Annotated in this window: 54 protein-coding genes, 3 tRNA genes and 1 rRNA gene; 51 read left to right on the top strand and 7 right to left on the bottom strand. The window is 28.7% G+C overall.

Annotated elements, in window-relative coordinates; genetic code table 11:
* The 7 genes from ABUA17_RS10960 to ABUA17_RS10990 form a co-directional block, all read left to right on the top strand.
* A 23S ribosomal RNA gene (locus tag ABUA17_RS10960) occupies window positions 1-77 on the top strand; the annotation flags it as partial.
* A gap of 54 nt (window positions 78-131) precedes the next feature.
* Window positions 132-206: transfer RNA gene (locus tag ABUA17_RS10965), tRNA-Asn, on the top strand.
* Between the two features lie 124 nt (window positions 207-330).
* A complete protein-coding gene (trkA, locus tag ABUA17_RS10970; RefSeq protein WP_042402623.1) occupies window positions 331-1,695 on the top strand; it encodes a Trk system potassium transporter TrkA in 1,365 nt (454 codons plus the stop codon).
* Entirely contained in the window at window positions 1,695-3,143 is a 1,449-nt protein-coding gene (locus tag ABUA17_RS10975; RefSeq protein ID WP_042402626.1) for a TrkH family potassium uptake protein, read from the top strand. Before trkA ends, ABUA17_RS10975 begins: the two co-directional genes overlap by 1 nt.
* A 104-nt stretch (window positions 3,144-3,247) precedes the next feature.
* Window positions 3,248-4,627: a TldD/PmbA family protein gene (locus ABUA17_RS10980; RefSeq protein WP_055291662.1), complete on the top strand. Its 1,380-nt coding sequence runs from the start codon at window positions 3,248-3,250 to the stop codon at window positions 4,625-4,627.
* Window positions 4,628-4,638: 11 nt separating this feature from the next.
* Window positions 4,639-5,997 carry a TldD/PmbA family protein gene (locus ABUA17_RS10985; RefSeq protein WP_055291661.1) on the top strand — a complete coding sequence of 453 codons (1,359 nt, stop codon included), beginning with the start codon at window positions 4,639-4,641 and terminating at the stop codon, window positions 5,995-5,997.
* On the top strand, window positions 5,990-6,940 hold the full coding sequence (locus tag ABUA17_RS10990; protein ID WP_154821125.1) for an NAD(P)/FAD-dependent oxidoreductase: 951 nt from the start codon (window positions 5,990-5,992) through the stop codon (window positions 6,938-6,940). The genes ABUA17_RS10985 and ABUA17_RS10990 overlap by 8 nt, the downstream gene beginning before the upstream one ends.
* Window positions 6,941-7,113: 173 nt before the next feature.
* On the opposite strand, the gene ABUA17_RS10995 is transcribed toward ABUA17_RS10990, so the two are convergent.
* Entirely contained in the window at window positions 7,114-7,680 is a 567-nt protein-coding gene (locus tag ABUA17_RS10995) for a GDSL-type esterase/lipase family protein (RefSeq protein WP_042402640.1), read from the bottom strand.
* Between the two features lie 16 nt (window positions 7,681-7,696).
* Window positions 7,697-8,344 (bottom strand): RusA family crossover junction endodeoxyribonuclease, encoded by a 648-nt coding sequence (locus tag ABUA17_RS11000; RefSeq protein ID WP_042402643.1) that lies wholly within the window; start codon window positions 8,342-8,344, stop codon window positions 7,697-7,699.
* A 315-nt stretch (window positions 8,345-8,659) separates the two neighbouring features.
* Between ABUA17_RS11000 and tsaD the strand changes: the two genes are divergently transcribed.
* The 3 genes from tsaD (at window position 8,660) to ABUA17_RS11015 (ending at window position 12,208) form a co-directional block, all read left to right on the top strand.
* Window positions 8,660-9,670, top strand: a complete 1,011-nt coding sequence (gene tsaD / locus ABUA17_RS11005) for a tRNA (adenosine(37)-N6)-threonylcarbamoyltransferase complex transferase subunit TsaD (RefSeq protein WP_042402646.1) — start codon at window positions 8,660-8,662, stop codon at window positions 9,668-9,670.
* A gap of 105 nt (window positions 9,671-9,775) precedes the next feature.
* Window positions 9,776-10,804 carry an alpha/beta fold hydrolase gene (locus tag ABUA17_RS11010; protein ID WP_055291659.1) on the top strand — a complete coding sequence of 343 codons (1,029 nt, stop codon included), beginning with the start codon at window positions 9,776-9,778 and terminating at the stop codon, window positions 10,802-10,804.
* 174 nt (window positions 10,805-10,978) lie between these two features.
* On the top strand, window positions 10,979-12,208 hold the full coding sequence (locus ABUA17_RS11015; RefSeq protein WP_349818117.1) for a S1C family serine protease: 1,230 nt from the start codon (window positions 10,979-10,981) through the stop codon (window positions 12,206-12,208).
* Between the two features lie 51 nt (window positions 12,209-12,259).
* Here ABUA17_RS11015 and ABUA17_RS11020 read toward each other — a convergent pair whose 3' ends face one another.
* On the bottom strand, window positions 12,260-13,378 hold the full coding sequence (locus ABUA17_RS11020; RefSeq protein ID WP_042399423.1) for a glycosyltransferase family 4 protein: 1,119 nt from the start codon (window positions 13,376-13,378) through the stop codon (window positions 12,260-12,262).
* A gap of 126 nt (window positions 13,379-13,504) precedes the next feature.
* Here ABUA17_RS11020 and ABUA17_RS11025 point away from each other — a divergent pair, with 126 nt between their 5' ends.
* Genes ABUA17_RS11025 through ABUA17_RS11035 form a run of 3 tightly spaced genes read left to right on the top strand, consistent with a single transcriptional unit; the run spans window position 13,505 to window position 16,304 of the window.
* Window positions 13,505-14,500, top strand: a complete 996-nt coding sequence (locus tag ABUA17_RS11025; RefSeq protein WP_042399426.1) for a CotS family spore coat protein — start codon at window positions 13,505-13,507, stop codon at window positions 14,498-14,500.
* Window positions 14,501-14,515: 15 nt separating this feature from the next.
* A complete protein-coding gene (locus ABUA17_RS11030) occupies window positions 14,516-15,256 on the top strand; it encodes a hypothetical protein (RefSeq protein ID WP_052330698.1) in 741 nt (246 codons plus the stop codon).
* A 13-nt stretch (window positions 15,257-15,269) separates the two neighbouring features.
* Window positions 15,270-16,304, top strand: a complete 1,035-nt coding sequence (locus tag ABUA17_RS11035) for a CotS family spore coat protein (RefSeq protein WP_042399429.1) — start codon at window positions 15,270-15,272, stop codon at window positions 16,302-16,304.
* A gap of 61 nt (window positions 16,305-16,365) precedes the next feature.
* On the opposite strand, the gene ABUA17_RS11040 is transcribed toward ABUA17_RS11035, so the two are convergent.
* Window positions 16,366-17,484 (bottom strand): glycosyltransferase family 4 protein, encoded by a 1,119-nt coding sequence (locus ABUA17_RS11040; protein ID WP_042399432.1) that lies wholly within the window; start codon window positions 17,482-17,484, stop codon window positions 16,366-16,368.
* Between the two features lie 104 nt (window positions 17,485-17,588).
* Here ABUA17_RS11040 and ABUA17_RS11045 point away from each other — a divergent pair, with 104 nt between their 5' ends.
* A complete protein-coding gene (locus ABUA17_RS11045) occupies window positions 17,589-18,590 on the top strand; it encodes a CotS family spore coat protein (protein ID WP_042399435.1) in 1,002 nt (333 codons plus the stop codon).
* 139 nt (window positions 18,591-18,729) lie between these two features.
* On the opposite strand, the gene yabG is transcribed toward ABUA17_RS11045, so the two are convergent.
* Window positions 18,730-19,608, bottom strand: a complete 879-nt coding sequence (gene yabG, locus ABUA17_RS11050; RefSeq protein ID WP_042399437.1) for a sporulation peptidase YabG — start codon at window positions 19,606-19,608, stop codon at window positions 18,730-18,732.
* A 259-nt stretch (window positions 19,609-19,867) separates the two neighbouring features.
* Here yabG and ABUA17_RS11055 point away from each other — a divergent pair, with 259 nt between their 5' ends.
* The 11 genes from ABUA17_RS11055 (at window position 19,868) to rho (ending at window position 32,696) form a co-directional block, all read left to right on the top strand.
* Window positions 19,868-20,104, top strand: a complete 237-nt coding sequence (locus ABUA17_RS11055; protein ID WP_042399439.1) for a Veg family protein — start codon at window positions 19,868-19,870, stop codon at window positions 20,102-20,104.
* Window positions 20,105-20,566: 462 nt separating this feature from the next.
* The gene (locus ABUA17_RS11060; protein ID WP_042399441.1) at window positions 20,567-22,135 is read left to right on the top strand and encodes a DUF3794 and LysM peptidoglycan-binding domain-containing protein; all 1,569 of its coding nucleotides are present in this window, start codon (window positions 20,567-20,569) and stop codon (window positions 22,133-22,135) included.
* A gap of 108 nt (window positions 22,136-22,243) precedes the next feature.
* Window positions 22,244-23,077, top strand: coding sequence for a cyanophycinase (locus ABUA17_RS11065; protein ID WP_042399443.1), 834 nt, complete (start codon window positions 22,244-22,246; stop codon window positions 23,075-23,077).
* Entirely contained in the window at window positions 23,061-25,676 is a 2,616-nt protein-coding gene (gene cphA / locus ABUA17_RS11070; RefSeq protein ID WP_042399446.1) for a cyanophycin synthetase, read from the top strand. The genes ABUA17_RS11065 and cphA overlap by 17 nt, the downstream gene beginning before the upstream one ends.
* Window positions 25,677-25,803: 127 nt before the next feature.
* On the top strand, window positions 25,804-26,649 hold the full coding sequence (gene ispE / locus ABUA17_RS11075) for a 4-(cytidine 5'-diphospho)-2-C-methyl-D-erythritol kinase (RefSeq protein WP_055291658.1): 846 nt from the start codon (window positions 25,804-25,806) through the stop codon (window positions 26,647-26,649).
* Window positions 26,650-26,723: 74 nt separating this feature from the next.
* A complete protein-coding gene (gene spoIIR, locus ABUA17_RS11080) occupies window positions 26,724-27,410 on the top strand; it encodes a stage II sporulation protein R (protein WP_042399452.1) in 687 nt (228 codons plus the stop codon).
* 13 nt (window positions 27,411-27,423) lie between these two features.
* Window positions 27,424-28,413 (top strand): DUF814 domain-containing protein, encoded by a 990-nt coding sequence (locus ABUA17_RS11085; protein ID WP_055291657.1) that lies wholly within the window; start codon window positions 27,424-27,426, stop codon window positions 28,411-28,413.
* A 9-nt stretch (window positions 28,414-28,422) separates the two neighbouring features.
* Window positions 28,423-28,839, top strand: a complete 417-nt coding sequence (locus ABUA17_RS11090) for a YwiB family protein (protein ID WP_042399459.1) — start codon at window positions 28,423-28,425, stop codon at window positions 28,837-28,839.
* A 92-nt stretch (window positions 28,840-28,931) separates the two neighbouring features.
* Window positions 28,932-29,252, top strand: coding sequence for a hypothetical protein (locus ABUA17_RS11095; RefSeq protein WP_042399462.1), 321 nt, complete (start codon window positions 28,932-28,934; stop codon window positions 29,250-29,252).
* A gap of 150 nt (window positions 29,253-29,402) precedes the next feature.
* Window positions 29,403-31,007 carry a CTP synthase gene (pyrG, locus tag ABUA17_RS11100; RefSeq protein ID WP_042399464.1) on the top strand — a complete coding sequence of 535 codons (1,605 nt, stop codon included), beginning with the start codon at window positions 29,403-29,405 and terminating at the stop codon, window positions 31,005-31,007.
* 282 nt (window positions 31,008-31,289) lie between these two features.
* Entirely contained in the window at window positions 31,290-32,696 is a 1,407-nt protein-coding gene (rho, locus tag ABUA17_RS11105; protein WP_410250031.1) for a transcription termination factor Rho, read from the top strand.
* Window positions 32,697-32,863: 167 nt separating this feature from the next.
* On the opposite strand, the gene rpmE is transcribed toward rho, so the two are convergent.
* Window positions 32,864-33,070: a 50S ribosomal protein L31 gene (rpmE, locus tag ABUA17_RS11110; RefSeq protein ID WP_005212373.1), complete on the bottom strand. Its 207-nt coding sequence runs from the start codon at window positions 33,068-33,070 to the stop codon at window positions 32,864-32,866.
* A 164-nt stretch (window positions 33,071-33,234) separates the two neighbouring features.
* On the opposite strand from rpmE, the gene ABUA17_RS11115 reads away from it, so the two are divergent.
* The 24 genes from ABUA17_RS11115 to mreB all read left to right on the top strand — a co-directional run bounded on the left by ABUA17_RS11115 (window position 33,235) and on the right by mreB (window position 55,338).
* Window positions 33,235-33,819 carry a thymidine kinase gene (locus ABUA17_RS11115; RefSeq protein WP_042399472.1) on the top strand — a complete coding sequence of 195 codons (585 nt, stop codon included), beginning with the start codon at window positions 33,235-33,237 and terminating at the stop codon, window positions 33,817-33,819.
* 20 nt (window positions 33,820-33,839) lie between these two features.
* Window positions 33,840-35,594: a peptide chain release factor N(5)-glutamine methyltransferase gene (gene prmC, locus ABUA17_RS11120; protein ID WP_042399475.1), complete on the top strand. Its 1,755-nt coding sequence runs from the start codon at window positions 33,840-33,842 to the stop codon at window positions 35,592-35,594.
* Between the two features lie 233 nt (window positions 35,595-35,827).
* On the top strand, window positions 35,828-36,913 hold the full coding sequence (prfA, locus tag ABUA17_RS11125) for a peptide chain release factor 1 (RefSeq protein ID WP_042399477.1): 1,086 nt from the start codon (window positions 35,828-35,830) through the stop codon (window positions 36,911-36,913).
* A gap of 51 nt (window positions 36,914-36,964) precedes the next feature.
* A complete protein-coding gene (locus tag ABUA17_RS11130; protein ID WP_042399479.1) occupies window positions 36,965-37,552 on the top strand; it encodes a hypothetical protein in 588 nt (195 codons plus the stop codon).
* A gap of 20 nt (window positions 37,553-37,572) precedes the next feature.
* Window positions 37,573-38,622, top strand: a complete 1,050-nt coding sequence (locus ABUA17_RS11135; RefSeq protein ID WP_195951386.1) for an L-threonylcarbamoyladenylate synthase — start codon at window positions 37,573-37,575, stop codon at window positions 38,620-38,622.
* Window positions 38,623-38,717: 95 nt separating this feature from the next.
* Window positions 38,718-39,167, top strand: coding sequence for a ribose 5-phosphate isomerase B (gene rpiB / locus ABUA17_RS11140; protein ID WP_042399483.1), 450 nt, complete (start codon window positions 38,718-38,720; stop codon window positions 39,165-39,167).
* Between the two features lie 51 nt (window positions 39,168-39,218).
* Window positions 39,219-39,848: a uracil phosphoribosyltransferase gene (upp, locus tag ABUA17_RS11145; protein ID WP_042399484.1), complete on the top strand. Its 630-nt coding sequence runs from the start codon at window positions 39,219-39,221 to the stop codon at window positions 39,846-39,848.
* Between the two features lie 230 nt (window positions 39,849-40,078).
* A complete protein-coding gene (locus tag ABUA17_RS11150) occupies window positions 40,079-40,576 on the top strand; it encodes a deoxycytidylate deaminase (RefSeq protein ID WP_055277774.1) in 498 nt (165 codons plus the stop codon).
* A gap of 302 nt (window positions 40,577-40,878) precedes the next feature.
* Complete coding sequence (locus tag ABUA17_RS11155; RefSeq protein WP_042399488.1) at window positions 40,879-42,060, top strand: acetyl-CoA C-acetyltransferase; 1,182 nt, start codon at window positions 40,879-40,881, stop codon at window positions 42,058-42,060.
* A 649-nt stretch (window positions 42,061-42,709) separates the two neighbouring features.
* Window positions 42,710-43,081, top strand: a complete 372-nt coding sequence (locus tag ABUA17_RS11160; protein WP_042399491.1) for an ATP synthase subunit I — start codon at window positions 42,710-42,712, stop codon at window positions 43,079-43,081.
* Window positions 43,082-43,765 carry a F0F1 ATP synthase subunit A gene (locus tag ABUA17_RS11165; protein ID WP_042399493.1) on the top strand — a complete coding sequence of 228 codons (684 nt, stop codon included), beginning with the start codon at window positions 43,082-43,084 and terminating at the stop codon, window positions 43,763-43,765.
* A 16-nt stretch (window positions 43,766-43,781) separates the two neighbouring features.
* The gene (atpE, locus tag ABUA17_RS11170) at window positions 43,782-44,015 is read left to right on the top strand and encodes an ATP synthase F0 subunit C (RefSeq protein WP_042399498.1); all 234 of its coding nucleotides are present in this window, start codon (window positions 43,782-43,784) and stop codon (window positions 44,013-44,015) included.
* A 33-nt stretch (window positions 44,016-44,048) separates the two neighbouring features.
* The gene (locus ABUA17_RS11175; RefSeq protein WP_055277772.1) at window positions 44,049-44,528 is read left to right on the top strand and encodes a F0F1 ATP synthase subunit B; all 480 of its coding nucleotides are present in this window, start codon (window positions 44,049-44,051) and stop codon (window positions 44,526-44,528) included.
* Window positions 44,529-44,530: 2 nt separating this feature from the next.
* Complete coding sequence (locus tag ABUA17_RS11180; RefSeq protein WP_042399503.1) at window positions 44,531-45,070, top strand: F0F1 ATP synthase subunit delta; 540 nt, start codon at window positions 44,531-44,533, stop codon at window positions 45,068-45,070.
* Window positions 45,071-45,080: 10 nt separating this feature from the next.
* Complete coding sequence (gene atpA, locus ABUA17_RS11185) at window positions 45,081-46,595, top strand: F0F1 ATP synthase subunit alpha (RefSeq protein WP_042399505.1); 1,515 nt, start codon at window positions 45,081-45,083, stop codon at window positions 46,593-46,595.
* A 37-nt stretch (window positions 46,596-46,632) separates the two neighbouring features.
* Complete coding sequence (gene atpG, locus ABUA17_RS11190) at window positions 46,633-47,478, top strand: ATP synthase F1 subunit gamma (RefSeq protein ID WP_042399508.1); 846 nt, start codon at window positions 46,633-46,635, stop codon at window positions 47,476-47,478.
* A 15-nt stretch (window positions 47,479-47,493) separates the two neighbouring features.
* Window positions 47,494-48,888 carry a F0F1 ATP synthase subunit beta gene (atpD, locus tag ABUA17_RS11195; protein WP_042399511.1) on the top strand — a complete coding sequence of 465 codons (1,395 nt, stop codon included), beginning with the start codon at window positions 47,494-47,496 and terminating at the stop codon, window positions 48,886-48,888.
* A 12-nt stretch (window positions 48,889-48,900) separates the two neighbouring features.
* A complete protein-coding gene (gene atpC, locus ABUA17_RS11200; RefSeq protein WP_042399514.1) occupies window positions 48,901-49,299 on the top strand; it encodes an ATP synthase F1 subunit epsilon in 399 nt (132 codons plus the stop codon).
* Between the two features lie 328 nt (window positions 49,300-49,627).
* The gene (locus tag ABUA17_RS11205; RefSeq protein ID WP_042399517.1) at window positions 49,628-50,269 is read left to right on the top strand and encodes a hypothetical protein; all 642 of its coding nucleotides are present in this window, start codon (window positions 49,628-49,630) and stop codon (window positions 50,267-50,269) included.
* A gap of 20 nt (window positions 50,270-50,289) precedes the next feature.
* Window positions 50,290-51,552 (top strand): UDP-N-acetylglucosamine 1-carboxyvinyltransferase, encoded by a 1,263-nt coding sequence (gene murA / locus ABUA17_RS11210; protein ID WP_042399520.1) that lies wholly within the window; start codon window positions 50,290-50,292, stop codon window positions 51,550-51,552.
* A 130-nt stretch (window positions 51,553-51,682) separates the two neighbouring features.
* Window positions 51,683-52,843 (top strand): stage II sporulation protein D, encoded by a 1,161-nt coding sequence (gene spoIID, locus ABUA17_RS11215; protein WP_349818197.1) that lies wholly within the window; start codon window positions 51,683-51,685, stop codon window positions 52,841-52,843.
* A gap of 147 nt (window positions 52,844-52,990) precedes the next feature.
* Window positions 52,991-53,824, top strand: a complete 834-nt coding sequence (locus ABUA17_RS11220; RefSeq protein WP_195951385.1) for a M23 family metallopeptidase — start codon at window positions 52,991-52,993, stop codon at window positions 53,822-53,824.
* Window positions 53,825-53,949: 125 nt separating this feature from the next.
* On the top strand, window positions 53,950-54,204 hold the full coding sequence (gene spoIIID, locus ABUA17_RS11225) for a sporulation transcriptional regulator SpoIIID (RefSeq protein ID WP_042399526.1): 255 nt from the start codon (window positions 53,950-53,952) through the stop codon (window positions 54,202-54,204).
* A 99-nt stretch (window positions 54,205-54,303) separates the two neighbouring features.
* Complete coding sequence (gene mreB / locus ABUA17_RS11230; RefSeq protein ID WP_042399528.1) at window positions 54,304-55,338, top strand: rod shape-determining protein MreB; 1,035 nt, start codon at window positions 54,304-54,306, stop codon at window positions 55,336-55,338.
* A 46-nt stretch (window positions 55,339-55,384) separates the two neighbouring features.
* On the opposite strand, the gene yyaC is transcribed toward mreB, so the two are convergent.
* Window positions 55,385-55,918: a spore protease YyaC gene (gene yyaC, locus ABUA17_RS11235; RefSeq protein WP_042399531.1), complete on the bottom strand. Its 534-nt coding sequence runs from the start codon at window positions 55,916-55,918 to the stop codon at window positions 55,385-55,387.
* 586 nt (window positions 55,919-56,504) lie between these two features.
* On the opposite strand from yyaC, the gene ABUA17_RS11240 reads away from it, so the two are divergent.
* A tRNA-Tyr gene (locus ABUA17_RS11240) sits at window positions 56,505-56,589 on the top strand.
* 39 nt (window positions 56,590-56,628) lie between these two features.
* Window positions 56,629-56,703, top strand: a tRNA-Thr gene (locus tag ABUA17_RS11245).
* The last annotated feature ends 2 nt before the right edge of the window (window positions 56,704-56,705 follow it).

The raw sequence follows: 56,705 nt of genomic DNA on the forward strand, positions 1-56,705 counted from the left end.
CAAGGTTGATAGGTCAGAGGTGTAAGTGCGGTAACGTATTTAGCTGACTGATACTAATAGGTCGAGGGCTTGACCAAAATATAAAAAATAATTCATATGCAATTTTCAGAGAATAAATTCTCTTAGAATAATCCGCGATAGCTCAATGGTGGAGCATTCGGCTGTTAACCGACAGGTTGGAGGTTCGAGTCCTCTTCGCGGAGCCAGATAAAGCTAGAAGCAATTCTAGCTTTATTTTTTTATACAAGCAGATGAAAGATATCTAAATTTATCATATAATTGAGTAAAATAAAGAAGAATTAATTTAATATTAATAAGGGGTAAAAAAACATGGATGTTATAATTATTGGAGCAGGTAAGGTTGGATACACCTTAGCTAAATTTCTTTCTAAAGAGGAGGATAATATAACTGTAATTGATAATAATATTGATGCACTAAATTCTATAATTGAAAAATTAGATATAATGGGTATAAAGGGAAATGGAACAAGTTTAAAAATACTTCATGAAGCTGGTATAAGTAAAGCAGATTTAGTTATATCAGTTACTGGTAGTGATGAAGTAAATATGCTTTGTTCGTTAGCTGCTAAAAAATTAGGTGCTAAATATACTATAGCAAGAGTAAGAGCACCACAGTATTCTGAAGAGATATTAATGCTTAAAGACGAACTAGGAATTGATTTAGTAATAAATCCAGAAAAAGAGGCTGCTTTAGAAATAGCAAAATTAATAAAATTCCCATCTGTTAGAAGTGTAGATACATTTGCAAAAGGGAAAGTTGATTTAGTAGGATTTACAATACTTGAAGGCGATGGATTAGATGGTGAGGCCATACAAGATATAAAATATTTAAAGGATTCTATATTAATTTCTGGTATAGAAAGAGATGGAGAAATACATATACCAAGTGGTGATTTTGTTTTACATAAGAATGATAAGTTATATGTAATAGGTGAACATAAAAAAATTGAAGTCTTTTTCAAAAGATTAGGTAAATTCCAAGATAGAATAAAAAATCCACTAATAATAGGTGGAGGAAGAATTACACATTATCTAGTAAATATAATAGATAGTTTACGAGTAACTTCTAAAATAATTGAATTAGATTTAGATAAATGTATTGAATTAAATGAAACTTTACCAGAAGCAATTGTTATAAATGGAGATGGTACTGATCATGAATTATTATTATCAGAAAATCTACAAGAAGCAGATGCTTTTATTGCTTTAACAGGTAGAGATGAAGAAAATGTATTAACATCTTTATTTGCAATTAATAATAATGTGAAAAATGTCATAACTAAAGTTACTAGATTTAATTACAATGTAATAGCTAAAAATGTAGGAATAGATACTATAATAAGTCCTAAAGCTATAACTGCAAATAAAATATTAAAATATATACGTTTCTTAAAGAATAAAAAGAAATGCTGCATAGAAAATATTTATAAGATATTTGATGAGCAAGCTGAGGCCATTGAGTTTTTAGTTAGAGAAGATGTAAAATTCTTAAATAGAAAATTAAAAGATATAAATATAATTAATGATATAATTATTGCTACTATAGTTAGAAATGATAAGATAATCATTCCATCTGGTGATGATAAAATTGAACTTGGAGATAGAGTAATAATAATAACTAAAAGAGATAAACTTGTTGATATTAATGATATAGTAGTGAGGGGGAATAAATAATGAATTTTCCTGCTATATTAAATATATTAGGACATGTAATAAAATATGAACTGTTATTATTATTAATACCGTTTGCTGTAGCACTTTTTTATGGGCAAGGGGATGCTAGTGCTTTTTTGTATACAATATTAATAATGCTTCCTATATCAATAATTCTTACAAGAGTAAAAGGGAAGAAAAAAGAGATATATGCTAAAGAAGGATTTTTAACAGTTGGATTAGCATGGATAGTAATTTCATTCTTTGGAGCATTACCTTTTGTATTTAATGGTGCTATTCCATCATTTATAGATGCATTTTTTGAAACATCATCTGGATTCACAACAACAGGAGCATCTATATTAACAGAGATTCAATCTTTACCAAAAGGAATATTGTTTTGGAGAAGTTTTACTCACTGGGTTGGAGGAATGGGATTCCTTATATTTATATTAGCTTTAATGCCATCTTTTGGTGGAAATACGATACATTTATTAAAGGCAGAGAGTCCAGGACCTACTCCAGGTAAAATAGTACCTAAAATTAAGCAAACTGCAAAAATATTATATGCTATTTACTTTGTATTAACAGTTATAGAAACTATATTTTTAAAATTTGCAGGTATGTCATGGTATGATGCAATTATACATGCTTTAGGTACAGCTGGAACAGGTGGTTTTTCTAATATGAATGCAAGCGTTGCTGCATTTAATAATCCAACAGTAGATTGGATTATAACAATATTTATGCTTTTATTTGGTGTGAATTTTGTTTTATATTTCCAATTAATCAGAGGGAATTTTAAAGCATTCTTCAAGAGTGAAGAATTAAAGTGGTATTTAATTGCTGTTTTTGGAGCAATTGCTATTATAGCAGTTAACATAATACCTTTTAATAATGGGGATGTAACTAGATCAATAAGAGATTCAGCATTCCAAGTAGCATCTGTAGTAACAACAACAGGGTATGCAACAGCAGACTTTAATTTATGGCCAACTCTTAGTAAAATGATTTTGGTAATGCTAATGTTTATGGGAGCAATGGCTGGGTCTACAGGTGGAGGAATTAAAACTGTAAGAATAGTAATAATTATTAAAGCTATAAGAAGAGAAATTGATAAGATATTACATCCAAGAAGAGTTAAAAGTGTAAAGATAGACGGAAATGTAGTTGAAGAAGAAACTATATCAGGGGTATTTATATTTATATTCGCGTATATAGTTATTGCACTTATAGCTATATTTATAATTTCTTTTGATAACTTTGATGTTACTACTACAGTGACATCTGTAATAGCGACTTTAAGTAATATAGGGCCAGGACTTGAAATGGTAGGTCCTACAGGAAACTATGCAGCTTTTTCAGATTTAAGTAAGATAGTATTATCATTTTGTATGCTTGCTGGAAGGCTTGAGATATATCCTATGCTTATATTATTTAGCCCTTCACTTTGGAAAAAAAGATACTAATATTTGCCTCTGGGGTCAATCCAAAAAATGGATTGACCCCAGAGGCATTTTAATAATAATATATAAAGTATATAATTAATAATATCGAAAGGGAGGAATGTTTTATGTTATCTCGCGAAGTTGCACAAAAGGTGCTTGGAAGATGTTTAATAACTGGTGGGGATTTTGCTGAAATATTTGAAGAAGATAGTTTAGATAATTCAATTAGTATATTAAATGGAAAGGTTGAAAATTCTATAGGAGGAAGAGCTTATGGAATTGGAATTAGAATATTTAAGGGCTTAAAAAGTGTATATGCATATACAAATAACAATAGTTTAACTTCACTTTTAAATGTTGCTCAAAAGGCTGCAATGGCATTAGGTGAATTAAAAGAAGAAAGGATGATAGTTCTTAATGAAAGAGAAAATATAAATTTAAATCCTATAATTATAACTCCATCATCAATAGAACTTAATAAGAAAATTGGCGTAATGAAGATAGCATATGATGCTGCTAAGAATTATCATAGTGAAATAGTTCAAGTTGGAGTAGGTTATGCTGATAAAGAGCAACATATATTAATTGCTAATACAGAAGGATTATATACAGAGGATAAGAGAACAAGAACAAGACTAACTGTAAACGCTATAGCATCTGCTAATGGGGAAAATCAAACTGGTTTTGAAGGGCCGGGAAGACATATGGGATTTGAAATGTTTAATGAAGTAGACCCAGAGTACTATGGAAGAGAAGCAGCTAAGCAAGCATATACTATGTTATATGCTAAAAATTGTCCTGCAGGTAGAATGACAGTTGCAATAGATAATGGATTTGGAGGAGTTATTTTCCATGAGGCTTGTGGACATTCACTAGAAGCTACATCTGTAGCAAAAGGAAATTCTGTATTTACAGGAATGTTAGGAAAGCAAATAGCGTCTACAAAGGTAACTGCAATAGATGATGGAACTATTCCAAATGCATGGGGATCTTTAAATATAGATGATGAAGGTAATAAGACTCAAAAAAATATTCTTATTGAAAATGGAATTTTAAAATCTTATATGATTGATAAATTAAATGGACGTAGAATGGGAATGGCACCGACAGGAAGTGGAAGAAGACAAAGTTATAAATATGCACCTACATCAAGAATGACTAATACTTATATTGCAAATGGAGATGATAATCCAGAAGATATAATTAAGTCTATAAGCGACGGATTATATGCTAAGAAAATGGGTGGAGGTTCAGTTAATCCAGTTACTGGTGAATTTAACTTTGCAGTTTCAGAAGGATATTTGGTTAAAAATGGTGTTATTCAGGAGCCTGTTAGAGGAGCTAGCTTAATTGGTAAGGGTAGTGATATTTTAATGGATATAGATATGGTTGGTAATAATATGGCCAAAGGACAAGGAATGTGTGGATCTTCATCTGGAAGTATAGCAGTTAATGTTGGTCAGCCAATGATTAGAGTAAAAGAAATAACAGTAGGTGGAAGATAGGAGGGGAGATTATGGAATTAGAATTATTTGTTGATAGTTTATTTAAGAAAGCTAGTGAAGCTGGATTTTCTGAATATGAAGTATATTACGTGGATAGAGAAAGTTTAGGAATCAGTGTTTATAAAGAGGAAGTAGAAAAGTATAATTTAAACAATTCAGCAGGATTATCATTTAGAGGTAAATTAGGTGATAGAATTGGGTATTCATATACTGAGATATTAGATGAAGATGCTATAGATATGCTTGTAAAAAAAGCAAAGGAAAATGTTTCAGCAATTGAAAATAATGATATTCAATTTATATATGAAGGTGATAAAGAGTATAAGAAAATTAGTACTTATTATGAAGCTTTAGAAAATTTAGCACCAGATAAATTGATTAATATTGCAATCAATATGGAAAAGGAAGCTAAGAAGTATTGTGATAAAGTTGAAAGCTTTAGTGGATGTGCAATATCATATAGTTCAGGAAAGTATGGAATAATTAATTCTAAAGGATTAAATCTAAAAAATAAATCAAATTTATTAACAGCTTATGTTGTTCCAATAGTAAAAGATGGAGAAAATATGTATGATGGCTGTGGATATGTTGTTGCTAAATCATTAGATGAAATTGATCCTGCCAAAATAGCAAAAATGGGGGTTGATGAAGCATTAAGTAAGATTGGTGCAACTTCAATTCCAGCAGGCAATTACAAAGTTATTATAAATAATGAAGCAATGGTATCACTTTTATCAACATTTGCAGGAATATTTAGTGGGGATGCAGTTCAAAAAGGGTTAAGTCTTTTAAAAGGAAAAGAAGGAGAAATAATAGCTTCTGATATAGTCAATTTAGTTGATGATCCACATTTAAAAGATGGTTTAGCATCAGTTGCATTTGATGATGAAGGTGTAGCTACAGTAAAAACTTACTTAATACAAGATGGAAAGTTAAACACTTTACTTCATAACTTAAAGACTGCTAATAAAGCTGGGGTAAAATCAACTGGTAATGGATTTAAAGCATCATATGCTTCACCTATATCAGTATCTCCAACAAATTTCTATATTGAACCAGGAGTTAATTCTTTAGAGGAAATGACTAAGAAAATTGATAAAGGATTAATAATTACAGATCTTGCAGGGTTACATTCAGGTGCAAATTCTATAACTGGAGATTTTTCTTTAGCTGCAAAAGGTTTTTATATAGAAAACGGAGTTAAAACTCATCCAGTAGAACAAATAACAGTGGCAGGAAATTTCTTTACTTTATTAACTGATATAGAAGAAGTAGGCAATGATTTAAAGTTCCCTATGAGTAGTGTAGGTAGTCCAAGTATTATGATAAAGGAGCTTTCCATTGCAGGAGAGGGGTCAAAGAATGAATAAATATGACTTGGTTATAATTGGAGCAGGTGCATCAGGATTATCTGCTGGAATAAGTGCATTAAAATCTGGCATTAAGGATGTTTTAATTTTAGAAAAGGAAGATGTATTAGGTGGTAATTTAAATTTATTTATTGATAATGGATTTGGTGAATATTATTTAAATAAAACTGTTACTGGTCCAGAACTTGGAAGTATTTTAATAAGGGATTATAAAGCTTTAGAAGGAAAATATAAACTAAATACAAGGGTTTTAGAAATTAATAGAGATAAAGTTATTACTTATGTAAATCCAGAAGAAGGAATTCAAGAAATAGAAGCAAAAGCAATAATATTAGCAGCTGGATGTAGAGAAAAATATACGGGTAATATATTAATTCCTATTCATAAGTTTACTGGAATATTTACTACTGGTTCTGCACATAGATTAGTTAATTATAATGGTTATTTACCAGGAAAAGAAATAATTATTTCAGGAAATGATCTATGGACTCTTATTGTGGCAAGAAGATTAGTAATAGAAGGTGCTAATGTAAAAGGAATAGTTACAGAAAGAAAGTGTTTTAATAGAGATGAACTAGATATAATTAATGGATTTAATATTCCTATAATATATCAAAGTGAAGTTATTGATATTGAAGGAATTGAGAGAATTAATTTAGCAAGGATTAAAAATGTTTATAATGAAGAAATTACTTCTATTGATTGTGATTCATTGATTTTATCAGTAGGATATTTACCAGATAGTGACTTTATAAAGAAAATGAGCATTATGATGGATGGAAGTTATATAAAAAATAAAAACAACCTTACATCGGTTGAAGGCATATTTGTATGTGGAACTATGGAAAAGGGTATAGATGTATTGTTAAATAGTGGTGAAAATGGGTTAAAGGTTGGAAAGCAAGCAGCAGAATACTTAGAAGAGTTGAGATTGAATAGTTAATAGTTAAGAGTTAAGGTAGAAACTCCTTAGGGAGTTTCTATAAGTATTTATCTAAATTCAGCTTAAGCTGAATTTAGTCCTTAACTTGTCACTTAAAATTTGATATCTTATTATAGTTATTTTATTATAGATTGAAGTTGATATTATTGTTACTTTACAAATTATTAATTTAATTAGTTAAGTTTAATTTCAGCTGTTTTTACTAGTAAGTCTTGACCTTTAGGACTAAGGTGAATACCATCAACGTATAGTTCTTCATGTTCACTAGCATTTATTGTAGCAGAATAAAAATCAACATAGTTTAGTGAGTATTTATTACATAAATTAAGTAAAGCTTCTTTTAAAAGTGGTAAACTATCTTGGCAGTAATCATAAGTATCGCATTTCATAAAAAGTTTATTTGCTAAATTTGGTATTATATTTGGGGGAAATCCTATAATTACATTTATATTTTCTTTTAATGAATCCTTAATCATTAATTCAATATTATTAGCAATAGATTGGACACTTCTGTTAGAAAGTAAATCATTTGTACCGCCCATAATAAATAAATCAGTAGGATTCAAATCAAGCACATCTTTTTGAAATCTAACAAGCATATCGGTAGTGGTACTGCCATTTACACCTTTGTTATATAAAGATAAATTATATTTAGTCTGTAATTTATAAACCCAATTATCTTTAGGCTTCACTCCGTAACCATAAATTAAACTATCTCCTAGAAATACATATTTTTTCATAAGTAAATGACCTCCTTTAAAATAATTTATTAAAGCAATTTTTACAAATAAGAGTTTTGCCTTTATCAGCAGTAACAAAATTATTTTCTTTTAAAATACAATTGCAAATAGAACATTTCTTTGTTGAAGATAACTTCTCTTTTGAAGAAGATGAGTTATTTAATTTGCTTTTATTCTTTGGAATTTCAGTAGATTTTATTGATTTTTTTAATGAAGAATATAATCTTTTTTCATCACATATATCTTTTTCTATAATTGAATATGAGATTGAAAATGTACTTTCACCAAAAAGCTCTAGTTCAAATCTTGGGTTCTCTTTATCATAAAATTCTTCAACTATTATTCTACGAATTTGAGCATCATTGACTATAAGTCCACTTTTCTCGATTCCATCAAATATACTTTTAGTTATATTTGCAGTATCAGGATGACGCTTTTCACTTTTATAATAAACTTTTAATACTGCTATAAGTGATTCTTCTAATATTATTTCTGGATTTTGACTTCTTGCATAATAAGCTATTTCTTCTTCATAAAGAGCATATTTATCGTGAGATTTTCCAGTATTGTAAGGTAAAATAGCTCTACCATCTTTATTATGTAATTTGAAATTTGATTTAGTAATAGGCGACCCTAAAACTATTACTTTTGCATAAGGTTTCATATATAATTCTCCTAAAATTTCTTAGAGTAAAGTGTATATAATATAAAAGATGTTAATAATTATTAATGGATAATTGAAATGAAAAATAATTATTAAAAAATCCTTAAAAATCCATAAAAAGAAATAAAAAATAATGAATATTTTTTTTGAAAAGTATATAATACTCATTAGTATTAAATCTACAAATAAGTATTTATTATATTTCAACTATACATGAGAGAATTTATATTAACAAGTAATAATTTGATTATGTAATACGATTACGATATAATACAGATTGGTATTATTCAGTAAATAAAGAAGAGGTAAAAATAGATGGAAGATAAATATATTTTAGCTATAGAATCAAGTTGTGATGAAACTTCAGCAGCAGTTGTAGTAAACGGAAGGGAAGTACTGTCAAATGTAATTGCTTCACAAATAAGCACACATGAAAAGTATGGGGGAGTAGTTCCTGAAGTTGCTTCAAGAATGCATATAGAAGCTGTTAGTGGAGTTGTTGAAGAAGCTTTACTAGAGGCTAATATTACTTTAGATAAAATTGATGCAATTGGTGTTACATATGGACCAGGATTAGTTGGAGCCTTATTAGTTGGCTTACAATTTGCAAAGGGGTTAGCATTTTCAAGCAAGAAGCCTTTAGTAGGAGTAAATCATATTGAAGGGCATATTTGCGCAAATTACATACAACATAAAGACTTAAAACCACCTTTTGTTTCTTTAGTAGTTTCAGGTGGGCATACTTTTATAGTTCATGTTAAAGATTATGGAAAGTATGAAGTAATAGGTCAAACAAGAGATGATGCAGCAGGTGAAGCATATGATAAGGTTGCAAGAGCTTTAGGACTTGGATATCCAGGTGGGCCTAAAATTGATAAATTAGCAAAGGAAGGAAATCCAAAGGCGATAGTATTCCCTAAGGCTAATTTCCATGAAGAAACATTAGATTTTTCATTTAGTGGTGTAAAATCTGCAGTACTTAATTATTTAAATAAATGTAAAATGCAAAATATTGAAGTTAATAAGGCTGATGTTGCAGCATCATTCCAACAAGCAGTAGTTGATGTATTAAAGGATAATGTTTTATTAACATGTAAAAAGAAAAATGTAAAAACTATTGCAATTGCTGGTGGAGTTGCTTCTAATTCAACATTAAGAGAAACACTAACTAATGCTGCTTCAAAGAGAGGAATAGAGGTTTTATTCCCAGCTCCAATTTTATGTACAGATAATGCAGCCATGATAGGAAGTGCAGCTTATTTTAATTTTATTAATGGTAAAATTAGCGATTTAAATTTAAATGCTAAACCAAATTTAAAATTGTAATTATGTAGATTTAAGTATACGATTTGTAGAGGGATACATATACTTAAAAAACTTAAATATATTTATAAAAAAATATAAGTTAAGGATGTATGGGGAGAGAAAGCAATGAATTTTTTACCGTATTCAAATGGGGTACGTAAAGTAAGTATGAAAAAGCATAGGAGTCCTAAAGAAAAATTTAAAATTGTAGTTATTACAATAGTTGCTATTTTAATTATTGGGATTGTTACTCAAAATATAGTTGACTTTATCGATGGGGAAAGATTAAAGAAAAGAGTAAATTATACTACAGTAGATGAATTAAGAATGGATTATAGAATTGAAGGGGAAGGTAGCTATACTATTATTTTTGATGGTGATATTGGAACTACTTTAGAAGAATGGACATCTATTGTAGAAGAGTTAAAAGAAAATGATAGTATTAGGACTTTTGTTTATAACAGACAGGGATATGGATATAGTGATATATCATCATCAGGAAGAACGCCAGAAGAGCAAGCTAGAGATTTAAAGATATTATTAAGAAAAGCTGGACTTTCTGGACCATATATCATTGTAGGTGAAGGGTATGGCTCTTTGGTATTAACAAGTTTTGCAGAGCAATTTAAAGATTCGGTTGCAGCGGCAATAATGATTGATCCTATTAATGAAGAGGTTATTCAAACGAAAGAGTATAAACAAAGTCAGATATTAACTAAAATACGAAGAAGTATTGAAAAGATAGGTTCAAAATGTGGACTTACAATGTTATTAGATAAATTAAATTTAGATATTAATTTAGAGGATTATGAATCAGGACTTTTAGATAAGAATAAAGATGAATTTTTAACTTTAAGAACTAAATCAAAGTATACCACTGCGGTTTATAATGAGCTTAAAAATATATTAAATGGCACAAGCCATAGTCAAGTTGATGGAATATTTTCTGATATACCATATTATTTATTGACTAGAGATGAAAATGATCCACTAAAGAGCTTAGGAAGTGAAGAATTAACTGATGTACATGTAACTAGCTGTGAAAAAGACTATTTACCATTAAATGATAAAGATAATGTTTTGTTGGCTATAAGACAAACAGTTAAAAAACTACAAGAAATTGAAACAGCAAATAAAGCAAATAATAAAAAATAAAGCTAAAAAATAAAGCCGATTTTTATCGGCTTTATTTTTTTTCTAAAAGTAACTTAATTTATTAAGTAATATAATATTTACTATTTGTCATATATTTGACACATACAGTGGTTATATTATAAGTATCAAATAAATGAAAAATAAATTAAATATAAATTAAAGGAGTTAGTATATATGGATAATGAGAATATTTATGACGCTGCATATAGTGAAGCACATATAGTTGAGGAAGGAGAAGTAAAAAACAACTTTGAAGAACAACATAAAAAAAAGAATAGTAAAAAAAAGAGAGGAAATGGAAACGGATTTGCTAAATATATTGCAATAGCTCTTATTTGTTCTTTATTTGGAGGAGTAGTTGGTTCAGGAATTACTTACGTTATAGCAGATAAAGGCAATAATAGTACTAAATCAAATAATAGTGTGGTGACAGATCCAGTATCATTTGCAACAGATAATACAGCATTATCAGCAGCAGATATATATAAGAAAGTAGCACCTGCAGTTGTTATGGTATCAACAAAATCAATTCAAAGTGTTAATGGTTGGTTTCAACAAGAAACTGAGGGTATGGGATCAGGATTTATAATTAATGAAGATGGGTATATTTTAACAAACTATCATGTAATTGATGGAGCAAAAGAAGTTACAGTAACATTAAGTGATGGTAGGGAAGTTACTGCTTCAGTAGTAAATTATGATGCTGATCAAGACGTAGCTATGATAAAAATTAATGATGATATAGAAGTTCCTGGAGTAGTAGAATTAGGAGATTCAGATGCATTACAACCAGGTGAAGAAGTATTAGCAATTGGTAATCCACTATCAAAAGAATTATCATCAACATTAACAAAAGGAATAATAAGTGCATTAAATAGAAGTGTTGAAACTGAATCAGGTGTTAGCAGTAACTTAATTCAAACAGATACAGCTATTAATTCAGGTAATAGTGGTGGACCATTAATAAACACTAAAGGCGAAGTTATTGGAATTAATACATTAAAAGCTAGTGATGGAGCAGAAGGTATTGGATTTGCAATTCCAATTAATGATGTTAAAGATAAAATAGATTCATTATCTAAACCAATATTAAATTTAGGTGTTTCAATTAGGGTAGTTGATGAACCTTTAGCTAAACAATTAAATTTAGAAGAAGGTTTATATGTTGTAGAAGTTAACGAATATTCACCAGCTGAAAAAGCAGGATTAAAGAGTGGTGATTTAATAGTTAAAGCAGATAGAACTAGAATAAAGACATTCGAAGAGTTACAAGAAATTAAAAACTCTAAAGAAGAAGGAGATACTATTAATATTGAATTTATTAGAGATGGTAAAACTAAAAATACTACTATAACATTAACATCAACATCATCAACATCATCTTCAGAATCAACAACAAATTAATTATGAATAAATAGACCATGTGGCTTAATAAGACTACATGGTCTATTTATTTTACTTTAAAATGCTTTCATAAGCTTTTAATGTAGAAATAGCAGTGTTTTTCCAAGTGAAGTTTAAGCTGTTTTTATAACCTTTTTCACCATATTCAATTAATGAATCATAAGAATTTAATAATTGAAGCATTGAAGAAGCTAGTTCATCTTTATTATTTGGATTAATTAAGATTGCAGCATCAGAAGTAACTTCTGGTATTGATGTTAAATTGGATGTTATAACAGGAGTACCACAGCTCATTGCTTCAAGTGGTGGAAGGCCGAAGCCTTCATAAAGTGAAGGATAAATAAATAACTCGCATGCATTATAAAAGTAAGGTAAGTCATCATCGACTACAAATCCAGTAAATATTACTTTGTCATCAATGTAAAGTTCTTTACATAAATCTTGTAGTTTAGCACCTTCATCACGGACAGACCCACATAATACAAGTTTATAATCTTTATTTAGAGATTTATATATGCTGTTAAATGATAATATAAGTTCTTTGACATTTTTTCTAGTACTAAAACCACCTATATATAATAAAAAAGGTGAAGAAATATGATATTTATTTTTTATATAATCAATACAAACTTGTTTATCTAAAGGTTTATAAGTTGAATTTGCTGCTAAAGGAGTAACAAATATTTTATCCTCATTAACTGAAGGAAAGAATTTTAAGATATCTTTTTTTGAATATTCGGATACAGTTAAGATTGCTTTAGAATTATTAATTATTAGGGGCATATCCCTAAGAAATCTTTCTAAGTATCCTCTACCAACAGTTTCAGGTAATATATAAGGGATTAAATCATGTATTGTAACTATTACAGGTGAAGTATATGATGTATTTAATCCAATTCCGTTTTGGGGTATATGATGTAAATCTATGCTATTTTCTTCAATATAACTTGGATAGTAATAATCTTCATAAAATGTTCCATGCTTTTTTGAAGTAAAAATTATTTTTGAATTATCCCTTTTAAACTCTCCATAATTTTCACCAGCCCAAAAAATAGAATAAGTATTTTTTTGATCTATATTAAGAAGCTCTCTGAGAAGATTTTCTGTGTAAGTACCTATACCAGAACCTTTATATAAATTAATCCCTCTAGCATCTATTGATAATTTCAAAGCATAACGCCTCCTAAAAAAACCTATAATATTATAAATATTAAATTAAAGTAATTTATGTGATAGTAAACACAATGAAATATAAAATTTCATATAATACAAAGAAGAAAGCTTTAGGAGTAAGCGATGAATAAGGAAAATTTAAAAGAATCTATAGAATCTAATTATGATATTAAGGTGCTAGCTATAGAGAAAGTAAAAAATAGTTATAGATTAGAAACTGAAAATACTAATTATGCTATAAAGATAATAAAGTATGATTTTCCACACTTCTATTTTATTTTATCTGCAATAGAACATCTTCAAAAAAGAGAATTTCATAAAATACCCCAAATATTAAACAACAAAGATGGAACAAAGTATATTAAATTGGAAAATAGCTATGCTTATTTAACAGAATGGATACCATCTAGAGTAAGCAATTATGATAACCCTATTGAATTATCAAAAGTTGCTGAAAAGCTAGGAGAGCTTCATACCCGTAGTACAGGTTTTAATATAAATAACAATATGAGACCACGAATAGGATGGTATTCATGGATTAATGTATTTAATACACGATGCAATGAAATATTAGATTTTAAAAATAGAATAAATCAAAAAGCATATAAGTCAAAATTTGATTGTATTTATTTAAATAATATAGAAGCAGAAATAGAGAGAGGAAAAAAAGCAATAGATAATTTAAAGAAGCATAAATATATTGAAATAATGGATAAAGAAGTAATGAAGATGGGATTTTGTCATCACGATTATGCCCACCATAATATATTGGTTGATGATAAAAATGAATTGAATATTATTGATTTTGATTATTGCATTTTAGATTCGCATTTACATGATTTAGCATCATTATTAATTAGAGCTATGAAAGGGGCTAAGTGGAGTAAGGATAAAGCTGATTTAATTATTAAAAATTACTGTAAAAGTAATGGATTATATGAAGATGAATTTAAATTAATAGGTGATTTTATAAAATTTCCACAAACATTTTGGCAAATAGGTATTCAGTATTATTGGGAGCAACAACCTTGGGGAGAAGATTTTTTTGAAGAGAAAATAAACAAATATTTAGAAGATGTTGAATATAGGGAAGAATTCTTAGAGTCATATTTCAAATAAAGAGGTGGATGATATTTGGATATAATAGAATTTTTAAATGGGAATGGTATTATCGTTGGAGAGGAAAACTTTCCTAAGGGTAGTAAGAAAAAATATATGTGGGATATTGACTATCAAATAGCATTAATGGTGGAAATTCAAAAAATAATGATGGGTAAAAAATCATATATAATTCCTAGAATAGAAAGTTCAATTGGACATGAAATAGAAACATTTATTGTACAAGCAAAAAAAACTTCTAAAATGTTAAAGTTGTTTGAGGAAAAAATGTCTAAAAGCGATTTAGATTACTTTATTATTGAGGAAGGAAATAAAATTTTAGATAGAGCTAACAAATCTTTAGATACATTAGATGAGGATGAATACTTAAAAATAATAGTAAGGAGTATGAATAATTATGAGGTTTGCTTAGGAAGAGTAGATGAAGGAAATCTAAAAAAAGAGGGAATGGCAATTTGTATAAGAACAATAAGATATATCTCATATAATATGATTGAACATGATTGCTATAGTTATATAAAAAGGTTAAAAAGAAGGGGGTATAGTGGTGATATTGTTCATATAATAAATAAGTTTGCAGAAGAGTCTAATTTAAAAAGTGAAAGTATAGATTATATGAAAGTACTGGCAAATTATCCTGTAGAGTCAATAAAAGTATTATCAAAACTAAGGTACGATAGAGAACGATTCACTGATGATGAATGGGCAAAGGAGATTAATATGTCTCAAAGTATAGATGGTATTGAGCTTTTATGAATGGAGGAACAAAATGAATAAATTTAGATATATAGATAAAAAGATATTGTGTAGCTATGACCTAAGTGAGGAATTTTTTAAAGAACTAGGTGTAGAAGTATATGATATTATTCCATTAAGAAAAGTATTTGTAATTTTTACCGATAAGGGTAAAAAAATATTAAAAAGAATTAACTCATCGGAAGAAAGAGTTGAATTTATAAATAAAGCTTTAAATATAATCAAAGAAAAAGATAAGTATATACTTCAATATTGCACTAATTCAAAGGGAAAAATAATCACTAAGTGGCATGGAAAATCTTTTGTATTATTAGATATGATAGATGGAAGAGAGGCTACATTTACAAATCCAATTGAAGTTGAATGGTGTACAAAGTCTTTAGCTAATTTCCATAAAGCATCAGAAGGGATAATTAATGATTTAAATGAAAAAGAAGTTAATTTAAATGGAGCAAAAAATTTAATTTATGAATTTTTAAATGATTTATGTATTATAACAGAGATTGAAAGAGTGGTTAGTAAATTTAATTATAAAAATGAATTTGATTTAATGTTTTTAAAGAATGTATCAAAAGCAAAAAATGATTTAAATAAATGTATTAATCTACTGACTGAAGGGCCATATAATGAGTTATATGCTAAAAAAGATAATTATGTATTGTGTCATTTAGATTTGGCTCATCATAATTTTATAATAGAGGATAATGAAATAAATATAATTGATTTTGATTATTGCAAATTAGGCATTAAGGTGTTAGATATATATAATTATATTGTTAAGGTTATAAAAAACTATGCTTACAATAAAGATATACTAGTTAAAATAATAAATGATTATAATGAAATTTTTGAAATATCAGTTAAAGAGAAAAAAGTAGTTTCTGCATTACTAAATTATCCAAGAGATTTTATAAATATTTCAATGGATTATTATTTGAAACAAAAGTCTTGGGATGAAGAGGTATTTATTAGTAGATTTAGAGATAAGATTGAAAATGATATTTTTAGAACTGAATTGTTAAGATGTTTAAATGAAAATTTAGAATAAAATTAAAGGGCTATGCGTTAGCATAGTCCTTACTTTATATATTACTTTATAAAAATAAGCATTAGAAGTTTATTATGCTTTCATAAGCCTTTATAGTGTTTAAGGCTGTATTTTTCCAAGAATAATTATTACTAGTAGACAAACCTCTTTCAATCATAGTCAATTTTAAGAAGCTATCAGTCAATACACGTTCCATTGAATAGCAAAGTTCATCAATATCATTAGGATCTATAAGTATAGCTGAATTCCTGCATACTTCTGGAAGTGAAGTGACATTAGAAGCTATTACTGGTACTCCACAAGCCATTGCTTCAAGTGGTGGTAGACCAAATCCCTCATAAAATGAAGGATATACTAAAAATTCACAGGCATTATAAAAAATAGGTAAATCATTTAATGGAATAAAATCAGTAAATATTACTGAATTAGAGATACCTAATTCTATTGCTTTATTTTTATAGATTTCGTATGATATTCCCTTTTTACCTGTTATTACAATCTTTAAATCTTCTTTTAAATTATCTTTTAAAAGAGAAAATGCCTCCAAAATGCCAATTATATTTTTTCTAGGGCTATATCCGCCAACATACAAAATAAAGTTATCAGCTATTTTGTAATTATCCTTAATAAATTTTTTACAATAAGCTCTATCAATTGGTCTATAAATATCTTCAGCGGCAAGATGAGTTACAAAAATTTTTTCCTTTGGAAAGTTAAATTCTTCAGCTATATCAAGCTTTGAAAACTCTGAAACTGTAATTATGCCATCGCAGTTATCTAATATTTTTGGCATTTCTTCATTGAATATTCTTAAATAACGGTCACTAACAGTTTGGGGCATTCTTAGTGGAATTATATCATGCAAGGTAATGGTCTTAGGACAATTAACATTGCCAGAAAGGCCTACACCATTTTGAGGAACGTGATATAGCTCCATATTAAAATTTTCAAGTAAATTAGGAACTTTTACATCATCCCAAAAATTATTGTTAGAGGAGTCTTTTGTATATTCTATAGAGAAATTATCTTTAAGATTTAAATCAGAATCTTCTGGGATGAAGGTAAGATAATGATTTAAATTGTCATATTTGCTTAAATTGGTAATAAGCTGATAAGTGTAGGTTCCTATACCTGTTCCCCTATACCATTTTGCGGCTCTTCCATCGATACCAATCTTCATGATTTAATCCTTTCAAAATAGTTATAATTTATTATATTATAATAATTTAAAAATGTTAATAAAAGTAGATATATGTACATATAAATATAAAGGGGGTGAGGAATATGATGAGAGAATTTGAAATAGAAAGACAGTTTCAAATAAAAATAGATATAATAAAAGCAAATAAAGGTATCTATTATATTAAAACCAATAAAGGTGAACGATGTCTTAAAAAAATCAATTATGGGCCACAAAAACTTTTGTTTGTTTATGGTGCAAAAGAACATCTAATAAAAAATGGATTTGATAATGTAGATAGGTATTTTTTAAATATAGATGGTGAACCATATGCACTAGTTAATGAAGATTTATATACCTTATCAGAGTGGCTAGAAGGAAGAGAATGTGACTTCCATAACATAGAAGAAGTTAAAATTGCAGCACAGACTTTAGCAAAATTACATGAAGCATCAAAAGGATATGACCCTCCTGAAAACTCAAAATTAAAGAGTGATTTAGGAAGATGGCCAAGCCTTATGGAGAAAAGAATTAAATCATTAGATAAGATGCGTGATATGATAAGGAAAAAAAATAGGAAGAGTGACTTTGATTTATTATACTTAAAGTCAATGGAGTTTTATAAGGAAATTGGAAAGAAGGCACTAAATACTTTAAATTCATCTGAATATATTAAATTATGTGAAATTGCAGAACAGGAAAAGAGTTTCTGCCATCATGATTATACTTATCACAATATTATTTTAGGTAATGATAATTCTGTTAGTGTAATAGATTTTGATTATTGCAAGAGGGAAGTAAGAACATTTGATATTTCAAACTTTATGATAAAAGTTTTAAAGAGAAACAATTGGAACATAGATTTTGCAGATGCAATTATTGATTCCTATAATAGTATTTCGAAGTTAGATGAATGTGAATATAATGTCTTATATGCATACTTACAATTTCCACAAAGGTATTGGAGGTTAGCTAATAGATATTATTATAACGAAGTAAATTGGGGACAAAATACCTTTGATAGTAAATTAGAAAGTATAATTAACGAAAAAGATGAGTATTTAAAATTCTTAGATGAGTTTAAAAAGAAATATAACACAATTTAAAAGCCGGCTTTAAAGCTGGCTTTTAAAATACTGAGAATCAACATTTTGTTTAGTTAATAGTTAATGAATAAATTTAGCTAAGCTGAATTAAAAAAATAAGAAACTCTAATAGAAGTTTCTTATTTAACTATTAACTATATTAAATGTATGGTGATTTAGGATAGCCTTCACGATATTTTCCACGAGTTTGAAGTCCACCGATGCCTTTTATACCTGTGATTGTATTTTCAACTATATTTGTTATTGAAACTACAGAATCAATGTTAGTATAAGCTATTTTTTCGCATACAAAAACAGGATCTAAACAATGAATTAACACTCTACTAGGGGAACTAGCAAAATTAGCACCAGCATCTAATAGGCATTCATAGCAAGATTGACAAGCACCTGCAAAAATAACTAATTCATCATAACTAGAATTATAATTTCTAAGTGCCTTGACAGCATCTATATAATATTTTGAATTTCTATAATTATTTAAATCTAAGTAATCATCACTTGTTTTTAATACACTATCATGTCCAGTTAAAACTACAATATCTGGTTTAACTTCTTTAACTAAATCAACAACTTTCGTAGCTTGATCTTTTTCTGAAATAGCTCTACCAACAGCATCTAAAGAAAGTTGTTTATAAACTTTCAAGCATGTCTCTAAATAGTCTTTATCACCATCGATATGAAGAATTTTTCCAGGGCGCCCGAAAATTAATTCATTATTGGGTGCTTTTTTTTGAGATTTACTGCTACGTGTGAATTGTGATATATCATGCCTATATCCACGGGTATTTACAGCCTTTTTAATTGCGTCATTAACTCTGCTATTTAATATTTTCTCTTTTTCACCAATAAAATTAACATCAACATGTTCTAAATCATCTTCAGGTGAATCAGCAATTATTCTTATGCTTATACCTTTAAGTATATATACTATTTTACCATCTATTTCTTTTATATCGATAATTTTAAAAGTTATATCCTTATCATAGGATTTTCTTACAACAGTATCGCCTATTACCATTTTATTCTCCTAACTAATACATCATTTCAATCTATAATATGATATTTTCATGGCATTTGCCCCTCAAATATTTATTGATAATTTAATAATAATGAATAAAAAACTGTAAAAAAAGCAATAATAATTAATGGATAAAATGATAAATATATAAAGGTAAAAGTTTACATTGACAAAAACACCGTAAGGTGATAAAATAATTGGTTTTATTTGACAAAAGTGCTAAAAAGTTTTATAATATAGTTAGAAAGATGGTGGTCATATGGAAGGAAATAAAACATTAGCCAACATAAGAAGAGACATAGAAAACCACGTAGGTGAAAAAGTAACTTTAAAAGCCAATGGTGGAAGAAAAAAAATACTAGTAAATGATGGAGTAATAGAAAGTGTTCATCCAAGTATTTTTGTTGTAAGGTTAGATAATGACAACCAAAGGACTGTAACTTATAGTTATTCAGATGTTTTAACTAAAACTGTATCTTTATATTATGCGGTATAAGTAAGAGCTTCGAATTTTTTCGAAGCTCTTATTTTTGTTAAATTAAATTTAAACAAAAAAAAATGCATTTTATTTCTAAAAATACAATTATATTAATATACATATATAAGAATAAAAAAAGAAAGATGGCGGGTATCCATCTTTCAACTATGGTATAAAAGGGTATTGAGAATTTATGAGAGGTTATATGGTCAATAACCATCTTTATAATATGACATATTTATAATAAAGTCAACAATTTATTTAAAAAAAAATAAAACTTTTTTATTTTGACACTAAATTTCGACAATTTAAACTAATAAATGGAAAAAAATAATAAGGTTTAGAAAAGTATGATGAATTTATTAATTAAAAAGATAAATTTATTATTTAAAAATTAGTAAACAGTTTGCCTATATTAGAATAAATATATATTTAGAGAATATAAATTATAGTAGGTATATACTATGGAGGAGGGATAGGATGTCTCAGATAGATGTTATTAAAGAAAGTGTTCAAAATGAACAACTAATAAGAGAAAGCTCTACTAATAATGTATTAAAAGGTGAATATTTAATAAAGGACTCACATCCAGATGTTCATCAAATTTTAGGAATAGAAGCAAAGGCAACTATTACTAACAAAGAAATACTAGCAGACAAAATAATGATAGAAGGTCAAATTAATTATTCTGTCATGTACTTATCTGAAGATGAAAGTAAGGTAACTAGTATAAATTCTGTTTGTTTATCAGAAAAATTCGCTGACTATCTTGATATTAATGCTGAAGAACATAAAGTCATTTGTGAAGTAGAGTGCATAATAGAACATATTCAAGCTAGTATAATGAATGAACGTAAGATTGCTATTGACGGAATAAGAACAACAAAATGGCTATTGTATAAAATTTGCGAATTTGAATTTGTAAAGGAAATAGAAGGTAGAGATGATATACAAATTAAGAGAAAAAGTGAAGAAATAAACCAATTGAAATGTGAAAAAGAAATAGAGATAATGGGCAAATCTATGATTAAAGTAACAATGGATAAGCCTGAGATTGAAGAAATATTAGCATCTTCATTGAATTTGCATAAAAAAGAAGTAAAGCTTGGCGAAGGTAAAATTTACTTTGGTTGCTATTGTAAGATAGAGGTTTTATGTAGAGGTAAAGAAGAAAATGATATTTTCTTACTACAAGATGATGTTTATTTATCTAAAGAGGAAGAGGCTATTGGAGTTAATGGCGATATGATTGCGACTAATCAAATGGAAATAGTAAATTCAGATAGTATAATAACAGCAGATGATTTAGGCGAGAATAGAGTTATTAATGTTGAGTTTAATGTAAAAGGAACTGTTAAGGTTATATCTAAAGAAATAATTGATGTTATTAAAGATGCATATTCACCAACACAATCAATTGAATTAACAAAGAAAAAATATGATATTGGAATAGTGCAAGGAGTAGTACCATCAGAATTAATAATAAAAGATAATTTATATCCAAAAAACGAGGATGAAAAAATTTCTTGTGTAGTTTGGACAGGCGGTTGTCCTTTAATTACTGAAACTTCTATTGAAGATGATAAGGTTAAGATTGAAGGTATAGTAAAAGTACAAGTTCTTTATAAGGTGGCAGAAGAGGAATGTAAGTTAGATATGTGTAGTGGAGAGATTCCATTTACATCAGTAATTGATTTAAAGGGTATTAAACCTGATATGAGTGCTATCTGTAAAGTTAAGTTGGAAAATTTAGATGGAACTGTTGAAGCTAATACAATAGGAATAAGAGCAACATTATCACTATTAGCTAAAGCTTACTATAAGATTGAAAAGGAATGGATAGTTGATATTCAAGAAGGAGAAGCAGAGAAAGAATGTAAAAAGGCATCAGTAACAATATACGTTGTTACTAGTGGTGATACATTATGGGAATTAGCTAAGAAATATAATACTACAATGGATTCATTGATTAAAATTAACGAATTAGAAAGTCCAGAGGCATTAGTTGAAGGAAAGAAGATAATAATACCTGGCAAATGTAAATTTTAATATTATTTAAGTTATAGGCCATTACAGCTTGATGTAATGGCCTTTTTCTATATGAATATATTTTGTTGTATTGGATAAAATAAGAAATACATGATATGAGGTGATAATTTGAGTGAAAAAATAAGTGGCAATTTAATTATAATTGGCGGAGCTGAAGATAAGAAGGGAAAGAAAGAGATACTAAAAAGGGTAGCAAAATATATTGATCCCAATAAAGACAAAATGCTAATAGCAACTATAGCAACAGAATACCCTGAAAAAAGCTATGAGAATTATAAAACTATATTTAATAATTTAGGTATAAAAAACATTGAAAAATTAGATATAAGTGTGAGAGAAGAGGCTTTTGAGAAAGAGAATATTGATTTAATTAAGGAAGCAGATTTATTATTTTTTACAGGTGGAGACCAATTAAGGATAACTAGTATGATAGGAGGAAGTCCAGTGTATGATGCTATTAAAGAATTATGTATTAATGGTGGTATTATTGCAGGAACATCAGCAGGGGCTTCTGTTATGAGCGATACAATGATTGTAGAAGGAAATGATGAAGAATCACCACATAAATGCACATTAAAAATGTCACCAGGATTAGGTCTAGTAAAAAATATAATAATAGATCAGCATTTTGCTCAAAGAGGAAGAATAGGAAGATTGCTTACTGCAATTGCTCAGAATCCCGAAGTATTAGGAATAGGTATAGATGAAGATACTGCAATATTAGTAAGTGATAAAGGAACAGCAGAAGTAATTGGCTCGGGAGCGGTATATTTTATTGATGGAAGCTGTATTGATTATAGTAATGTTTCAGAACAATATAGCGAAGAAGTACTCAGCATGTTTAATGTTAAACTGCATGTATTAAAAGAAGGAAATAGATTTAATCTATTAAAAAAGGTACCTTTTGAGGAGGATAAGGATTTTTATGAAAATCATAGATAGTACTGTTTATGATGGTAGAAATATTCATTCACATAAGAAATGTATAGTGTTAGACGTTGATTTGGAGGGATATTCGGAAATACCAAGCAAAGACATTAAAGGATTTAATGAAAAATTAGTGAAGTTACTTCCAATATTATATACACACAGATGTGGTATAGATGAAGAAGGCGGATTTGTTAAGCGATTAAAAGAAGGAACATATCTTGCACATATTTGCGAGCATATGATTATTGCCATGCATAATATTCTCGGAATGGATATAGCTTATGGAAAAGCTAGAGAAATTGAAGGTGATAAATATATTGTTGTATTTCAATATGAGTATCCAAGAGCAGGACTTGAGATAGGGAGGCTTGCTGTAGATATTATTAATTCATTTATAGAAAATAAAAATATATTATTTGATGACAGACTTAACGTAATAAAAAATATATTAAATGAGGAACTAATAGGACCTAGTTCATTTGAAATTTGTAATGCTGCGCAAAAAGTTGGTATGCCTATTTTGAAAATTGGGAATAGTGGATTTTATCAAATTGGATATGGAAAACAAGGTAGAATAATAGAATCAGCTATTAGTAACTCAACTAGTTGTGTTGCAGCTGATATTTCTTGTGATAAATTACTTACTAAAGAAATACTTAGAATACAGAACCTGCCTATTTCTAGGGGGGAGAAGGTAAGTAATATTATAGGGTTATTAAAAGCTGCAGAAAACTTAGAATATCCGGTTGTATTAAAACCTGAGTTTGGAAGTAAGGGTAGAGATGTAATACTAAAGATAAAAACTGATAAAGAATTGGTGGATTCTTATCAGAAGTTAACTAAAAAATATAAGGATATAATAATAGAAAAATATTACGAAGGCGATGACTATAGAGTATGTGTTATAAATAATAAAGTTGTTGCTGTATCAAAGAGAATTCCACCATATATTATAGGTGATGGAATAAAATCAATAAATCAGCTTATAAATGATTTGAACAGTGATGAAAGAAGAGGCGAAGATCATGAAAAGCCACTTACTAAAATTAAAATAGATGATGAAGTTATTAGAAATTTAAATATAAATAATTATGGAATAAATTCAATTTTAGAAAAAGGTAAAAAGCTAATTTTAAGACAAAATTCAAACTTATCAACAGGTGGAATAGCTGTTGATTGTACTGATGATATTTCAGAGGAAAATAAAGAAATATGTATAAGAGCAGCTAAGGCTATTGGATTAGATATTTGTGGTGTAGATATTTGCACAAAGAGTATTAAAAAATCATTACTTGAAGAAGGTGCGATAATAGAAGTTAATGCAGCACCAGGATTAAGAATGCATTCATATCCTGCTATTGGAAAGAAAAGAAATGTTGGAATTGAAATAGTTAATATGATGTATAATAATAATCCTAAGAATATACCTGTTATTTCAATTACAGGCACAAATGGAAAAACTACAACTACAAGGATTATAAATAGTACATTATCAAAAATGGGATATTGTGTTGGAATGACTAGTACAGATGGTATTTATATAAATGGAGCATGTATAGATAATGGTGATGATACTGGATTTGAAAGTGCAAAGTGTGTATTGTTTAATAAAGATGTTGACGTAGCTGTTTTAGAAACGGCAAGAGGTGGTATAATAAGGAAAGGATTAGCTTATGATTTGGCTGATGTTGCAGTAATAACCAATATTACTGAAGATCACTTAGGGTTAAATAGAGTTAATACAATGGAAGATTTATGTATGGTGAAATCTTTAGTAGCAGAAGCTGTTAAAGAAGATGGTTATGTTGTAATAAATGCAGATGATGAATGGAGTAAAAAGATAATAAGTAGAATCAATGCGAATATAATTTATTTTTCAAAGGATTATAATAACGAATTAATAATAAATAATGAATCTAAAAATAGTATAGCAGTATATTTAAAAGATGATTATATATGTGTTAAAAATTTTGGAAAAGAATATAAAATAATTAGTGTAAAAAATATACCTATTACATTAAATGGAACTTTAGAATTTAATGTTGAAAATGCAATGGCTGCTTGTGCTGCGCTAGTAGCATTGAAAGTAGATTATGCAATGATAAAAATAGGACTTAGTAATTTTAATTCAAATGAAAACACAGGAAGATTTAATATTTATAATTGCAATGGGGTTAAAATTATTTTAGATTATGGTCATAATATAGAAGGGTATAAAAAAGTACTACCTACATTGAGATATATTACTAACGGAAAAATAACTGGTATAATAGGTGTACCAGGTGATAGAGGAAATTATGTTGCTAAAGAGATTGGTAAAATAAGTGCTAACTATCTTGATAAAATAATAATTAAAGAAGATAAAGATAGACGTGGAAAAAATATAGGAGAAGTTGCTGAAGTAATTAATCAAGGTGTTTTAGAAAGTAAGAATAATATTAAAGCACGAATTATACTAGATGAAGTGAAAGCTTTAGAAGTTGCATTTAATGAATCGATTCCGGGAGATACTATAATTGTATTTTTTGAAAAATTACAACCATTATTAGATTTTATAAAAACTAATCAATCTGATGATGAAAATCTAGGTAATGTTGCTAATTCAATTTAAAGAATACAACAATGACATATTTACTATAGTAAAAATAATATATATAATATATTTTATGAAGTTCAGGGTTTTTGGCTCTGAACTTCAATTTAAAATAGATACTTTCCGGTTGAAAGGATTTGAATATATGAAGATAAAGGCGTATGCAAAGATAAACATTTCCTTAGATGTAGTAGGAAAAAGAAAAGAGGATGGTTATCACCTATTAAGAATGATAATGCAAAACATTGATTTATATGATGAGATATATGTTGAGAAGCGTAAAGAAGGTATAACTATAGATTGTAACAAAAACTATGTACCTACTGATTCAAGAAATTTGGCATATAAGGCGGCAATGTTATTTAAAGAAAAGTATAATATTAAAGAAGGTGTCTATATAAACATCATAAAAAATATTCCTGTTTCAGCTGGATTAGCTGGGGGTAGTACTGATGGGGCAGCAGTATTAAAGCTTATGAATAAGCTTTTTGAAATTAATGCTTCAGATGAAGAATTAATGGAAATGGGTTTAAGCCTTGGTGCTGATATACCTTATTGCATTAAAGGAGGAACTGCTCTTTGTGAGGGAGTTGGAGAGGAAATAACACCTCTAAAGCCGTTTAAAGATAAAATCTTAGTATTGGTTAAACCAAGTTTTGGAGTGTCAACAAAAGAAGTATATAAATCTTTTGATTTAGAAAAAGCAAGAATACATCCAAGAACTGAAAAATTAATTGAAGCTATAGAAAAAGATGATTTATATTATGTTGCAAATAACATGAAAAATTTACTAGAAAATGTTACTTTAAGAAAACATAATGTATTAATTAGAATAAAAGAAGAAATGAATAGATATGGCGCTGTTGGAAGTATGATGAGCGGTAGTGGGCCAAGTGTTTTTGCATTTTTTGATGATATGCTAAAAGCTCAAAGGTGCTACGAAAAGATGAAAGAAAATCATAGAGAAGTATTTTTAACTAGAACTATCTAAAAAATTAAATATTATAATGAAATGAATAAACCCCTTTAAATTGTCAATAATTATTACTAGAAAGGGGTTATGTTATGAAAAGATATATGTATTTTATAATAGTTTTAATTTTAGTAATATTTACATTGAATGGATGTGCTCAAGTTAATAATATAAATAATAATAGTTTAGAGCTTAATGAACTTAATTATGATGATATAAAGGACAAGCTGATTAGATTTCATGTAATAGCAAATAGCGATACAGAAGAAGATCAAAATCTTAAATTAAAAGTAAGAGATAAGGTTGTTGAAGCATTAAGTGAAAAGCTTAAAGGAGTAGAGTCGTTAGAAGAAGCAGAGGAGATTTTAGAAGATAATATTGAATATGTTAATGAAATAGCGAGACAAGTTATTACTAGCAATAATTATGATTATGAAGTAAATACAATGTTATCATATGAAAATTTTCCTAATAAAGTATATGGTGACTATATATTTCCACAGGGAAATTATGAAGCATATAGAGTTATAATAGGTTCAGGACAAGGACAAAATTGGTGGTGTGTAATGTTTCCATCATTATGTTTTGTTGATGAAAGTAAAAGTGATGTTGATTCAACAAAATTAAAAGAGGAAATTGAGAACATTGAACCAAAAGAAGATAAAGAAGAAAATAAAGTAGAAAAAAATACAAGTGATTTAAATAAAGAAGATAATAGTACAAAGAATATTAAAGTAAAATTTAAAATTGTTGAAGTTATTAATGATTTATTTAAATAATTAGGAGGATAAAATGACAAAAGCATTAGCGATGGTTTCAGGTGGATTAGACAGTATATTAGCAGCTAAGTTAATAAAAGAACAAGGTATAGAAGTAGTAGGAGTATGTTTTAGATCATATTTCTTTAGTGAAGCAAGTGCTATTAAAATGACAAAACAAATAGATATACCTTTAATAGTAGTTGATTTTTCACCAGAACATTTTGAATTAGTAAAGAACCCTAAGCATGGTAGAGGAAAAAATATGAATCCATGTATAGATTGCCATGCTATGATGATGAATTATGCAGGGAAATTATTAGAAGAACATAATGCAGATTTTATAATTACTGGAGAAGTATTAAATCAAAGACCGATGTCGCAAAACAGACAAGCTTTAAATATAGTAAAAAAAGAATCAGGATTTGCAAATAAGATATTAAGACCACTATGTGCTAAAAATATAGAACCAACTGAAATGGAGTTAAATGGTTTAGTTGATAGAGAGAAATTACTAGGTATTTCAGGTAGAAGCAGAAAGCCACAAATGGAATTAGCTGCTAAATGGGGAATAACAGAATACCCATCACCAGCAGGGGGATGTAGACTTACTGAGCCTAATTATGCATTAAGATTAAAGGATCTTTTAACATTTAAAGATGAAGTAGAAGAAGATGAATTAAGCTTATTAAGATATGGAAGACATTTTAGAACATCAGATAATAATAAAATAATAGTTGCTAGAACTAAAGAAGAGTCAGAAGCTATTAAGAAGCTTATAAATAAAGAATACTTATCATTCCATGCAACAGATTTTTCAGGAGCATTAGTTTTATTAGATAAGAACGGAACAGAAGATGATAAGGTATTAGCTGCAAGAATGGCTGCAAGATATAGTAAAGGAAGAGAAGAAGAAAAAGTAAAAATAAAATTTGGTATATATGGAACAAAGCTAGACAATCATATAGAAGTAGAACCAATTAATGATAATGAGTTAGAAAAATATATGATTTCTATAAAATAGGAGGAGAATATGGAGAAGAGAGCAATCATATCAGTAAAGAGTTTTTCAGATATTGATCCAAATGAAGCAATAGAAGTTGTAACACCAGGAACTTTTATTATACATGATGAAGGATTTAAGGCTATATATGAAGAATCAGAAATATCAGGAATGGATGGCACGACAACTACATTAAATATAAAAGATAATAGTATGGTACTAGAGAGAGTTGGATCTATAAATACAAATATGGAGTTTAAGGAAGGGGTAACGGCTGTATCTCTATATAATACTCCTTATGGAATTTTAGATTTAAATGTTGATACTAAGAAATTAAAGATAAATATAGATGAAAATGGTGGAGAAATACATTCAAAGTACGTTTTAGGCCTTGAAGGTCAAGAAGGTATAAGTACAGAATTAAGTATTAAAATCAAGGTAAATTAACTTAAATAGGCTTCTGAAAATAAATATATTTTCGGAGGCTTATTTTTATATGTATAAAAGTTTAGTGTAAGGAGAGAATTAAAGAAAATACAATGTTAAAAATAAAGGGTGTGAACAAAATAAATAAATATGAAAATATAATAATGATATTATGTCAATATTACGAAGTAAATTATGAGGAATTTAATAAACTATTAAAGAAAAGGGAAAAGTCATATTTAACAGTATTATTGATGAAAAAATTTAGGTGTTTAAATAGTGAAGGTTTAAAAGAAAAGTTAGGGATTATAAGTAATAGAAGTTTACACTACAAGATTAAAATTGCAGAAGAAAAGATTCTAATTAATAAGAAATTTAGAGATGAATATTTTGAATTAGAAGAAAAAATAAAAGAAAATTTAAAAAATGCATAAAAAACACTAGCCTAAATTAAACTAATGTGATACTATATTATCTATGATTGTTATTGCGCTAGGCAATAAGAGAGGTAATTTAAATTATATCACTATAAAAAGCAATAGTCAATAATAAAAATGAAAAAAATTAGAGCTGGGGGATTATACATGAATACAAAATATGTTTTTGTTACAGGTGGAGTTGTATCAGGATTAGGAAAGGGAATAACAGCAGCTTCATTAGGAAGATTATTAAAAAATAGAGGATTAAAGGTTTCTATACAAAAGTTTGATCCATATTTAAATGTAGATCCAGGAACAATGAGTCCATATCAACATGGAGAAGTTTTTGTAACTGATGATGGTGCAGAAACAGATTTAGATTTAGGGCATTATGAAAGATTTATAGATGAAAATTTAACTCAAAACAGTAATGTTACATCAGGTAGAATTTACTGGTCAGTTATTTCAAAAGAAAGAAGAGGAGAATATCTTGGAGGAACAGTTCAAGTAATACCTCATATAACAAATGCTATTAAAGAAAGAGTGTATAGGGTTGCTAAAGAAAGAGATGTAGATGTTGTAATAACTGAAATAGGAGGAACTGTTGGAGATATTGAATCACAACCATTCCTTGAAGCGATAAGACAAATAAAATATGATGTAGGCAGAGAAAATGTATGCTTTATACATGTTACATTAGTACCTTTCTTAGGAAAATCAGGAGAGCTTAAAACTAAGCCAACTCAACATTCAGTAAAAGAATTAAGAAGTATTGGTATTCAACCAGATATAATAGTTTGTAGATCTGAGAAGGAAATATCAGAAGATTTAAGAAATAAAATAGGATTATTCTGTAATATTGAAGGAAAGTGTGTAATTCAAAATTTAGATGCTGATCATTTATATGAAGTTCCATTAATGTTACATAAAGAAGGATTAGATAGATTAGTAGTAGAAAAATTAGAATTAGGATGTAGAGACATTGATAACAGTGAATGGATTGATATGGTTTCTAGATTGAAGAACCTAAAAGGTAATACTACTATTGCATTAGTAGGAAAATATGTTGAGTTACATGATGCATATTTATCAGTTGTAGAAGCGTTAAGTCATGGCGGATTAGCAAATGGGACTAACGTTGATATTAAATGGGTAAATGCAGTAGATGTTACAGCTGAAAACGTAGAGGAATTATTAGGTGGAGTAGATGGTATTCTTGTACCGGGTGGCTTCGGTGATAGAGGAGTAGAAGGTAAAATAGAAGCTATAAAATATGCTAGAGAAAAGAAAATACCTTTCTTAGGAATTTGTTTAGGTATGCAAACCGCTGTAATTGAATATGCAAGGAATGTATTAGGATATAGTGATGCAAATAGTTCTGAAATAAATCCAGAAACATCATATCCAGTAATAGATTTAATGCCAGAACAAAAGGATATCGAAGACCTAGGGGGAACAATGAGACTAGGATTATATCCATGTAAGTTAGATGAAAATTCAAAAGCTCATGAAGCTTATGAATCAGCATTAATTTACGAAAGACATAGACATAGATATGAATTTAATAATGAATATAGAAAACAAATAATTGAAGCTGGAATGAAAATTACAGGGACAAGTCCTGATGGTAGATTAGTGGAGATTGTAGAAGTGGAAAATCATCCATGGTTTGTAGCAGCGCAATTCCATCCAGAATTAAAATCAAGACCAAATAATCCACATCCTTTATTTAAAGCATTTATAAAAGCAACTTTAAAAGGAGAGGAGTAAAAAAACGAAGGGTTTACCTTCGTTTTTTTTAATAATAAATATATGTTTGTTATAAAAAATATATAAAGTGGATAAGCTTAAAAGAGAAGTTACTATTGTATTTTAAGAATTATTAGTTCATAATTATATATAAATTTAAGTTTATTTTTTAAATTTATAATTTATTTTTGTATGGTTATGTTTCATTTCAAATATATCAAACCTTAAGGTAAATCTAATTTTTATCCCAAATTAATGAAAACTATTGGAGGTGTCATTTTGACAAGAGAAATATACTCTGAGATGACTTTAGTAGAGTTAAAAAACAAAGCTAAAGAACTTGGAATAAAAAACATAAGTAAGTTAAAGAAAAGTGAATTAATAGATGAATTAGTAAAGGTTACACCTAATGCAATTGAAAAAAATGGTGTTGTTTTAAGAGAAAAAATTGCACCTAAGGTAAAAGAACAAGAAAGTATTAATAGTACTTATAATAATTTTGCTAGTAAAGAGAATGCTAATAATATGACAGAAGAACAAAGGGAAGAAAAAAAGGAAAGATTGAAGGTTATGATAAATGAATCAGGTTCTTCTAAAGGGGTTTTAGAAGTTCAAGAAAATAATAACTTTGGTTTTCTAAGATGTAATAATTATTTAACTGGTGAGAATGACATATATGTATCTCCTTCTCAAATTAGAAGATTTAACTTAAGAACTGGTGATGAAGTTCAAGGAAAGGTTAGAGAAGCTAAAGAAGGGGAAAAGTTTAAAGCTCTATTATTCGTAGAAAAAGTTAATGGAGATAATCCAGAAAAAGCTATTGGAAGAAAGAACTTTGAAACATTAACACCAATATATCCAAATGAAAGACTACATTTAGAAACTAGTAACGAAAATGATTTATCTTCTAGGTTAATGGATATAATTTGTCCAATAGGAAAAGGACAAAGAGGAATAATTGTGGCACCACCAAAAGCCGGAAAAACCACTTTGTTAAAAAAGGTTGCACAAAATATTACTATAAATCATCCAGATGTAAAATTAATAGTTTTATTAATAGATGAAAGACCTGAAGAAGTTACAGATATGAAGAGATCTATAAATGGAGATGTAATTTACTCAACATTTGATGAAGAACCACAAAATCATGCTAAAGTAGCTCAGATGGTATTAGAAAGAGCTAAAAGAATGGTAGAGCAAGGTAAGGATGTAGTTATATTATTAGATAGCTTAACAAGATTATCAAGAGCATATAATTTAACTATTACTCCTACTGGAAGAACATTATCAGGTGGATTGGATCCAGGAGCATTAATTATGCCTAAAAAATTCTTTGGAGCAGCAAGAAATATTGAAGAGGGTGGAAGTTTAACAATACTTGCAACAGCTTTAGTTGAAACTGGTTCAAGAATGGATGATATGATTTTCGAGGAATTTAAAGGAACTGGTAATATGGAAGTTCATCTTGATAGAAGACTACAAGAAAGAAGAATATTCCCTGCTATTGACATTTATAAATCAGGAACAAGAAAAGAAGATTTATTATTAAGTGATGAAGAAAAAGAAGTAGCATATGCTATTAGAAAAGTAATGTATAGAGATGGAAACATAGAAAATATTACGGAAAATTTAATAAATATGTTATCAAAAACAAAAAATAACAAAGAATTTATTCAAACTTTCTTAAAAAGTGATGTTTTTAAAAAATAAAAAAACTACATTGAAGGTGTAGTTTGGAATATATCTAGTTAAAAAGAGGCTATATACAAGTATTGTAACAGCCTCTTTTGTTAATTTTATAATAAATGATGAATTGTTTTAAAAATGAAAAAATGAGAAAGAAAATAAAATTCTTTCTCATAAATTCTAACCTAATCTTATTTGTTAAGACCGAACTTCTTGTTGAATTTGTCAACTCTACCGCCGATATCAACGATTTTTTGCTTACCAGTGAAGAATGGGTGGCATTTAGCACATATATCAACTTTTAACTCTTCTTTAACAGAACCAGTTGTGAAAGTATTTCCACATGCGCACTTAACCACAGCATCGTGATGGTATTCTGGATGTATGCCTTGTTTCATTTGATTCACCTCTTTCAAAATACATTCATTGACTTAGCAATGACCTATTGAATTATAGCATAGTCGACAAATACAGTCAATATAGACAGAAAATAAAAACATCTTTTTAAGTATTTCTTAAAATGCTATAATCGAATGAGATACATATGAAGAGGAGAGACATTATGAGCAAATTATATTTTAGATATGGTGCGATGAATTCAGGAAAATCAACAAATCTTATGCAGGTTGCATATAATTATGAAGAGCGTGGAATGAAGGTTTTATTAATTAAACCATCTACTGATAAAAAAGGTGGAGATAAACTAGTTTCTAGACTTGGTGTAGAAAGAAAAGTCGACTTATTAATTAATGATGATCAAAATATATATAATGAAGTGAAAAAATGGCAAGATGAAAAGTACAAAATTGATTGTATTTTAGTAGATGAAGTGCAATTTTTTAAAGCATACCAAATAGATCAACTTTTTGAAATAGCAGTTTGTTTAGATATACCGGTTATATGTTATGGTCTTAGAACAGATTTTAAAATGCAAGGATTTGAAGGAAGTACAAGATTATTATTATTAGCACATAGTATTGAAGAATTAAAAACCATTTGTAAATGTGGGAAAAAAGCAATATTAAACGGAAGAAAAATAAATGGTAAATTTGTATTTGAGGGTGAACAAGTAGCAATAGATAATATAGATAATGTTGAATATGAATCATTATGCGGTCATTGTTACTTTAAATTTAAAAATCAATAAAAGGGTGAGAGTGTGATTTTATGAAAAAGTGTGATGTCGGAGGGCAAGCTATAATTGAGGGAGTTATGATGAGAGGTTCTAAAGGATTAGCTACAGCTATAAGAACTCCCAGTGGAAAAATTGAAGTAAATGTAAAGAAAACTAAGCCAATAACAAAAAAATATAAATTTTTAAATATTCCTATTATTAGAGGAGCAGTTGTATTAATAGATTCATTGATAGTTGGGATTAAAACATTAAATTATTCCGCTAGTTTTTTTGAAGAAGATGAGGAAGAATCAAAATTTGATATTTGGTTAAAAGAAAAATTAGGTGATAAAGGTGCAAATGATTTATTAGTTACTTTTACTATGATGATTTCACTTTTAGTTGCAGCTGGGCTATTTTTAGGAATTCCTACGGCAATTGCATCTTTGTTTAAAAATACTGGAATTTCTTCAGTAGCGTTAAATTTAATTGAAGCTATAATAAGAATAGCTATATTAATTACTTATATGTTTTTAATAAGTAAATTAGATGATATTTATAGAGTATTTCAATATCATGGAGCAGAACATAAAACTATTTTCTGCTATGAAGCTGATGAAAAGCTTACAGTAGAAAATGTAAGGAAGTTTGGAAGATTACATCCAAGGTGTGGTACTAATTTCTTATTTTTAACTATGCTTGTTAGTGTTATATTATTTTCATTAACTGGTTGGGGTGGATTTTGGCAAAGATTAATATTAAGAATAGTATTGATGCCTATAGTTGCAGGAATAACTTACGAAATTATTAAATGGCTAGGGAGAACAGAAAGTAAATTGGGAAAAATAATTGCATATCCAGGATTAAAATTACAAGAACTTACAACAAAAGAACCTGATGATGCTCAATTAGAAGTGGCAATAGAATCTTTAAAAGCAGCAGAAGGAATTGAATATAAGAAGAAAATAGGGGAATTATTAATAGATGGAAATAAAATATTAAAGGAAGCTAATATAGATACTTATATTTTAGATACACAACTATTATTAGGAAAAGTATTAGGTAAAGATAAATTACATTTGATTACTAATAAGGAAGAAGAAGTAAGTAAGTTTAAGGAAAGAGAATTTTACTCTTTAATTGAAAAGAGAAAAAATAAAATGCCTATAAGCTATATTTTAAAAACAACTGAATTTATGGGCTTAGACTTACATGTAGAAGAAGGAGTATTAATACCAAGAGGGGATACTGAGATACTAGTAGAAGAAACTCTTAAATTTATGGATGAAGATAAAGAGTATGAAGTTTGTGATTTGTGTTGTGGAAGTGGCGCTATAGGTATATCTATTGCACATTTTAGAGAGAATACTAAGGTAGATTTAATTGATTACTATGATGTTCCTGAGAAGGTAACAAAAAGAAATATTGTAAAACAAAAGTTAAGTAATAGAGCTAAATTTATAAAGAGCGATTTATTAAATGAAGTTATAAATCAGCAAAAGAAATATGATATATTAGTATCGAATCCTCCTTATATTAAGGAAGAAGTTATTGATACCTTAATGGAAGATGTTAAAGATTATGAACCACATACAGCTTTAAGTGGTGGAAATGATGGATTAGATTTCTATAGAAGAATTGTAGATGATAGCGATAAAATATTAAAGGAAAATGGTATTCTTGCATTTGAAATTGGCCATGATCAAGGTGAGGAAGTTAGCAATTTAATGATTGAAAAAGGTTATAAAAATGTTAGAGTAGTTAAAGACTTAGCTGGACTTGACAGAGTTGTTATAGGAAATATTTAGGTTTAGTTAATAGTTAATAGTTAATAGTTAATAGTTAATAGTTAATGGTAAAACTCTTAACAGAGTTTTTTAACTATATATTTTAAATTCAGCTTAGTCGAATTTATTCATTAACTATTAACTATAATAACTAGATTGTTGTGCAATTTAGTTATTATATGTGAAGCTTGATAAGTACATAATGGTTATGTTATAATATTTCAATATGAAAAAATACAGTACGGAGTGATATTATGTTATTAGATAAATTAGCATTTACGGAAAATAAATACGAAGAACTATCAGTTAAAATATCAGATCCTTCAATAATGGCTAACCAAAAAGAATGGAGAAAGCTATGTAAGGAGCACGCTGATTTAGAAATAATCGTAACAGCTTATAGAGAATATAAGAAAGTTGTTGAAGATTTAGAAGCTAATAAAGAAATGTTAGAAGAGGAATCAGATAAAGAAATGAGAGAAATGTTATCTGAAGAAATTTCTTTATTAAAAGAGCAAGAAGAAGAACTAGAAAATAAGATTCAAATTCTTTTATTACCTAAAGATCCTAATGATGACAAGAACGTATTTGTTGAAATTAGAGCTGGTGCTGGAGGAGATGAAGCAGCGTTATTTGCAGCTAATCTTTTCAGAATGTACACTAGATATGCTGAATCTCAAAGATGGTCAGTTGAACTAATGAGTTCAAATGAAAATGATCTTGGTGGGTTTAAAGAAGTTGTATTTATGATTAAAGGTAACGGAGCTTATTCAAAGTTAAAATATGAAAGTGGTGTACATAGAGTTCAAAGAGTACCTGACACAGAAAGTTCAGGAAGAATACACACTTCAACAGCTACAGTAGCTGTATTACCAGAAGTTGATGATGTTGAAATAGAAATCAATGATAAAGATTTAAGAATTGACGTTTATAGATCTTCAGGTAATGGAGGACAATGTGTTAATACAACTGATTCAGCAGTTAGAATTACTCATATTCCAACAGGTACAGTTGTAGCTTGTCAAGATGAAAAGTCACAGCTTAAAAATAAAGAAAAAGCTATGAAGGTTTTAAGAGCAAGATTATATGAAGTTGCTGAAGCTGAAAGACTTGCTGGAATCGCTGAAGATAGAAAGAGTCAAGTAGGAACAGGGGATAGAAGTGAAAGAATAAGAACTTATAACTATCCACAAGGAAGAGTTACTGATCATAGAATTGGATTAACATTATATAAATTAGATAGTTTCATGAATGGAGATATTGAAGAAGTTATTAATGCTTTAATTACTGCAGATCAAGCAGAAAAAATGCAGGCAATGGGTAATACTGATTCAATATAAGATTAAAAGCCTTGCATTGGATAATGTAAGGCTTTTAAAATAGGTGATTACATGAAAATAGAAAAAGCATTAAAAAAACAAAAGTTTCATAATAAGATATTTTATATAATTATGATATTATTAGCAGTGTTTCTTCCATTATGTACTTATTTAGCTTATATTAATTCAACAATAATGCTAACCTTTCTAGCATTGATAGAAGTTTTAATTTGCATAGCATTAATAAATAAAATTAATAAATCTACTCTTAAGTTTTCTATTTATAATAATAAATTGAAAATAAAAAATGGGTTATTTTTAAGTTATAGTTTAATTCAATGCGATAAAGTAGCTATTGTACATACTAATAAAAGTAATGAAGATATGGAAATAATTATTATTACACCTGTAAGGTATAAAAATAAAAAATTACATCCTATTTCAAAAGATTTTATGAGAAAAAATAAAGAAGCTGCAGATGAGTATTTAAGAATAAAAAAGATACGTCAAGATTGCTTATATTATTTTCAGGTTATTAATTGTGGTGAATTAAATAAGTATGTATTGTTAGATAACATTTATAGAAATTGTGTTAATGCAGTATATACGTCTTCAGCTATAGAGAACATAAAAATAGCGCGAGGACAAAAAGAAATTTAAAGAAAGAAGGTAAGTCTTTTATGGAAACAAAGGTTGCCATAATAAAAGATATAAATAAGGATATTAAATTTATAGAAGAAGCTGGTGCTATCATTAGAGATGGTGGAACTGTAGCTTTTCCGACTGAAACTGTATATGGATTAGGAGCAAATGCTTTAGATGAAGAGGCTGTAAAGAAGATTTTCATTGCTAAAGGGAGACCGCAAGATAATCCATTAATTGTACATGTTTGTTCAAAGAATATATCCGAATTAGTTAAAGAAGTGCCAGAAGTAGCACAAAGAATGATTGATAAATTTTGGCCAGGACCTTTAACAATTATATTAGAAAAGAATGATATTATTCCAAATATGACAAGTGCAAACCTTAATACTGTTGGAATAAGAATGCCAAGTTCTGAAATTGCTCTTAAGCTTATAGAATTATCAAAAAGACCAATTGCAGCACCTTCAGCTAATATTTCAGGTAGACCAAGTCCAACAGAGGTTGAAAGATGTATTGAGGACCTAAATGGTAAGGTTGATTATATAATTGGTGGAGAAAGTAGTGATATAGGAGTTGAATCAACTATAATTGACTGTACAGTAAATCCACCATTAGTATTAAGACCAGGTGGTATTACTTTAGAAATGCTTAAAGAAATAGATTCTAATATTGAAATCGATAGTGCTTTAAAATCGAAGCCAACTGAAAATTTTAAACCAAAGGCACCAGGAATGAAGTATAGACATTATGCGCCTAAAGCACATTTAAAAATAATTAAAGGGAAAAATGAAAAAACTATTGAAATAATCAATGAAATATTAGAAAATTATATAGAAAAAGGTAATGATGTAGCTATATTAACTACAGATGAAAATTTAAATAAATTTAATAGCGGAAAAGTAATATCATTAGGAAGTGAATATAATTTAAACGAAATTGCAAAAAATCTTTTTGAGACGTTAAGAAAATGTGATGACTTAGGAGTTCAACATATCTTATGTCAAGGATTTGAAGAAAAAGGCGTTGGTCTTGCAATAATGAATAGATTAAATAAAGCTGCAGGTTATGATATTTTAGAAGTGTAAATAAGGAGGATGGGGGAGCCTATTCTTCTTTTTTTATAAATAATTAATGTAATAATGTTAGTTATTACATAATAAATAATAGAAAGGTTGGTTTTATGAAAATTGCATTAGGTTGTGACCATGGTGGATTAAATTTAAAAGCAGAAATAGCTAATTATTTAAAATCTCAAAACATTGAGTTTAAGGATTTCGGAACTTATACAGAAGAATCTTGTGACTATGCTGATATAGCATTACCAGTAGCTGAAGCAGTAGTAGCTAAAGAATTTGATTTTGGTATATTAATTTGTGGAACTGGAATAGGAATAGGAATTGCAGCAAATAAGGTACCAGGAATAAGAGCTGCACTTTGCTCTGATACATTCAGCGCTCATGCAACTAGAGAGCATAATGATGCTAACATATTAACTATGGGAGAAAGAGTTGTTGGTAAGGGATTAGCAATAGACATAGTAAAAGCATTTTTAGGGGCTGAATTTGAAGGCGATAGACATGCAAGAAGAATAAATAAAATCACTGAAATTGAAAAAAAATACTCTAAATAATAGGGAGTAATTTAAATAATCTTTAAAGGTTTTACTAGGAGGAAGAAGATAATGAGTAAAGTAACAGAAATTAAGCATCCATTGATATTACATAAATTAGCATATATTAGAAGTAAAGATACTGGATCAAAATATTTTAGAGAATTAGTAGAAGAAGTTTCTATGTTAATGGCATATGAAGTAACAAGAGATTTAGAAACTGAAGAAGTAGAGGTAGAAACACCAATATGTAAGACTAAATGTCAAATGTTAGCTGGTAAGAAGATGGCTATAGTTCCAATATTAAGAGCAGGTCTTGGAATGGTAGATGGAATATTAAATTTAATACCAGCAGCTAAAGTTGGGCATATTGGATTATATAGAGATGAGGAAACACTTCAACCAGTAGAGTATTTCTGTAAGTTACCACAAGATATAGCTGAAAGAGATATAATAGTAGTAGATCCAATGTTAGCAACAGGTGGTTCTGCAGCTGATGCAATCTCTTTATTAAAGAAAAGAGGAGCTAAAAAGATTAGATTAATGTGTTTAATTTCTTCTCCAGAAGGTGTTAAACTTGTTCAAGAACAACATCCAGATGTTGATATATACTTAGCTTCTATTGATGAAAAATTAAATGAAAAAGGATATATTGTACCAGGTCTTGGTGATGCTGGAGATAGACTTTTCGGAACTAAATAATAAAAAGCGAAGACTAAGTCTTCGCTTTTTAATTAAATTACAAACAAGTTAGTTTAGTTAATAGTTAATAGTTAATAGTTAATAGTTAATAGTTAATAGTTAATAGTTAATAGTTAATAGTTAATGTAGAAATTCCTATGGGAGTTTCTTATTAATAATATATTTTTAAATTCAGCTTTGCTGAATTTATTTCTATAATTATTAAATAAAAAAGCAAAGGAGTGAAAGTTATGGCAAAAAGAGAAGGATACTTATCATGGGATGATTATTTTATGTCTGTAGCATTATTATCAGGAAAGAGAAGCAAAGATCCTAGCACACAGGTTGGGGCCTGTATTGTAAATAGAAATAATATAATTGAAAGCATAGGATACAATGGGTTACCTAAAGGATGTTCTGATGATGAATTTTCATGGGAAAAAGAAGGGGAAACATTGAATACGAAATATCCATTTGTTGTTCATGCAGAGTTAAATGCAATATTAAATGCAAAGGGTAAAGATTTATCGGGGTGTAAGATATATGTTGCATTATTTCCATGTAATGAATGTGCAAAAGCAATAATACAATCAGGAATTAGTGAAGTTGTCTATTTAAGTGACAAGTATGCGGATACTGATTCAGTAAAGGCTTCTAAAAGAATGTTCAAATGCGCTGGAGTTGCTCTGAATCAGTTAATTCCAACTCACGAAAAAATAGAGCTATCTTTAAATATAAAAGATATTTAATTGCTTGATAATTTAATAACACATTAAATAAAGTAATAATTATCTATAAGCAAATTATGTTTATAAAAAAATCAAATACATACTTAAATAGAAAAGGCGTTATCATATAAAGGATTTAAGGAGAATAACAGGTACAGATATAGAGCAAACCTAAGTGTAAAATCAGTGGAAAAAGGTAAAATATTTTAAAAACTAGTTGATATTGGAAAAAATAAAGTGGTATAATAATAGTGTTAATTGTTTAACAATTTAAACAATTAACACTATTATGATTTTAGGGTAAATTAATGGGAGGGTTTTTTATGAGAGAAGTAGTAATAGTTAGTGCAGTAAGAACTGCAATTGGATCATTCGGTGGGTCATTGAAGGATGTTCCAGCAGCAGATTTAGGAGCACTAGTAATTAAAGAAGCTGTAAATAGAGCTGGAGTTAAACCAGAATTAGTTGAAGAAGTAGTTATGGGAAATGTTATACAAGCTGCTCAAGGACAAAATGTTGCTAGACAAGCTGCTGTAAAAGCAGGATTACCAGTAGAGGTTCCAGCTATGACAATAAATAAAGTTTGTGGATCAGGTTTACGATGTGTAGCATTAGCGGCTCAAATGATTAAGGCTGGAGATTGTGATGTAGTAGTTGCTGGAGGAATGGAAAACATGTCTGCAGCACCATATGCTATTCCTGGCGCAAGATGGGGTCAAAGAATGGGCGATGCAAAAATGGTAGATACAATGATTAAAGATGCTTTATGGGATGCATTTAATGATTATCATATGGGTGTAACAGCTGAAAACATAGCTAAAGAATGGGGATTAACAAGAGAAATGCAAGATGAATTCTCATTAAATTCTCAATTAAAGGCTGAAAAGGCAATTAAAGAAGGAAAATTTGTAGATGAAATAGTACCTGTTGTTATTCCACAAAGAAAAGGTGAACCAAAAGTATTTGCTCAAGATGAGTTCCCAAGATTCGGATCAACTCTTGAAAAAATGTCTAAATTAAGACCTTCATTTATTAAAGATGGTACTGTAACTGCTGCTAATGCATCAGGAATTAATGATGGTGCAGCTGCATTTGTAGTTATGAGTGCTGAAAAAGCAGAAGAATTAGGATTAAAACCAATGGCTAAGATACTTTCTTATGGAAGCAAGGGATTAGATCCTGCAATAATGGGATATGGACCATTCCATGCAACAAAGAAGGCGTTAGAAGGTGCTGGATTAACTGTAGAAGATATGGATTTAATTGAAGCAAATGAAGCATTTGCAGCACAAAGTTTAGCTGTAGCTAAGGATTTAAATTTCGATATGGATAAAGTAAATGTAAATGGAGGAGCAATAGCACTTGGTCATCCAGTAGGTGCTTCAGGAGCAAGAATATTAGTTACATTACTTCATGAAATGGAAAAAAGAGATGCTAAAAGAGGATTAGCAACTCTTTGTATTGGTGGAGGAATGGGAACTGCTTTAGTAGTTGAAAGAGTGTAATTTATATTAAAAATAAGAAAAAAGGAGCTTTTCAGAGGCTCCTTTTATAACTATAGTAATTATAAATATGTTTAATTGTAATTATTAGAATAAAAAATAATAAAAATTTTAAAAAATAATGAATAAAGTGTAAAGCAATTATTCATAAAAAACTAAATAAATATACAGAATACCTTATTAATAATTATAAAATGATAAAAAAAGTTAAAAAAATTTTTAAAATAGTAATAATATTATCAAAAAGTAACAAAATAAAAGTATGAAACGTTATCAGAATGAATAGGAATAAAAAAATAAATATTATGAAAATTTAAACAAATGAAAGATTGTAAAATTAATTGCAAAAATAATTTAAAAAGCTCAAAAAAAAGATTTTAGTTGAGCATTTATGAAATATTATATAATAACAGGCTATTTTAACGATTAATTGTAAAAAATAAGTAAAAATGAGGTTTTTATTAATTTAGAACTAGGTATATAATTAGCTAATGTCAACAGGGACAGTGTCTAAAAATAACGTAAGAGTATTCCTAGATAAGAGCTCATTTGTATAAATAAATACATACATATAACGATATAACAATTAGTTTTTATATAGGAATAAGATAAGATTCTAGCTCCCAAATAAGTTATTTACTAGGAGATTAAAATGGCTAAAGATCTAAAGTTTATAGTAAAATCTGTAGCAAGTAATGATTTTATAACTGGAGTTGTTTTATTTTTATTATTAGCTTTGGTAGGAAAATGTAAAATTGGATTAATTTTATTTCTTGGATTAATAATTTCTATGCTGAATTTTATTATTTCAGCAAAAATAACTGAGAAATTCATAAATAATCCTAAAAAAAATAAAGCAATTTTATATCCGTTAAGTTATCTAATGAGAATTATTACTATAGTTTTTATAGCAGTAATCTTTTCTAATAAAATAATTAATTTATTAGTCTTTTTATTAGGATTTTTTATACATTATATAATACTAGTAATAACTACTATAAAAGTGCAGAAGGGAAGTGAATAGATGGAACCATCAAAAGCTATATTTTCTTTTTACTTAGGCAAAATAGCAATTGATATAAAACCAGAGGCAATAGTGCAATTAGTAATTGTTTTATTAATTTTAGCTTTAGCTTGGTGGTCTACTAGAAATATGAAAATAAGACCATCTAAAAAGCAAACTATTGTTGAATGGATTTATAACATGTTAAATAATGCTGTAGTAAGTAATGTTGGAGAAGATTTTAGAGGAATTGTTCCTTTCATAGGAACTTTAGGGATATTTGTGCTAGTAATGAATTTTACAGGTCTAGTCGGAATATCACCACCAACAAAAAACTTTAGTGTTACATTAACTTTAGCTTTAATATCATTTGTAATGGTTCAAGGATATGCTATTAAAAAGAATGGCATTGGAGGATATTTTAAAGGATATTTAGAACCAGTATCTTTCATATTACCAATTACAATATTGGAGAGAGTAATGCTTCCAATATCTCTATCTTTAAGACTTTTTGGTAATATGTTAGCAGCTACTTTTATAATAGAACTTGTTTATGAAAGTTTAGAAAAGATAGCATGGTTTGCACAACTTGTTATACCAATCCCATTACATTTGTATTTCGATATATTTGATGGTGGTATTCAAGCAATTATTTTTGTAATGTTAACAATGATAAACATTAAGATAGTATCAGAACATAATTAAAAGGAGGAAATTAAAAATGAATGAAATAGGAATGAGAGCATTAGGAGCAGGTATTGCAGTATTAGTAGGTTTAGGAGCAGGTATTGGTATAGGAAATGCTACAGGAAAAGCAGTTGAAGGGGTTGCAAGAAATCCAGAAGCAACAGGAAAGATTACAACAACATTAGTTATAGGATCAGCATTCGCAGAAGCAACAGCTATTTATGGATTATTAGTATCTATCTTATTAATATTTGTAGGAGTAGCATAATATTTTAATAACTCCAGAAGGGGGTATCAAATAATGGAATTTAATCCAGGTATTATATTAGCCACTATAGTAAACTTTTTGATTCTATTCTTTGGATTAAAATATTTCTTTTTTGAAAAAGTTAAACTAATAGTTGAAGCAAGAGAGAATGAGATAGTGGAGAAGTTAGACAATGCAGATATGGAGCTTGAAAAAGCGAGAAATCTTGCTATTAGTAATGAAAGAGAACTTCAAAGGGCTAAAGAAGAAGGAAAGGCTATTACAGAAAGCCATAAGAAAAGGGCTGAAAAAGTATATGATGAAATTGTTGAAGAAGCAAGAGCTGAAGCAAATTTAATTATAGAAAGAGCCAAAGTAGAAATTGAAAGGGAAAAAGAAAAAGCTGAGTACTCTTTAAAGAAGGAAGCTATAGACTTAGCTTTAGAACTTTCTAAAAAAGTAATTGAAAAAAATATCGATGAGGAAAAAAATAGAACTCTAATTGATGAATTTATTTCAGAGGTAGGTAAATAAATATGTACGAATATTTAGACCGAAGATATGCCCTTGCACTTTATGAAGTTGCTGAAAAAAAAGGAAAAGTTGATGAATATCTTGGAGATTTAAGAGAAATCTGCAATCTTATAGATAATAATAGTGATTTTTTAGAAGTAATTAAACATCCTCAAATAGGTACAAAGCAAAAGAAAAAGACTTTTATTAACATATTTAAAGGTAAAATCGATGAGGAACTTTTATCATTTTTATTAATATTAATAGAAAAGGACAGAATTTTATTTTTAAAAGAAAAGTTAAAGGAAATGGAGAAAATCCATTTAGAAAGATTAAATGTTTTACAAGGAATTGTTAAAACTACAATACCTTTAGAGGAATATGAATATAATGCTTTAGTAGAAAAATTAGAAAAGAAGTATAATAAAGATATTATATTAAAGAAAATAATAGATCCTGAAATTTTAGGCGGAATTTATGTAAGAATAGGAAATGACGTTATTGATGGAACTGTAAGAACAAGATTAGATGATTTAAGAAAGCTGATGCTTACTACGGAATAGAGGTGATTGCATGAACATAAAACCAGAAGAAATAACATCTATCATAAAAAAAGAAATACAAAGATATGAAAATCAAATTAAAACTTCTGATTCTGGAACAATAATTCAAATTGGTGATGGAATTGCAAGAGTTTATGGATTAGATGATTGTATGCAAGGTGAGCTTTTAGAGTTTCCTAATAATGTATTTGGGATGGCTTTAAACCTAGAACAAGATAATGTTGGATGTGTTTTATTAGGTTCTGAAGAAGGAATTAAAGAAGGCGATATAGTAAAAAGAACTAATAGAATTGTTGAAGTGCCTGTAGGAGAAGGAATTTTAGGTAGAGTTGTAAACCCTCTTGGTGAAGAGATTGATGGTAAAGGACCTATAAACTATGCAGGAACTAGACCGATAGAGGTTCCAGCTCCAAGTATTATAGACAGAGCTTCAGTAAATGAGCCATTACAAACAGGGATAAAGGCAATTGATTCTATGGTTCCTATTGGTAAAGGACAAAGAGAACTTATTATCGGTGATAGACAAACAGGAAAAACTGCTATCGCTGTAGATACAATTTTAAATCAAAAAGGTAAAGATGTAATATGTATATATGTAGCTATTGGTCAAAAGCAATCAACAGTTGCACATATAGTTAATACATTAGAAGAAATGGGAGCACTTGATTATTCAATTGTTGTTGCAGGAACTGCATCAGAAAGTGCACCACTTCAATATTTAGCACCATATGCAGGATGTAGTATGGGTGAATATTTCATGCATAAGGGTAAAGATGTTCTTATAATATATGATGATTTATCTAAGCATGCTGTAGCTTATAGAACAATGTCATTATTACTTAGAAGACCACCAGGAAGAGAAGCGTATCCAGGAGATGTGTTCTATATTCATTCAAGACTTTTAGAAAGAGCTGCAAAGCTATCTAAAGAAAATGGAGGAGGTTCATTAACAGCACTTCCAATTATAGAAACACTAGCTGGAGACGTTACAGCATATATACCAACTAATGTAATATCAATTACAGATGGGCAAATATTCTTAGAAAGTGAATTATTCAATACAGGACAAAGACCAGCAGTAAATGCAGGTATTTCGGTATCAAGAGTTGGTGGTAATGCTCAAATTAAGGCTATGAAACAAGTTTCAGGAACATTAAGGTTGGAACTTGCACAATATACAGAACTTGCAGCATTCGCTCAATTTGGATCTGATTTAGATTCTGATTCTAAGAGAAGACTAGAAAAAGGTAAAAGAATATTAGAAGTATTAAAGCAAGATCAATATAAACCAATGGATGTTGAAAAACAAATAGTTATATTGTATGCAACTGTAAATGACTTTTTATCAGATATAAAGGTTAAAGATATTAGAAAATTTGAAGCTGAATTCTTAGAATATATGGATACTCATCATAGAGATGTCTTGAAGCAAGTTATTGTTGAAAAACAATTAACAAATGAATTAAAAGAAAACATTGAAAAATGTATAATTGATTTTAAAAAAGAATTTTTAAAAGATGCATAGCTTTTTATAGCTATGCAATTCTTTAGGAGGTAAAACAGTGGGCGCAGCGGGACTTATAGAAATTAAAAGAAGAATGAAGTCAGTTGAAAGTACTAGAAAAATAACTAAGGCTATGGGGCTTGTTGCCACTTCAAAACTCAGAAAAGCAAGAAAAGAGCTTATAGCTAACGAGCAATATAATAATTTGTGCAAAGAAGTTATTAGTGAAGTTGTTTCTAGTATGCCGGAAGATTTTGACTCAATTTATTATAAAAGCTTTGATGGAGATAAACTCTATATTGTATTAACTTCAGACACTGGGTTATGCGCAGGTTATAATAATACTGTAGCTATATATTTAAACAATTTAGTTCAAAAAAGTGGCGGAGCAAAAGTTGTTGTTGTTGGAAGCAAAGGAATTTCATATCTTTCTAGATATAAAATAAGCACATATGCTGAATATGTAGATTTACCAGATATGCCTGCTACTAAAGATATTAATAGAATATATAATGATGCTATATATTTATATGAAAAGGGAGATGTTTCTGAAGTAAATATAGTATATACAGAATTTATTTCTCCGGTTAAACAAGAGGTAAAAAGTGTTAAAATATTACCAATAGAAAAGAAAGCTTCTCGAGAAGGTCAATATATAATTGAGCCAAATGAAGAAGCTGTATTTAAAAATGCAATAGATATGTATTTAAAGAGCCAACTTAAGACATGTATGCTTAGTGCAAAAGCTAGTGAACATAGTGCTAGAATGACTGCTATGGATGGAGCTACAGAAAATGCAAATGACATATTACAAAGTCTTAATATTAAATTCAATAGAATTAGGCAAGGTATTATAACACAAGAAATTTCAGAAATTGTTGGGGGAGCCGAAGCTCAAAAGTAGCAAGGAGGAAGAAGTATGTCAGAAAGTAAAATTGGAAAAGTAGTTCAAGTAATTGGACCTGTAGTAGATATAAAGTTCGATGAAGCTTCTTTACCAAACATATACAATGAAATTAAAATTGATATGGGTGATAGAGAGCTAGTTGTAGAAGTTGAGCAACATGTTGGGGATGATATTGTTAGAGCAATAGCAATGGAGTCTACTGATGGATTAAAGAGAGGTATGAAGGCTTTAGATACAGGAAAGCCAATATCTGTACCAGTAGGAAAGAATGTATTAGGAAGATTATTTAATGTATTAGGAAATCCTATAGATAATAAAGGAGCCATAGAATCCGATGAATCATATCCTATACATAGACCAGCACCAAGCTTTAAAGAACAATCTTTAGAGCCAGAAATGTTTGAAACAGGAATTAAAGTAATTGATTTAATTGCACCATATCAAAAAGGTGGGAAGATAGGATTATTTGGAGGAGCCGGAGTAGGTAAAACAGTATTAATCCAAGAGTTAATTAATAATATTGCCAAAGAGCATGGTGGAATTTCTGTATTTACAGGTGTAGGGGAAAGATCTAGAGAAGGTAACGACTTATATCATGAAATGATGGATTCAGGAGTTATAAATAAGACTGCATTAGTATTTGGTCAAATGAATGAATCACCAGGTGCTAGAATGAGAGTTTCATTAACTGGATTAACTATGGCTGAATACTTTAGAGATCAAGGTCAAGACGTATTATTATTTATAGATAATATATTTAGATTTACACAAGCAGGTTCAGAAGTTTCTGCATTATTAGGAAGAATACCTTCAGCTGTTGGGTATCAACCAACTCTAGCTACTGAAATGGGTGCTCTTCAAGAAAGAATCACTTCAACAAAAAATGGTTCTATAACATCAGTTCAAGCAGTATATGTTCCAGCTGATGACTTAACAGACCCAGCACCAGCAACTACATTTACTCACTTAGATGCTACAACAGTATTATCTAGAGCTATATCATCATTAGGAATATTTCCAGCAGTTGATCCATTAGAATCTTCTTCTAGAATTCTTGACCCAAGAATAGTTGGAAAGGAACACTATGAAGTTGCAACAGAAGTAAAAAATATACTTGAAAGATATACAGAATTACAAGATATAATTGCAATTTTAGGTGTTGATGAATTATCAGATGAAGATAAGGCTGTAGTTGCAAGAGCAAGAAGAATTCAAAGATTCTTATCTCAACCATTTACTGTTGCAGAGCAGTTTACAGGAATGCAAGGAAGATATGTTCCAGTTAAAGAGACTGTAAGAGGATTCAAAGAAATTTTATCAGGAAAATACGATGATTTACCTGAATCAGCATTCTTATTTGCAGGTACTATTGAAGAAGTTGTAGAAAAAGCTAATAAAATGAAATAGGAGATGTAAGTTATGGGAAAAACAATAAAACTTAACATTGTATCTCCTGGGCGTGAAGTATTAACAGAGGAAATTATTAGTTTATTGACAACCGAGCCTAATGGTAAAATTGAGTTTCTTGCAAATCATGCACCAAGTATAGTTGCTGCTATACCAACGGTAAGTGTGTATACTACCGCTAATGGTGATATAAAGAAATTATTTACATCTTCAGGAATTATATATGTTAAAGATAACGTGATTAATTTCTGCTGTGATTCATTTAATTATCCAGAAGAAATTGATATAAATCGTGCGGAAGAGGCTTTTAAGAGAGCAGAAGAAAGATTAACTAGTAAAAAAGAAAATGTTGATATAGAAAGAGCAAAGAGAGCATTAGCTAGGGCAAATGCAAGATTGCAATTTAAATAAGGAAATCGCTAAAAAGCGACTTCCTTATTTTTTTTTATAGAAAATTATTTATATAACCTTTTTTTTAGATTTGAATAGAATGATATATATACACGAAATCAGTAGAGAAATATATTAAATTTAGAATAAAGAGAACTATTTTAAGAGCTTAATAATATATATATATTATTAAGAGAAATTATTTTACTACAATGTGGCAGTATATATTTATGTAACTTGAATTAACCAAATAGAATTTTGAAATTTCATTTGGACAATTTATATTAAAGCAATGTATAAAAAAAATAGTTTGGACAATAATTTTAGAGGAAGGGCAGGGGATTACAATATGAAAAAAGTATTTTTTGTATTTCTTTTAATCTTTTCTCTATTAATTATTGGTGGAAAAGAGTATAAGTGTGAATCAAAGGAAGATTCTTTCAGTAAGATTGAAGGATATGTGATAAATAATTATGATTTTGTTCAAAATGGAATTAAATTAGAATATACAGTTGATGAAAAATTATGCAAAGAATACTTAAGGATAAAACAATTTTTTGAAGAAAATAATTTTTTAGTACTTTCTACAGAGAATAATAATATTACAGCAGAAAGTGAAAATATTGATTATAGTATTAATATTTGTGAATATAATGATTTGATAAAAGTTCAAGTTATTCTAATTAATAATGATGTTAGTAAATCAGAGGAAGAATTGAAAAAATTATCACAGAAAATAAGAAATGATAATTTTATAAATGAAAGGTATTTTTCATTTATAAAGGGAAAGCTAAATACACAGGATAAAAATTTGATTGATGATTTGGAAAAAAATTTAAATATAAAAGTTAATGAATATTTAGATATAAACAATGGGTGTGTTGCTGAAGCTACATTTGAAGATAATCAACATATAAACATTGGACAAATTAAGTACGATACAGGTTCATATTTAATTATAGGAACACCGATAATTTTCGTAACATACTAACAATAAATATGGAGGATAATATGGAAAAAATCATAGTTAGAGGTGGAAAGGAACTTCATGGAGAAGTTGATATAAGTGTTGCAAAAAATTCAGTATTACCTATAATAGTTGCAACTATTTTAAATCCAACCGAAATAATTTTAAAGAAAGTACCTATGTTAGAAGATGTTACTGTCTTGATTAATTTATTAAGAGAGTTAAATTGTGAAGTGCAATTTTCTTCAATAACAGGAGATTTAAAAATAAATACCCAAAATTTAAAAGAAGTAGATCCTAATAGTGAGTTAATTAGAAAAATGAGAGCATCTTTTTTAATTATGGGACCTATGTTAGCAAGGTTTGGCAAATGTAAAATATCAATGCCTGGAGGCTGTAATATTGGAAGCAGACCTGTAGATTTACATTTAAAAGGTTTTAATGCTTTAGGAATAGAATCTGAAGTTGGGTATGGATATGTCGAAGCTAAGATTGATAAATTACATGGAAACAGAATTTATTTAGATTTTCCATCTGTAGGAGCTACAGAGAATATTATGATGGCAGCTGTTTTAGCACCAGGAGTTACTGTAATAGAAAATGCTGCTGAAGAACCAGAAATCTGGGATTTAGCAAGATTTTTGAATTGTATGGGAGCTAATATTGAAGGCGCTGGATATGGAAAGATAACTATACATGGTGTATCAGAATTGAAACAACCAAAACCATTTACACCTATATTTGATAGAATAGAAGCTGGAACTTTTATGGTTGCAGCTGGAATTACTAATAGTAAGATAACGATTAATGGAGTAAATGAAGAACATTTAATGCCTACTATCGAAAAGTTGAAGGAGTGCGGAGTTTACTGTACTATAGATGGACAAAAGATGATTGTTGATGGAACTAAAGAAAAAAGACCAGTAGATATAAAAACAATGCCTTATCCTGGTTTTCCAACAGATATGCAGGCTCAAATGATGGCTTTATTAGCAATTACTAAAGGAGTAAGTGTAATAACTGAAACTGTATTTGAAAATAGGTTTATGCATGTTGGAGAGCTAGGAAGAATGGGTGCTAATATAAAAATTGATGGTAGAATAGCAATAGTAGAAGGTGTAACTACCCTTACTGGATGCGGGGTTAAAGCTACTGATTTAAGAGCTGGAGCAGCAATGATATTAGCTGGATTAGTTGCAAATGGACAAACGGAGATAGGAGAAATATATCATATTGATAGAGGATATACTAATATTGAAGAAAAGTTTAGAAAGCTTGGAGCAGAAATATATAGAGTTCATAAATAAATTAGGGGTCTTTTTTGACTCCTAATTTTATTTTATATAGAAATATAAGAATTAATAATAATGATAATTTGGAATTGTTCAACAGATTAAAACATATATATAGGTGTAACCTTGGTAAGATGGAGGGAGTATGAGTAAAAATTTTTTGAAAGGATTTACAACGATTAAGTTAGTAATAGTAACAGCTATATGTATTATTTTGTTTATGATAATAATTCCAGTAATAACTATGAAAGCAGATGTGAAAATAGATTTTAATAAATATGCAACTAATAAAGAAAAGATAAATGTTAATGAATCGGATAAGAGTGAAGATAATAAGGTAGAGGAAGAGATAGATAATACAGAGATTAAAGACAAAGTAGATGAAGTGGACAATGTAGATAATGTGGATAAGATAGAGGATATAAACAATGAAATAAACATTAATACAAATAGTACTGTTTCTGTATATATTACTTTAGAGAATAGAATAGAGGAGATAGAACTAGAAGATTATGTATATGGTGTACTTGCAAATACAATGCCTATTAGCTTTGAAACTGAAGCATTGAAGGCTCAAGCTATTGTAGCTAGAACCTATGTTGTTAGTAAAAAAATAAATCCATGTACAGAGGCTAATGGAGGAGATATATGTGACTCAGCACATTGTCAGGTTTATTCATCAAAGGATGATATCCTTAAGAAATGGGGAGAGGAAAATGGAGAGAGATATTGGGAAAAAATAAAAAATGCAGTAGATGATACAAAAGGTATGGTTTTAACTTATGATAGCGAATTGGTAATGTATCCATTATATTTTGCTGTTAGTGCTGGAAAGACCGAGTCAGCAGAAGAGTTAGGGATGGGAAAAATCCCGTATCTTAAATCAGTAGATAGCCCAGGTGATGAGGAATCATCTAAATTTGAAAGTTCTAAGGAAATTACATTAAGTGATTTAGCTTATATAATAAGTAATAAATATCCTAAGTCTGGCATAACTTCAAGTAATATAAGAGATAGTATTAGTATATTATCAAGAAGTGAGTCGGGGGGAGTTATTGAATTAAAAGTAGGAGATAGTGTGATTAAAGGAGCTGATTTTAAAGTTTTTCTAGGGCTCAACTCAACAAACTTTGATTATTCTATAGGCGATAATACGATTATATTCAATTGTAAAGGCTATGGTGAAGGGGTTGGAATGAGTCAGTGGGGGGCAAATGTTATGGCTAAGGATGGGAAGAGTTATGATGAAATATTAAAGCATTATTATACGGGTATTAATATAGGAAATTTAAAATTTAACCTATAAGGTTAATATATACTATATAAACACGAAGAGATTTGATTTATCAAATCTCTTTTTGTTTTTTTATATATAAATTTGACGAATAAAAATTTAGTATAGATTGAATTAATTTAATTTTAGGGGCAAGAATACAATACAGGAGGTGTTGAAATGGACCAAAATAAAAAAAATAAAGTAAAGGACTTTTTCAGAAAGGAGGGCTTTTACTTAGTTTTACTAGTATGTTTATGTGTAGTTGCAACTGTAGCAGCATTTACTATTAAAAAGAATTCAGTTGCTAAGGAGCAAAACAATACTAGCAATGAATTATCTTTAAATGATGTTCAAGATAGCAATTCTTCAGAGGTTGATTCTAACTTTAATATGCAAAATGCAGAAAGGGTAGAAAACAATGATGAATTAGCAGAAGCAAATGATAATGAAATATCTCAAGAAGAAGTTACTAATGAAGTAGATAATGATACTAATGATACTAATGAAGCGATTGTTTCTGAAAATCAAAATAACTCAGAGCAAGAAGCTGATGTTGATGTTTCAGCAGGAACTGATAGTAATATTGTTCTATCATTACCTATAGATGGTGAAGTAGCTATATCAAGAGAATTTGGAAAAATGGTAAGAACTTATTCAGATGAAACTAGAAGTGAAGATACATCTAGAAGAGGTATTGATATAAATGCTGCTGTCGGAACAACTGTTAAGGCAGCTGCAGAGGGTAAAGTTGAAGAAGTATCAAGCAATACTACAGATGGAACTTATGTTGTTATTGCACATGCTAATGGGCTAAAAACAAAATATGCTAACTTAAGCGAAGATGTTAAGGTAGCAGCAGGGGATACTGTTAGTGCTGGTACTGAAATAGGTACAGTAGGAAATAGTTCAGGTATATTTACATCAAAAATTTGCGGAGATGTATTAAATGTTCAAGTACAAGATGCAAATGGAAAAGATGTTGATCCAAGTGCTTATTTCGAGATGAAATAATTTATTAAAGTATCAACCATTTTTATGGTTGATACTTATACAATTATTTAATTAGTTTGAGAATATGAATTTTTTTTATAGATTAAGTAAATAATATATCAAATAGAGATTAAGGAGGTATAATCTTGAAAGACTATATAGAAGAAAGAGTTTTAGAGGTAGCCCAATATATAATTGATTCAAAAGCTACAATTAGAAAAACAGCGAAAGTATTTGGGGTAAGTAAGAGTACTATTCATAAGGATATGACAGAAAGATTACCTAAAATTAATCCGGCTATAGCTGAACAAACACATTTAATATTAGAATTAAATAAATCTGAAAGACATATTAGAGGCGGTAAAGCCACAAAAATGAAATATAAGGCGAATGAAGGATAAAGCTATTGAATGATAAATCCATTAAATATATAATAGAAAAAGGAATAATTTTGTAGAAAAAACAAATATTTTGAATTTTATTATATAGGAGTGAATAAAATGTGGTTTTGGAAAAGCGGTAGCGATTTGGGAATTGATTTAGGGACAGCCACTGTACTTGTTTATGTAAAAGGAAAAGGAGTAGTATTAAAAGAACCATCAGTTGTAGCAATTAATAAAAATAATAATAAGGTTTTAGCAGTTGGAGAGGAAGCAAGAAGGATGATAGGGAGGACCCCTGGTAATATTGTAGCAGTAAGACCATTAAAGGATGGGGTAATTTCTGATTATGATGTTACAGAAAAAATGCTTAAGGCTTTTATTAAGAAAGCTTTAGGAAAAAGAAGGGTTATAGCACCGAGAGTTATGATTTGTATTCCATCAGAAGCAACAGAAGTCGAGAAAAGAGCAGTAATAGATGCAGCTATGAATTCGGGAGCTAAGAAAGTTAATCTAATTGAAGAACCATTAGCGGCTGCAATTGGAGCAGGATTAGATATTACGAAACCAGATGGACATATGATTATTGACATTGGTGGTGGAACAACTGATATTGCAGTTATTTCATTAGGTGGTATTGTTATTAGACAGTCTATAAAAGTCGCAGGTGATAAATTTGATGAAGCAATTACTAGATATGTAAGAATGAAGTATAAGCTTCTAATTGGTGAAAAGACTTCAGAAGATTTAAAGGTTAGTGTTGGATCTGTATTTAAGGGATCAAGGAACATATCAACGACTATTAAGGGTAGAAATTTAATTGCTGGTTTACCAGGTGAAGTTATTATTTCTACTGAAGAATTAAGAGAAGCATTAATGGAACCAGTATCAATGATTGTTGAAAGTGTAAAATCTGTATTAGAAAAGACTCCACCGGAATTAGCAGCAGATATTATTGAAAAAGGAATATTAATGACTGGTGGTGGTTCGTTAATAGATGGATTAGATAAACTTATAGAAGAGAATACAGGTATTAATGTTAGTATTGCAAGTAACACAGTAGAGGCAGTAGCAATGGGAACAGGTGAGGTTCTTAAGTATGCTGATAAATTGGACAATAATATTTCTAATAAAGAAATTACTTTAATAGATTAAATTTATATTAGTAAACAAATAATGCTAGAAGTTATAACTTCTAGCATTATTTGTTTACTATAGAATTTAAATAATAAGCATGTATTAATCCATGAGAAATTACTTTTGCCATTTCGAAAACAAGATGAAGTCGTATACTTCTAGAAGTGAAGAATTCAGCAGTATCACTAGAGTCTATTATACCAATTATTGAAGCAATACCTACATCGGGAAGTGATTTTCCAACACCTTTCCCAGGATGGATAGGATAATCACGAGTGTGTATTTCACCAATTGAATTTACATCTCCGAGACATGCATCTATACCTATTATAGAAGCATTAGGATGAAGCTTATTGATTTCAATAAGTTTTTTATCTAAGTTTAATGCATGAATCGGATTTTCTAACGTACCGTATACAGGTAAAGGAAAATTATGTTCTTGAAGAAAAGTTCCAACAAGTGGGCCTAAACAATCACCTACGCATTTATCAGTACCGATGCATACTATAATACTATTAGAATTAATATATTTTCTCATAAATTCAGCAATTTCATAGTATGCTAAATTAGATTTATAATTAAACTTTCTTTTAATCAAATAATTCACCTCCCATTTTTATATATGGAAATTATTTTTCGCTATTTAAAATAACAAAAAATAATGTTTGTTACTTTAAAGAAAACTTCTTTTCGATTCATTTAGTAAATAAATTTAATAATAAAATTAAAAGTTTAAATTTTGATTATATTATAGCTTGTCTTATATAAAATATATGATTTACAAAGCAATAATATAATTTTATTATAAAAAATTATATTAAGAACTTAAAAGAAAAGGTATCAGTTGGACAATGATGATTTATAAAAGTATGTAAAATTTATTAAAATTAACAAGCTTGTACTTATACTATATTTATATGAGGGTAAATTTGTTACTAATTATGAGGTGAAAAATGAATAAAAAATCTACTATTAAATTTGAAAAAAGTATTATTTTTATTATTATAAAAAAATAGAATTATATATTAAAAAGAAGAATTATAGAGAAAATAAGAGTATATTAAGAATAATCTTGTATAAAGGTTAAAAATGGGGGTTGAAATATAATTGGTTTAATTATATACTAGTCCTTGTCAGTTCGGCAGTAACATAATGAATGACAAAAAAGTTGTAAATAAGCACATGGGGGAGTTCCCGAGAGGCCAAAGGGGGCAGACTGTAAATCTGTTACGTTTCGTTTCGATGGTTCGAATCCGTCCTCCCCCACCATTAACAACTTAAAAAAGAAAATTTGAAATTTGGTATTATGCTTCATTGGCTCAATGGCAGAGCAGCTGACTTGTAATCAGCAGGTTGTTGGTTCGACTCCGACATGAAGCTCCAAA

Source organism: Clostridium sp. RTP31139st1_H3_RTP31139_211217 (genome assembly GCF_040227035.1).
Classification (GTDB): domain Bacteria; phylum Bacillota; class Clostridia; order Clostridiales; family Clostridiaceae; genus Clostridium; species Clostridium saudiense.

Excerpts from the sequence above, each read along its gene's own strand:
- ABUA17_RS10995 (WP_042402640.1), bottom strand. The coding sequence starts at position 7,680 with ATGAAAAAATATGTATTTCTAGGAGATAGTTTAATTTATGGTTACGGA.
- ABUA17_RS10980 (WP_055291662.1), top strand. The coding sequence starts at position 3,248 with ATGTTATCTCGCGAAGTTGCACAAAAGGTGCTTGGAAGATGTTTAATA.
- murA (WP_042399520.1), top strand. The coding sequence starts at position 50,290 with ATGGAAAAAATCATAGTTAGAGGTGGAAAGGAACTTCATGGAGAAGTT.
- rpmE (WP_005212373.1), bottom strand. The coding sequence starts at position 33,070 with ATGAAACAAGGCATACATCCAGAATACCATCACGATGCTGTGGTTAAG.
- pyrG (WP_042399464.1), top strand. The coding sequence starts at position 29,403 with ATGAATACAAAATATGTTTTTGTTACAGGTGGAGTTGTATCAGGATTA.
- ABUA17_RS11040 (WP_042399432.1), bottom strand. The coding sequence starts at position 17,484 with ATGAAGATTGGTATCGATGGAAGAGCCGCAAAATGGTATAGGGGAACA.
- mreB (WP_042399528.1), top strand. The coding sequence starts at position 54,304 with ATGTGGTTTTGGAAAAGCGGTAGCGATTTGGGAATTGATTTAGGGACA.
- ABUA17_RS11090 (WP_042399459.1), top strand. The coding sequence starts at position 28,423 with ATGGAGAAGAGAGCAATCATATCAGTAAAGAGTTTTTCAGATATTGAT.
- ABUA17_RS11035 (WP_042399429.1), top strand. The coding sequence starts at position 15,270 with ATGAATAAATTTAGATATATAGATAAAAAGATATTGTGTAGCTATGAC.
- ABUA17_RS11115 (WP_042399472.1), top strand. The coding sequence starts at position 33,235 with ATGAGCAAATTATATTTTAGATATGGTGCGATGAATTCAGGAAAATCA.
- ABUA17_RS11180 (WP_042399503.1), top strand. The coding sequence starts at position 44,531 with ATGTACGAATATTTAGACCGAAGATATGCCCTTGCACTTTATGAAGTT.
- atpE (WP_042399498.1), top strand. The coding sequence starts at position 43,782 with ATGAATGAAATAGGAATGAGAGCATTAGGAGCAGGTATTGCAGTATTA.
- ABUA17_RS11025 (WP_042399426.1), top strand. The coding sequence starts at position 13,505 with ATGAATAAGGAAAATTTAAAAGAATCTATAGAATCTAATTATGATATT.
- ABUA17_RS11160 (WP_042399491.1), top strand. The coding sequence starts at position 42,710 with ATGGCTAAAGATCTAAAGTTTATAGTAAAATCTGTAGCAAGTAATGAT.
- upp (WP_042399484.1), top strand. The coding sequence starts at position 39,219 with ATGAGTAAAGTAACAGAAATTAAGCATCCATTGATATTACATAAATTA.
- ABUA17_RS10975 (WP_042402626.1), top strand. The coding sequence starts at position 1,695 with ATGAATTTTCCTGCTATATTAAATATATTAGGACATGTAATAAAATAT.
- tsaD (WP_042402646.1), top strand. The coding sequence starts at position 8,660 with ATGGAAGATAAATATATTTTAGCTATAGAATCAAGTTGTGATGAAACT.
- rpiB (WP_042399483.1), top strand. The coding sequence starts at position 38,718 with ATGAAAATTGCATTAGGTTGTGACCATGGTGGATTAAATTTAAAAGCA.
- ABUA17_RS11095 (WP_042399462.1), top strand. The coding sequence starts at position 28,932 with ATGTTAAAAATAAAGGGTGTGAACAAAATAAATAAATATGAAAATATA.
- atpC (WP_042399514.1), top strand. The coding sequence starts at position 48,901 with ATGGGAAAAACAATAAAACTTAACATTGTATCTCCTGGGCGTGAAGTA.
- ABUA17_RS11150 (WP_055277774.1), top strand. The coding sequence starts at position 40,079 with ATGGCAAAAAGAGAAGGATACTTATCATGGGATGATTATTTTATGTCT.
- ABUA17_RS11015 (WP_349818117.1), top strand. The coding sequence starts at position 10,979 with ATGGATAATGAGAATATTTATGACGCTGCATATAGTGAAGCACATATA.
- ABUA17_RS11010 (WP_055291659.1), top strand. The coding sequence starts at position 9,776 with ATGAATTTTTTACCGTATTCAAATGGGGTACGTAAAGTAAGTATGAAA.
- atpA (WP_042399505.1), top strand. The coding sequence starts at position 45,081 with ATGAACATAAAACCAGAAGAAATAACATCTATCATAAAAAAAGAAATA.
- prmC (WP_042399475.1), top strand. The coding sequence starts at position 33,840 with ATGAAAAAGTGTGATGTCGGAGGGCAAGCTATAATTGAGGGAGTTATG.
- ABUA17_RS11205 (WP_042399517.1), top strand. The coding sequence starts at position 49,628 with ATGAAAAAAGTATTTTTTGTATTTCTTTTAATCTTTTCTCTATTAATT.
- ABUA17_RS11060 (WP_042399441.1), top strand. The coding sequence starts at position 20,567 with ATGTCTCAGATAGATGTTATTAAAGAAAGTGTTCAAAATGAACAACTA.
- rho (WP_410250031.1), top strand. The coding sequence starts at position 31,290 with ATGACTTTAGTAGAGTTAAAAAACAAAGCTAAAGAACTTGGAATAAAA.
- ABUA17_RS11175 (WP_055277772.1), top strand. The coding sequence starts at position 44,049 with ATGGAATTTAATCCAGGTATTATATTAGCCACTATAGTAAACTTTTTG.
- ABUA17_RS10990 (WP_154821125.1), top strand. The coding sequence starts at position 5,990 with ATGAATAAATATGACTTGGTTATAATTGGAGCAGGTGCATCAGGATTA.
- ABUA17_RS11045 (WP_042399435.1), top strand. The coding sequence starts at position 17,589 with ATGATGAGAGAATTTGAAATAGAAAGACAGTTTCAAATAAAAATAGAT.
- ABUA17_RS11055 (WP_042399439.1), top strand. The coding sequence starts at position 19,868 with ATGGAAGGAAATAAAACATTAGCCAACATAAGAAGAGACATAGAAAAC.
- ABUA17_RS11130 (WP_042399479.1), top strand. The coding sequence starts at position 36,965 with ATGAAAATAGAAAAAGCATTAAAAAAACAAAAGTTTCATAATAAGATA.
- ABUA17_RS10985 (WP_055291661.1), top strand. The coding sequence starts at position 4,639 with ATGGAATTAGAATTATTTGTTGATAGTTTATTTAAGAAAGCTAGTGAA.
- yabG (WP_042399437.1), bottom strand. The coding sequence starts at position 19,608 with ATGGTAATAGGCGATACTGTTGTAAGAAAATCCTATGATAAGGATATA.
- ispE (WP_055291658.1), top strand. The coding sequence starts at position 25,804 with ATGAAGATAAAGGCGTATGCAAAGATAAACATTTCCTTAGATGTAGTA.
- ABUA17_RS11155 (WP_042399488.1), top strand. The coding sequence starts at position 40,879 with ATGAGAGAAGTAGTAATAGTTAGTGCAGTAAGAACTGCAATTGGATCA.
- ABUA17_RS11135 (WP_195951386.1), top strand. The coding sequence starts at position 37,573 with ATGGAAACAAAGGTTGCCATAATAAAAGATATAAATAAGGATATTAAA.
- spoIIR (WP_042399452.1), top strand. The coding sequence starts at position 26,724 with ATGAAAAGATATATGTATTTTATAATAGTTTTAATTTTAGTAATATTT.
- prfA (WP_042399477.1), top strand. The coding sequence starts at position 35,828 with ATGTTATTAGATAAATTAGCATTTACGGAAAATAAATACGAAGAACTA.
- ABUA17_RS11220 (WP_195951385.1), top strand. The coding sequence starts at position 52,991 with ATGGACCAAAATAAAAAAAATAAAGTAAAGGACTTTTTCAGAAAGGAG.
- ABUA17_RS11000 (WP_042402643.1), bottom strand. The coding sequence starts at position 8,344 with ATGAAACCTTATGCAAAAGTAATAGTTTTAGGGTCGCCTATTACTAAA.
- ABUA17_RS11085 (WP_055291657.1), top strand. The coding sequence starts at position 27,424 with ATGACAAAAGCATTAGCGATGGTTTCAGGTGGATTAGACAGTATATTA.
- trkA (WP_042402623.1), top strand. The coding sequence starts at position 331 with ATGGATGTTATAATTATTGGAGCAGGTAAGGTTGGATACACCTTAGCT.
- ABUA17_RS11165 (WP_042399493.1), top strand. The coding sequence starts at position 43,082 with ATGGAACCATCAAAAGCTATATTTTCTTTTTACTTAGGCAAAATAGCA.
- cphA (WP_042399446.1), top strand. The coding sequence starts at position 23,061 with ATGAAAATCATAGATAGTACTGTTTATGATGGTAGAAATATTCATTCA.
- spoIID (WP_349818197.1), top strand. The coding sequence starts at position 51,683 with ATGAGTAAAAATTTTTTGAAAGGATTTACAACGATTAAGTTAGTAATA.
- atpD (WP_042399511.1), top strand. The coding sequence starts at position 47,494 with ATGTCAGAAAGTAAAATTGGAAAAGTAGTTCAAGTAATTGGACCTGTA.